The sequence below is a fragment of the Chlorogloeopsis sp. ULAP02 genome, assembly GCF_038404745.2.
Classification (GTDB): Bacteria; Cyanobacteriota; Cyanobacteriia; order Cyanobacteriales; family Nostocaceae; genus Chlorogloeopsis.
Genome location: NZ_JAYKTT020000080.1, coordinates 1 through 57,671, shown reverse-complemented (window position 1 = coordinate 57,671; position 57,671 = coordinate 1). Strand labels below are relative to the sequence as shown.

The 57,671-nt window shown below is 42.2% G+C and carries 39 protein-coding genes and 2 pseudogenes (1 of these 41 running past the window's edge); 22 read left to right on the top strand and 19 right to left on the bottom strand.

Going from position 1 to position 57,671, the window contains the following annotated elements:
• Positions 1–1,309, bottom strand: partial view of an aldehyde dehydrogenase family protein gene (locus tag U2718_RS28705; RefSeq protein ID WP_341993655.1) — the 5' portion only. 161 nt of this gene lie to the left of the window's left edge; 1,309 of the gene's 1,470 nt are visible here — the first part of the coding sequence; it begins with the start codon at positions 1,307–1,309; its stop codon lies beyond the left edge, outside the window.
• A 205-nt stretch (positions 1,310–1,514) separates the two neighbouring features.
• Complete coding sequence (locus U2718_RS28700; protein WP_341993657.1) at positions 1,515–3,509, bottom strand: zinc metalloprotease HtpX; 1,995 nt, start codon at positions 3,507–3,509, stop codon at positions 1,515–1,517.
• 463 nt (positions 3,510–3,972) lie between these two features.
• Here U2718_RS28700 and U2718_RS28695 point away from each other — a divergent pair.
• Positions 3,973–4,406, top strand: a pseudogene (locus U2718_RS28695) (ubiquinol-cytochrome c reductase iron-sulfur subunit).
• Here the strand turns inward: U2718_RS28695 and U2718_RS28690 are convergent.
• Positions 4,403–4,561, bottom strand: coding sequence for a hypothetical protein (locus U2718_RS28690; protein ID WP_341993658.1), 159 nt, complete (start codon positions 4,559–4,561; stop codon positions 4,403–4,405). The pseudogene U2718_RS28695 and the gene U2718_RS28690 overlap by 4 nt on opposite strands.
• Positions 4,562–4,624: 63 nt before the next feature.
• On the opposite strand from U2718_RS28690, the gene U2718_RS28685 reads away from it, so the two are divergent.
• Together U2718_RS28685 and U2718_RS28680 are read left to right on the top strand one after the other, a co-directional pair.
• Entirely contained in the window at positions 4,625–5,935 is a 1,311-nt protein-coding gene (locus U2718_RS28685) for a glutamate-5-semialdehyde dehydrogenase (RefSeq protein ID WP_341993660.1), read from the top strand.
• 78 nt (positions 5,936–6,013) lie between these two features.
• Entirely contained in the window at positions 6,014–6,925 is a 912-nt protein-coding gene (locus U2718_RS28680; protein ID WP_341993661.1) for a bestrophin family protein, read from the top strand.
• Between the two features lie 157 nt (positions 6,926–7,082).
• On the opposite strand, the gene U2718_RS28675 is transcribed toward U2718_RS28680, so the two are convergent.
• The 3 genes from U2718_RS28675 to U2718_RS28665 form a co-directional block, all read right to left on the bottom strand.
• Positions 7,083–9,017, bottom strand: coding sequence for a response regulator (locus U2718_RS28675; RefSeq protein ID WP_341993662.1), 1,935 nt, complete (start codon positions 9,015–9,017; stop codon positions 7,083–7,085).
• 259 nt (positions 9,018–9,276) lie between these two features.
• Positions 9,277–11,658, bottom strand: coding sequence for a PAS domain S-box protein (locus U2718_RS28670; protein ID WP_341993663.1), 2,382 nt, complete (start codon positions 11,656–11,658; stop codon positions 9,277–9,279).
• A gap of 91 nt (positions 11,659–11,749) precedes the next feature.
• Entirely contained in the window at positions 11,750–12,193 is a 444-nt protein-coding gene (locus U2718_RS28665) for a response regulator (RefSeq protein ID WP_341993664.1), read from the bottom strand.
• A 215-nt stretch (positions 12,194–12,408) separates the two neighbouring features.
• On the opposite strand from U2718_RS28665, the gene U2718_RS28660 reads away from it, so the two are divergent.
• From U2718_RS28660 to U2718_RS28630, 7 genes are all read left to right on the top strand, one after another.
• Positions 12,409–13,500, top strand: a complete 1,092-nt coding sequence (locus U2718_RS28660; protein WP_341993665.1) for an ATP-binding protein — start codon at positions 12,409–12,411, stop codon at positions 13,498–13,500.
• A 266-nt stretch (positions 13,501–13,766) separates the two neighbouring features.
• Positions 13,767–15,494, top strand: a complete 1,728-nt coding sequence (locus tag U2718_RS28655; RefSeq protein WP_341993666.1) for a glycoside hydrolase family 15 protein — start codon at positions 13,767–13,769, stop codon at positions 15,492–15,494.
• 199 nt (positions 15,495–15,693) lie between these two features.
• A complete protein-coding gene (locus U2718_RS28650; protein ID WP_341993667.1) occupies positions 15,694–16,707 on the top strand; it encodes an NAD(P)-dependent alcohol dehydrogenase in 1,014 nt (337 codons plus the stop codon).
• 466 nt (positions 16,708–17,173) lie between these two features.
• The gene (locus U2718_RS28645) at positions 17,174–18,190 is read left to right on the top strand and encodes a mechanosensitive ion channel family protein (protein ID WP_341993695.1); all 1,017 of its coding nucleotides are present in this window, start codon (positions 17,174–17,176) and stop codon (positions 18,188–18,190) included.
• Positions 18,187–19,530 (top strand): DUF2254 domain-containing protein, encoded by a 1,344-nt coding sequence (locus tag U2718_RS28640; protein ID WP_341993668.1) that lies wholly within the window; start codon positions 18,187–18,189, stop codon positions 19,528–19,530. Before U2718_RS28645 ends, U2718_RS28640 begins: the two co-directional genes overlap by 4 nt.
• 84 nt (positions 19,531–19,614) lie before the next feature.
• Complete coding sequence (locus tag U2718_RS28635; protein WP_016874537.1) at positions 19,615–19,989, top strand: response regulator transcription factor; 375 nt, start codon at positions 19,615–19,617, stop codon at positions 19,987–19,989.
• 7 nt (positions 19,990–19,996) lie between these two features.
• Positions 19,997–21,415, top strand: a complete 1,419-nt coding sequence (locus tag U2718_RS28630) for a HAMP domain-containing sensor histidine kinase (protein WP_341993669.1) — start codon at positions 19,997–19,999, stop codon at positions 21,413–21,415.
• Positions 21,416–21,606: 191 nt separating this feature from the next.
• Here U2718_RS28630 and U2718_RS28625 read toward each other — a convergent pair whose 3' ends face one another.
• The 3 genes from U2718_RS28625 to U2718_RS28615 form a co-directional block, all read right to left on the bottom strand.
• Complete coding sequence (locus tag U2718_RS28625; protein WP_341993670.1) at positions 21,607–23,379, bottom strand: ABC transporter ATP-binding protein; 1,773 nt, start codon at positions 23,377–23,379, stop codon at positions 21,607–21,609.
• 309 nt (positions 23,380–23,688) lie between these two features.
• Positions 23,689–24,687, bottom strand: a complete 999-nt coding sequence (locus tag U2718_RS28620) for an iron-siderophore ABC transporter substrate-binding protein (protein ID WP_341993671.1) — start codon at positions 24,685–24,687, stop codon at positions 23,689–23,691.
• Positions 24,688–24,742: 55 nt separating this feature from the next.
• Positions 24,743–27,379, bottom strand: a complete 2,637-nt coding sequence (locus tag U2718_RS28615) for a TonB-dependent siderophore receptor (protein ID WP_341993672.1) — start codon at positions 27,377–27,379, stop codon at positions 24,743–24,745.
• A gap of 385 nt (positions 27,380–27,764) precedes the next feature.
• Between U2718_RS28615 and U2718_RS28610 the strand changes: the two are divergent.
• Together U2718_RS28610 and U2718_RS28605 are read left to right on the top strand one after the other, a co-directional pair.
• Positions 27,765–28,124: pseudogene (locus U2718_RS28610) on the top strand (papain fold toxin domain-containing protein).
• Positions 28,125–28,142: 18 nt separating this feature from the next.
• Positions 28,143–28,499, top strand: a complete 357-nt coding sequence (locus U2718_RS28605) for a hypothetical protein (protein WP_341993673.1) — start codon at positions 28,143–28,145, stop codon at positions 28,497–28,499.
• 131 nt (positions 28,500–28,630) lie between these two features.
• Here U2718_RS28605 and U2718_RS28600 read toward each other — a convergent pair whose 3' ends face one another.
• The gene (locus tag U2718_RS28600) at positions 28,631–29,641 is read right to left on the bottom strand and encodes an AraC family transcriptional regulator (RefSeq protein ID WP_341993674.1); all 1,011 of its coding nucleotides are present in this window, start codon (positions 29,639–29,641) and stop codon (positions 28,631–28,633) included.
• A gap of 539 nt (positions 29,642–30,180) precedes the next feature.
• Here U2718_RS28600 and U2718_RS28595 point away from each other — a divergent pair.
• Positions 30,181–30,489 (top strand): threonine dehydratase, encoded by a 309-nt coding sequence (locus U2718_RS28595; RefSeq protein ID WP_289789468.1) that lies wholly within the window; start codon positions 30,181–30,183, stop codon positions 30,487–30,489.
• Positions 30,490–30,610: 121 nt separating this feature from the next.
• Here the strand turns inward: U2718_RS28595 and U2718_RS28590 are convergent, their stop codons facing one another.
• The gene (locus U2718_RS28590) at positions 30,611–31,429 is read right to left on the bottom strand and encodes a phytoene/squalene synthase family protein (RefSeq protein WP_341993676.1); all 819 of its coding nucleotides are present in this window, start codon (positions 31,427–31,429) and stop codon (positions 30,611–30,613) included.
• Between the two features lie 928 nt (positions 31,430–32,357).
• Entirely contained in the window at positions 32,358–34,271 is a 1,914-nt protein-coding gene (gene shc, locus U2718_RS28585; RefSeq protein ID WP_341993677.1) for a squalene--hopene cyclase, read from the bottom strand.
• Positions 34,272–34,907: 636 nt separating this feature from the next.
• Here shc and U2718_RS28580 point away from each other — a divergent pair.
• A complete protein-coding gene (locus U2718_RS28580) occupies positions 34,908–36,092 on the top strand; it encodes a glycosyltransferase (RefSeq protein ID WP_341993678.1) in 1,185 nt (394 codons plus the stop codon).
• A 97-nt stretch (positions 36,093–36,189) separates the two neighbouring features.
• Here the strand turns inward: U2718_RS28580 and hpnH are convergent, their stop codons facing one another.
• On the bottom strand, positions 36,190–37,212 hold the full coding sequence (gene hpnH, locus U2718_RS28575) for an adenosyl-hopene transferase HpnH (protein ID WP_341993679.1): 1,023 nt from the start codon (positions 37,210–37,212) through the stop codon (positions 36,190–36,192).
• Positions 37,213–37,424: 212 nt separating this feature from the next.
• Positions 37,425–38,801 carry an ATP-binding protein gene (locus tag U2718_RS28570; RefSeq protein ID WP_341993680.1) on the bottom strand — a complete coding sequence of 459 codons (1,377 nt, stop codon included), beginning with the start codon at positions 38,799–38,801 and terminating at the stop codon, positions 37,425–37,427.
• A gap of 336 nt (positions 38,802–39,137) precedes the next feature.
• Here U2718_RS28570 and U2718_RS28565 point away from each other — a divergent pair, with 336 nt between their 5' ends.
• From U2718_RS28565 to U2718_RS28555, 3 genes are all read left to right on the top strand, one after another.
• On the top strand, positions 39,138–39,830 hold the full coding sequence (locus tag U2718_RS28565) for a response regulator transcription factor (protein WP_341993681.1): 693 nt from the start codon (positions 39,138–39,140) through the stop codon (positions 39,828–39,830).
• Between the two features lie 260 nt (positions 39,831–40,090).
• The gene (locus tag U2718_RS28560; protein ID WP_341993682.1) at positions 40,091–40,642 is read left to right on the top strand and encodes a CAP domain-containing protein; all 552 of its coding nucleotides are present in this window, start codon (positions 40,091–40,093) and stop codon (positions 40,640–40,642) included.
• Positions 40,643–41,182, top strand: a complete 540-nt coding sequence (locus U2718_RS28555; protein WP_341993683.1) for a DUF1830 domain-containing protein — start codon at positions 40,643–40,645, stop codon at positions 41,180–41,182.
• A 340-nt stretch (positions 41,183–41,522) separates the two neighbouring features.
• Here U2718_RS28555 and hpnA read toward each other — a convergent pair whose 3' ends face one another.
• Both hpnA and U2718_RS28545 read right to left on the bottom strand, forming a co-directional pair.
• The gene (hpnA, locus tag U2718_RS28550) at positions 41,523–42,506 is read right to left on the bottom strand and encodes a hopanoid-associated sugar epimerase (RefSeq protein ID WP_341993684.1); all 984 of its coding nucleotides are present in this window, start codon (positions 42,504–42,506) and stop codon (positions 41,523–41,525) included.
• Positions 42,506–45,250, bottom strand: coding sequence for an efflux RND transporter permease subunit (locus tag U2718_RS28545; RefSeq protein WP_341993685.1), 2,745 nt, complete (start codon positions 45,248–45,250; stop codon positions 42,506–42,508). Before U2718_RS28545 ends, hpnA begins: the two co-directional genes overlap by 1 nt.
• 162 nt (positions 45,251–45,412) lie before the next feature.
• Here U2718_RS28545 and U2718_RS28540 point away from each other — a divergent pair, with 162 nt between their 5' ends.
• The gene (locus tag U2718_RS28540; RefSeq protein WP_341993696.1) at positions 45,413–46,141 is read left to right on the top strand and encodes a nucleoside phosphorylase; all 729 of its coding nucleotides are present in this window, start codon (positions 45,413–45,415) and stop codon (positions 46,139–46,141) included.
• Positions 46,142–46,715: 574 nt separating this feature from the next.
• Here the strand turns inward: U2718_RS28540 and U2718_RS28535 are convergent.
• Entirely contained in the window at positions 46,716–50,867 is a 4,152-nt protein-coding gene (locus U2718_RS28535; protein ID WP_341993686.1) for a PAS domain S-box protein, read from the bottom strand.
• 214 nt (positions 50,868–51,081) lie between these two features.
• Between U2718_RS28535 and U2718_RS28530 the strand changes: the two genes are divergently transcribed.
• On the top strand, positions 51,082–52,326 hold the full coding sequence (locus tag U2718_RS28530) for a DNA cytosine methyltransferase (RefSeq protein ID WP_341993687.1): 1,245 nt from the start codon (positions 51,082–51,084) through the stop codon (positions 52,324–52,326).
• Positions 52,299–53,276, top strand: a complete 978-nt coding sequence (locus U2718_RS28525; protein ID WP_341993688.1) for a Bpu10I family restriction endonuclease — start codon at positions 52,299–52,301, stop codon at positions 53,274–53,276. The genes U2718_RS28530 and U2718_RS28525 overlap by 28 nt, the downstream gene beginning before the upstream one ends.
• Before the next feature lie 41 nt (positions 53,277–53,317).
• On the opposite strand, the gene U2718_RS28520 is transcribed toward U2718_RS28525, so the two are convergent.
• A complete protein-coding gene (locus U2718_RS28520; protein WP_341993689.1) occupies positions 53,318–53,569 on the bottom strand; it encodes a hypothetical protein in 252 nt (83 codons plus the stop codon).
• 203 nt (positions 53,570–53,772) lie between these two features.
• Here U2718_RS28520 and U2718_RS28515 point away from each other — a divergent pair, with 203 nt between their 5' ends.
• Positions 53,773–54,195 carry a hypothetical protein gene (locus U2718_RS28515; protein ID WP_276747978.1) on the top strand — a complete coding sequence of 141 codons (423 nt, stop codon included), beginning with the start codon at positions 53,773–53,775 and terminating at the stop codon, positions 54,193–54,195.
• On the opposite strand, the gene U2718_RS28510 is transcribed toward U2718_RS28515, so the two are convergent.
• Positions 54,196–56,343 carry a glycoside hydrolase family 10 protein gene (locus U2718_RS28510; RefSeq protein WP_341993690.1) on the bottom strand — a complete coding sequence of 716 codons (2,148 nt, stop codon included), beginning with the start codon at positions 56,341–56,343 and terminating at the stop codon, positions 54,196–54,198.
• A 393-nt stretch (positions 56,344–56,736) separates the two neighbouring features.
• Between U2718_RS28510 and U2718_RS28505 the strand changes: the two genes are divergently transcribed.
• Positions 56,737–57,354 carry a CDP-alcohol phosphatidyltransferase family protein gene (locus U2718_RS28505; protein ID WP_341993692.1) on the top strand — a complete coding sequence of 206 codons (618 nt, stop codon included), beginning with the start codon at positions 56,737–56,739 and terminating at the stop codon, positions 57,352–57,354.
• Positions 57,355–57,671 lie beyond the last annotated feature (317 nt).

Genomic DNA, 57,671 nt, shown 5'->3' with positions numbered 1-57,671 from the left:
CGATCGCGTGTGCCTTGGTAATATCCTTCGTCCATACACCTGCGGCAAGACCATACATGGTAGTATTTGCCCGTTGAATCACCTCATCAACGTCTTTAAACTTAATGATACTCATCACAGGGCCGAAGATTTCTTCTTGGGCAATCTTCATCTCGTCGCGAACATCAGTAAATACAGTTGGTTCAATAAAGAAACCTTTATCGCCAACTCGGTTGCCACCACATAACATTTGCGCACCTTCGCGCATTCCTACCTCGATGTAGCCCATCACCTTGTCGAACTGATCTTTATCCACCTGCGGCCCTTGTTCGGTTTTAGGATCGAAAGGATCGCCGACAACGCGATTTTTGGCACGTTCTACACTCTTGGCAACGAACTCGTCATAGCATTTTTCTTCGACGAACAGCCGTGAACCAGCAACACAGCACTGTCCTTGGTTGAAGAATAGAGCATCATGAGCACCTTCAATGGCTTTGTCCAGATCGGCATCAGCAAAGACAATGTTGGGACTCTTGCCACCGAGTTCGAGAGTCACGCGCTTGAGGTTACTCTTAGCGGCAGCTTCCATAATCAAATGCCCAACCTCGGTAGAGCCGGTAAACGCTACTTTGTCAATATCCATGTGGTGAGCGATCGCAGCTCCAGCAGTCGGCCCGTAACCGGAAAGAATGTTGACTACACCAGGAGGAAATCCAGCCTCAATCATCAACTCGCCAATCCGCAGTGCTGATAGTGGCGTCTGTTCGGCTGTTTTCATCACTACTGTATTACCTGTTGCCAGTGCTGGTGCCAATTTCCAGGCTTGCATCAGTAGCGGGAAGTTCCAAGGGATAATTTGACCGACAACACCGACTGGCTCATGGCGCGTATAGCAGAAGTATGGGCCATTAATAGGAATCGTCTTACCTTGTACCTTGTCAGCCCAACCTGCATAGTAGCGATAGCAAGCAATAACTAGCCCAATGTCTCCACGGGAATCATGCAGTGGTTTACCGTTGTCTAGAGTTTCCAGCCGCGCTAATTCATCTAGATTCTGCTCAATTAGATCCGCCAGTTTGTAAAGTAACTCACCTCGACGACTAGCCGACATCTGACGCCATTCACCACGATTGAAAGCTTGACGAGCCGCTGCGACTGCTTTATCCACATCTGGAGCATCTGCTTCGGATACGTCGCAAATTACTTCGCCTGTTGCAGGGTTAATAGTCTCAAACCTTTTACTGCTGACACTTTCCACCCATTCATTATTAATCAGCAGCTTTGTGGGACCGATTTTTACCTGTTGTTCTGGTCTACTTGCTGTAACCATCAGGCCCTCCTTAAGCTATAAAAGATTCGCTTAAATCTATATAATTATGTTTCTTCCAATACAGCTATTTGTTGATTTTTTCATATAATTTTAAAATCGATTTACATAAGTTTTTAATAGAATCTCATCAACACTTTTGTCCTAATAAAAATGGAGGCAGTTATCAACCACCTCCTTAGACATTAAATCTGAAATACTCTAGTAGCTATCTGCTTAAAAACATAGTCATGAAAAGTCCCAGGGTAATTAATCCACCACCCAGGATCAATGACCAGAAGCGATGATAGCTGTTGACAATAGTGCCATTTTGACTTTGGAGTTGGATCAAATCCATCCAAGGGGCAACGCCTCGCCGGAACCAACCTACAGCCCCAACCTGTTCACCAATAAGACTTTGCACTCGTTTCATACCAAACAGAAAATTGCCTAAAGGGCCAAAGCGTGAGGCGTAATGCAGATAAAGCATTCCACTGCGATCTTGGATTTTGAGATCGGAACCAAATTTGTAACCTGCATCACCACGACCAATAAGTTGACCTTCCAATTTAGCAGGTTGTCCGCGCAACGGACTAGCATAAGGATCTGACATCAGAGTGAGAATGTCAGTTGCTGGTGCTTGCTTGTAGTTGGGAAACATCACTAAGGCTTTAATGAGAATTCCTAAACCTACGCCAATTAGTGGTGCGCCGAGCATGAAACCAGGGTTTTGAGAACTCGACCACAAAATCGTACCCATTAATAAACCAGCGAAGAAACCAATCGTTTCGGCACCATATAGCACAACATCTAAAAAGAAATTACCATAAAGCTTACTCTTATTCAGATTTTTGCCTTCGCCAATCACTCGTCCCAGATCAAACTCACTCGGTAAACCCAGCTGTTCGGCATAGGTGCTGAGGGCGCGGACGCGTTTACCAGTTAGGGGATGAGTAGAATTTAATTCCATCCACCAGCCCCACGGGTTAAACATATCCCACAAAAAGACGCGACCAATTTTTTGTGTATCAGAGGCGATGCGGTAAGCGGTTCCTGTAGAAGCAGCGGCTTTTGGATCGTAGATACCCAAAGCGCGAGTACCTTCAATCAAACGACTGGGTTCTTGTGCGCGTGAACCTTCTTCTAAAATTCCGTAGGCAATCTTCACTAGAGCGCGGGATAATCCATTGGGATTGCCTGTAGTTTCTGCGGCAAAGTGATCGGCAAAGTATTCTCTAGTGCGGGAGAGATACAACACCAAGTAAGTACCAACGATATAAAAAATGTAAGCTACTAAGGCAGCAGTTTGCATTGCATCTTTGATTTTGTTGTCCCCACCGCCACGCCCTAACCTTCTGGCTGTGCTGTAAACTAAGTAGCAAATTTGTACTAAGGTGGCAGCTACTGTCATAACTGCAAAATCCCAATGGACGATATGCCCTAATTCATGGGCGTAGACGGTAGCAATTTCATCATCATCTAAATAAGTGAAAAGTCCCTGACTGACTACCAACCGAGCACTATTTGGTAATGAGCCATAAGTGAAAGCTGTGGGGTTTTGGTCGTTAATAATTCCCAAACGGAGTGATTTTAAATTTTTTTGCTGACAAACTTGACGAATAACTTTAGCTGTCTCTGGACTTAGATTTTCAACTTCTGTCAAATCTACCCAGCGAGTTTGGTAAAGCCAGCTTTGGGTTAAGTCCATCAGAAATGGAGACACAAAAAAAGCTGCGACATTGAAAATGAGGGTGATACTAATGGCGATCGCTAACCCACTGAGTGGATCTTGACTACCAAAAATAAATACTAAGCTTAAACCTAAAACTAACACCATGCCAAACAGCAAGGACATGGTGACACCAGAAGCTAATGCCAAACTTCCACCTACACCCCCCATTGCTAATTTCACACCAGTAGTGGCTGCACGACTAGCTTTTTGGATCGCACTAGATTGGGTTGCGGGAGGATTGCGAAAGGATTGGTTGGCTTGCTCTGCCCAACTGCGAACCTCTGGGTTTTCGCTCATCATTAACTTTTGACACAGAATTTTGGCTTTTTCGGTTTCGCCGGTGCCTTGATAGGCTTTGATTAGCCACATCTGTGCTGAAAGATAGTCTGGGGAATTGCGATCGCCACTATTGCGGCAGAACTGCTCCAACAATTCAACGGCTTGTTGATAATTTCCTTTTTTGAAGGCTTCTAATCCAGATTGCAATGACATAAAATCTCCTTAGCAAAGGAGTAGTATTTGATCCATCAATACTCAATACATACAAGTTTCGTCATCGTAATTTCGGGTAAACACCGAAGTATAAAAAAATACTTACTATTTTAGAAATCATAAGTAAGCTCTAAAATCTCTTTGGACTTTAAGGCTTTCACACACCATTATTTACTCTCATCAGAAAATGTTTATATTTATGTATTTTTAAGTAGAAAGAATAAATAAATTTAGCACACCCTAAACTAGCGATCGCTGCAAGTAGATCCCCGACTTCTTATAGAAACCTGGAGGGTGGCTTCCCAAAGGGTAGAAGTCGAGAATCTGACCAATTTTGAACTATTACAAATTAAACTGAGGGAATTTACTGGGATAATCATGTTAAAGTGATACAGAATAAGGGGACAACTCCCCACAAAAACTTGAAACTGCGCCAAAAGTAAAATCCACTTAAAAGCAGCTTATGGATCGTCGTGAATTTATCAGTTGGGTAGGTGTGGGGAGTTTAGTCAGTTTTCTACCTGTAGTTATTGCTGCATGCTCACAAACTAATTCCCAGCAATCTACAACTCCTGTCCGTGCTGATGGTTTTCAAGAAGTTGGCACAGTAGCAGAGTTAGACAAAAACGGTCAAATCCTCAATGAACAAGTAGCTGCTGGTAAGGTATTGGTAATCCGCGATCCAAAAGACACCAGTAAATTGGCTGCTCTAAACCCTACCTGCACTCACAGGGGTTGCACTGGTCATGGAACAAAGACCAAAGCTCTTTTGTTTGTCCTTGTCATGGTTCTAAGTTTAACAGTGATGGCAAAGTTGTGAATGGCCCGGCAGACAAACCTTTACCGACTTACACAGCAAAGTTGGAAGGTAATACGGTTTTGGTGAAAGCAGGCTAGTAATCGGCGTATTCAAGGCTTCCTGTTGCGGCAAAACTCCTTGTACCTTTGCTTTCTGTATTAATTTGTTTATGGACAGTGGGGACATTTAGTTTTGTGCGAAGCTCTTTAGAAGCATATCTGCGACAAGTCTTGACAAATTTAGGATGTTGCATAGCTGTCTTCTACCTTCATCTTGATAGGATTAGAGAAGGGCAAAGATTCAGGTTTTTTCGGGCATGACTATTTCTGGAGATAATTCATCGAATTTAATTGCAATAGCGAAAAAAACTCGCCAGGCGGCACTGAAGCTAGCAGTTCTCTCAACTGAGGCAAAAAATCAAGCTATTGAAGCGATCGCCCAAGCTTTAGAATCTGCACAAGAGGAAATTTTGCAAGCGAATGTTGCTGATTGCCAGATGGCGGCAAAAGAAGGAATTGCCAAACCACTTTATAAGCGTTTGCAGTTGGATGAACATAAGTTAAGAGATGCGATCGCTGGAGTGAGAGATGTTGGTAAACTTCCCGATCCAGTTGGTGCAGTGCAAATTCACCGCGAGTTGGATACAGGCTTAATTCTCAAGCGCATCACTTGTCCGTTGGGAGTGTTGGGGATTATTTTTGAAGCACGCCCGGAAGCAGCGATTCAAATTGTTTCTTTGGCTATCAAGTCAGGCAACGGTGTTATCCTCAAAGGTGGCAAAGAAGCGATTCGCTCTTGCGAAGCGATAGTTAAGGCAATTAAGCAAGGATTATCTCAAACAGCGGTTAATCCTGATGCAGTACAATTACTAACCACAAGGGAAGAAATTCTAGAACTTTTGAAATTAGATAAATATGTCGATTTAATTATTCCTAGAGGTTCTAATTCTTTTGTCAGATTTGTGCAAGAAAATACTCGCATTCCGGTTCTCGGACACGCAGATGGTATTTGTCATCTCTACATAGACAAAGCTGCCGATATTGATAAAGCAATTGCCATTACTGTCGATGCAAAAATTCAATATCCTGCTGCTTGTAATGCTATTGAAACTTTATTAATTCATGCCGATATTGCTCCAAAAATTCTGCCAAAAATTGCTGAGTCTTTACAAGTACAGAATGTAGAATTAAAAGGAGACGAACGTACACGCAAGATTTTAAATAATATTCCAGTAGCAACAGACGAAGATTGGGAAACTGAATACAGTGATTTAATTTTGTCAATTAAAATTGTCGATTCTTTAGAGGAAGCGATCGCCCATATTAATGATTACGGTTCTAAGCATACCGATGCGATCGTTACTGAAGATGGGGAAGCAGCCGAAACTTTTTTAGCGTTGGTGAATGCAGCAGGAGTTTATCACAACTGCTCTACTCGCTTTGCTGACGGTTTCCGCTATGGCTTTGGTGCCGAAGTTGGAATTAGTACTCAACAAATGCCTCCTCGCGGGCCTGTTGGTTTAGAAGGTTTAGTAACATATAAGTATCAGGTGACTGGCGCTGGACATATTGTGGCTAATTACACGGGTGCAGATGCCAAATCTTTTACTCATAAGAATTTCATCTAACCAATCCTCATTCAGTTAATTGTGGTAAATGTTAGAAAAACACCAGTTAACTGGTGTTTTTTATCATCTTGATTTTCTATGAAATTTGATAAACATAATTGGTTACAACTTGCTTTACAACTGCAAGGATCAGTACTACCTGCTGTTTTAACCCGTATCTTTTTGTGTAGCGGATTTGCTTTTTGTATATCTCTAACTCACTATTACGGTTTTAATTTATCAGAGCAAATTTTTAGTTCTATTACTACTAACGTAGCATACAATTTAGTCTTGGGTTTGCTGTTAGTATTTCGGACAAATACTGCATATGATAGGTATTGGGAAGGACGAAAAATGTGGGGAAGTATTGTTATTAATAGCCTAAATTTAGGACGTAAAATAAAACTAGCTATTGCCGAAACAGAAAAGGTAGAGCAAGAAAATAAAATTGTGGCATTACGGCTTTTAGGTGCTTTTGCAGTTGCTACTAAATTACATCTAAGAGAACAGTTTGATATACAAGAACTAGAGGCTTTTTTAAATCAATCGCAATATTTACAACTTCAAGAGGTGAAAAACATTCCCTTAAAAATTTCTTTTTGGATTGGTGCTTATCTCAAGCAACAGCAAGTTCGCAATTGCCTAAGTATTTATGAATTGGTTTCTATGAATCAAGCTTTAGACGCGATGGTGGAAGCATTTATCGGTTGCGATCGCATTCAGAAAACTCCCATACCATTAGCTTATGGAATTTATCTGAAGCGATTATTACTGATATACTGCTTTGTCTTACCATTTCAACTTGTCCACGATGTCAGCTGGTGGACTATTCCTATTGTGACTTTGATTAGTTTTATTTTATTGGGTATTGAAGAAATTGGTAATCAAATAGAAAATCCCTTTAGTAACAGTGCAAATGATTTACCAATCGATGAAATTTGCAATACAGTAGCTAATAATATTGAAGATATTATCAAATCAGAATCCGTAACGATATCTACATCGACGTAAAGGTGGAAAAACTTAGCACGATTATTTCAACGGGATAGCGATCGCAAACTCTGTTCCTTTGCCTGACTAGATAATTTATTTGTTCATCTGTGGTCGATTTGTTTGACAATAGAGTGAATCGGTCACGCCACTAAACTCTTTTTAACCCTTGCGAAGGTTATTCAACTTTAACACCTTGCCAAAGTTTGATCGCGATTGCGACTAATTGCTCTGGATCGATTGGCTTAGTAAGATGGCGCTGAAATCCAGCGGCAAACGCATCAGTGCGATCTTCTAATCTAGCGTAGGCAGTAAGGGCGATCGCCGGAATCTCTCCTCCCTTTTGAGGCGGCAGGGTACGAATTTTACGCATGAGGGAGTAACCGTCTTCTGTTGGCATTCCAATATCGGCGATCAGTAAATCGGGTTGAAACTGCTTAAATACATCTAAGGCTTCACGGGCGGATGCAACCGTCATCACCACTGCCTCATACTGCTCAAAGATGATAGCTACCAGTTCACGGGAATCGATATCGTCATCTACTACCAAGATTTTCATTCCGGTTAATGAACTCAGCGCCAAGGAGGCAGAAAAGAGGGGTAAGCCTTCTGTTTGGGTACTACCATTCTCTTTGAACGATGGCAAGAGCACTGTAAAAGTCGTGCCTTGTCCTTCGCCGGGGCTATCGGCTTGAATCTGTCCGCCGTGCAGTTCCACCAATTGCCGCACAATTGCCAATCCCAGTCCTAATCCTGTATAAGACCGAGTTTTACTGGCATCTGCCTGACGAAATCTTTCAAAAATGTGGGGCAAGAAGTCAGCTGAAATGCCTTTGCCCGTGTCGCTGACTTGAATCCGTACCTGTTCATCTGCCCGATCTAGGCGAACAGTGATTTTTCCTCCTTGAGGCGTGAACTTAATCGCGTTGGAAAGCAGATTCCAGATAATTTGGTGTAGCCGATTTTCATCGCCCAAAATAAATTCAATCGTGCGATCGAGATCTAGCTTTAGGCAAATCGATTTAGCCTCGGCAGAGAGCCACACGGTATTAATCGCATTTTCAATCACCGATATAAGATTAACGGGCGCGATTTTTAATTGCATCTGTCCCCGCATCAAGCGAGACATATCGAGCAAGTCTTCTATCAGCTGCTGTTGGCGTTTGGCATTGCGTTCGATTGTGTCTAAATATCGTTTCTGGGTGGCAACATTAAAGTCATGATTCTTCAAAATATGAGACCAGCCTAAAATGGCGTTTAAGGGCGTGCGCAATTCGTGGGAGATTACTGCTAAAAACTCATCCTTGAGTCGGTTGGCTTCTGCTAGCTTTTCGGCGTGTTCTTGTAGTGCCAGTTCCGACTGTTTGCGATCAGTGATATCCAGAGCAACCCCAATCATCCGCAGCGGTTGAGCTGCATTATCCAGAATTAATCTTCCCCTAGAAGCGATCCAGCAAACTGTACCATCGGCTAGCAACACCCGATACTCCACCACAAAATCGGCTCCCGTCTTCAGGGCATTACGGCTAGCTTGAACAATCAATTCACGATCGCCTGGATGCACTAGTGCCAGAAAAGCGTCATAGGTTCCTGCCAAGCCACCGGGCGGCAGATCGAATAGCTGTTCACCTCCTTCCGACCAAATGATATCGTTTGTCGATGCATTCCAGTCCCAACTCACCATACGAGCGGCTTTGAGGGCAAGCCGAAAGCGTTCTTCTGCTACTTTCAATTGTTGTCGGATTTGCTGCTTTTCTAAGCTTTCAGCAACGGCTCTAGAGAGACGCTCAATTCTTTTATCTTTGAGCACATAATCGTTCAGCCCTAGCTTCATACCTTCAACGGCTATTTCCTCATTGCCACTGTTGGTGAACATAATCGCCAGACAATCGGGGTAACGGGACTTAACCGCTCGCAGCACCGCCAGCCCATCGCTCCACAACAATTGGTAATCGGTAATGAGCAAATCAAAATTGCCTACCTCTAGTACTAGTCCAAATTGTTGAACATCAACGATTTCCTTGATTTGCACATCTGGAAATGCCCTTCGTAATTCGCGATTAGCAAGGAGGCGATCGTTTGGACTATCATCAATCAGCAAGATGCGAATCATTTTTTTTTAATCTTACAGAGTTGCCTCAGGTAAGTAGGTTATAGTTACCGATGATGCAAGTATGTAGTAGTTTTCAGGTGATTTGCCCTGCCATCTTCCCAACCGAAGAGGAATCGCACCTGCCAAAGTTTCTTAAAATCGGATACTTGGGAAGTTTGCATAAGCTTAACAGTGCAGTGAATTACCTTAAAAATGATGCTTCATAACTGACATTAGACTAAGAGAATTTTCGGTTGCATCTTACTTACGACAGGCTTTTTTAATCTTGCTGCTTTGTGCGGTCATGTTCGAGTAGCTCTAGCCAAAATCGGCTGCCTTGTCCCGCTGCCGATTCCACACCTACTCGTCCTCCCATTCGCTCAACTCCTTTACGGACGATCGCCAAGCCAATGCCCGTGCCGGGGTAGGATTCTTCCCCATGCAGCCTTTCAAATACATTGAATATGCGTTCATGATACTGCGGATCAATGCCAATGCCGTTGTCTTCTACCCACAGTCGTACCCACTCACCGCGAGGTTCTGCATAAATTCGTACCTGGGGTGAGCGATCGGCAGGCATATACTTAACTGCATTTGTAATCAAATTTGTCAAGACTTGCACCAGTGTCGGATAGTGTCCCATCACATCGGGAAGTGGGCGTTCAACCGTCACCTGTGCCTGGCGCTCTTGTAGCTCCGACGCTAAACGCTCATCGCAGACTTCTGCAATCACTGAGTCTAACCGCAAAGGGCGCAGATTCATCTCGGTTCGACTCAGGCGAGAGTAGCTCAACAGGTTCGTAATTAATCTTGCCATCTGCTGTGCTGAATTCACAATGTGCTCGGCATATTCTCGTCCCAGGGGATCTAGTTGCTCGCCATAGTCTTCTAACAGGGCTTGGGCTAGTCCTTCCATGGCACGGAGGGGAGCCTGCAAATCGTGAGAGACAGAATATCCGAATGCTTCTAAACTTTGGTTAGCAGACTGTAGCGCGGCTGTGCGTTCAGCAACTCGCTGTTCCAATTCTATGGTGTAGGCTTGCAGTTGCTCTCGTAAGCGTGCCTGCTGAATGGCGATCGCCAACTGGTTTGCTACTTCCTGAGCTATGGTTTGGTGCTCAACTGTAAATGCCGCAGGCTGATTGGCAAATAAATTTAGGTCGCCAATCAATTCGCCCTCAACCAACAATGCCACCCGCAGCATACTCCGCGCTCCTTGGGCAAACTGTTGCTCTAGCATGGGTGAGCGACGCAGCATCGAACCCAAGTCCTCAATATACTGAATTGGCTCGCGCTGCTGCAATACCTCAAGCGGCATCATTTCTGCGATTGGAACCACCGTGCCTGCTTGTTGCCCATCGACTTGTCCTGCCAAAAATTGAGCTTCATTGGTTGCAAAGTTAAACAAAATAACTGCCGCCTGCTGATAGGGAATTAAGCGAGCCAGCCGTACTAAAGCTGCATCGGCGATCGCTATTGTGGAATCTGCTCGCAAAATGGCCCGATCAATTGCTCGTAGAGCTTCCAGCCGTTGGTTGGCGCGGGCAATATTCACTTCGGCTTGCTTGCGATCGGTAATATCGCGTGCCACTCCAATGAGTCCAATTACTCGTCCCTCAACATCGCGATAGGGATCTTTGGTGGAGAGGTAGGTGTGCACCCGATCAGCTTGAGTGACTTGTTCTTCTATCACTTCTGTCCGCCCGCTAGTCATAATGCGGCGATCGTTTTCTTGCAGCACCGCCGCTTCTTCTGCTGGAAGTAGCTCGGTATCGTCTTTGCCCAGGATCTCGGCTGGCGATCGACCGATAATGTGGGCAGTAGTTGTGTTGATCAGCAGGTAACGTCCCTGTTTATCTTTGACAAAAACAGCATCATTCGTACCTTCAATCACCGATTGCAGCAGGTTGTAATTTTCCTGCAATGCTTGCTCGGTGCGACGCAGGGCAGTCAAATCGAGCACAAACCCAATCACTTCATCGGCAGTTTCTTCCAGCAAGGCAAGTCCCATCAATACGGGTACGTGAGTGCCATCGCGGTGAATTAAGTTCTGCTTTGCAGGTAAACTGATATGATTTTGCTGCAATTGCTCAATCCGGCGATCAATTAGCGCTTGCTGGCTGGGGGGTGTCATTCTGTGCCAGTTGAGTTGTCGCGATCGCAAATCTTCCCGCGTGTAGCCTACCATCTGCAAAAAGCCATCGTTCGCATCCCGAATCGCGCCGTTAATCCAGCCGTAGATAATACCAATGATATTGGAGTCTGCTAAACGACGAAAGCGCGCTTCACTAGTTCGGAGATTTCGCTGTGCTTGTTGCCGTGCCGCGTTCATTTCATTGATCAGCAGGGAGACACCCACAAATAAACCCAGACGCAAACTACCTTCTAGCGTGGCGATGGAAAACGACAACACGGGGGCAAGAAAAAAAAAGGCACTAGCTAATCCACCAATTACAGTAGCTAATAACCCTGCTTCACGTCCCCCATATAAGGAACTGAAAACAACAGATGCCAGAAACAGCGTAAAGGTGCCACTGGCAATAAAGGGCGAAAACAGCAATGAAAGCAGTAGCGCTAGCCCACTGGCAATAATAGCAATCCCATAGTCCTTTAGCCTTACGGGACGACGAACAAATTGTCTCCATCTTCGCGGGTGCACCATAAATTCATACAGGCAAGCAGCTAATTATCCTGTTATTTTTTTCTACTCTAAATTGTATGCACCGCTACACGTTGAATTTGTTACTTAAAAATTATGCTCTGGAATCCAAAGAAGGCAAAAGCGCCACAATCGATCGCACAGTCTCCACCAAATCTTCTAACCGTAGCGGCTTGACAAAGTACGAATTTACGTGCAATTCCGTTGCTCGCTCAAATTCATCTGGATCGTTGGAACTGCTCATTACCACTACTGGCAAAGGTTGTAGTTCTGGCTGTTGCCGAATCCAGGCTAATAATTCCATCCCGGTGATGCGCGGCATCTTCATATTAGTCATGACTAAATCAGGAAAGGGATAGCGTTGGCGATTGGCATACTCTCCTTCTCCTTGAAGATAAGCGATCGCTTCTTCCCCATTTCTAACAACATAAAGCGCGACGGGTGAATCGAGGCGGCTAAGTGTCCGCTGCACCAACATCAAATCGCTGGTGCTGTCTTCTGCAAGCAGCATCGTTCGTTGTCCAGGTTGCGATGCCATTTGAGCTTTCTATGCAGGTTTATTTATAGAATAAGGTGAGTTTGACGAGTTGAAAAAGGTATAAAAAAAGCTGAGGCTGTATTCAGAGTTAGTGCTATGTGTTTTCAATAACTAAAAAACTTATAATTATCATCATCCCTCGTAATAGTTACCATCAACAATGAAAGTGAGTATGCTCTCCCTGACGGAAGCTTGAATTCGGAAGGCAAAAACGCGTGAACTTGGAATTGTCTACCCCTTTAGAATTAATTGGGCGATCAGCAGAATTTCAGCGGATAGTGGAAGTTCTGGCACAGGATGGCGACTTATTGATTGTGGGAGTACCCGGAAGTGGGCGACGAACTTTAGTCCGAGGAGCAACTTCGGCTGTGGGAGCGATCGTGCTAGAGATAGACTGCATTCGCGCCACGGATGGAGAAAGATTTGTACAATTGCTAGCGGAGGCAATTAATCAAAGTTTTGATGCAGCACAAATCCAAGACTGGGTTGCCAAAAGTGCAGCAGAGTTTTTCCGGTTTCAGTTGGAAGCAAGCAGTAGTAAACTTTTGCTGATGCGTTCCCTGAACCAAAAGCAGTTGTGGCAAGCTTTTGAAATTTTGCTTCAGCTTCCTCAAATGCTAGCTGATGCTCAAGATCGGCGAGTGGTGATGATTTTGCAGAGTTTTCCCCACATCCGTTCCTGGGATCGCAATAGTTTGTGGGAAACCACCCTAAGGCGAGAAATTCACAAACAAACTCGTGTCAGTTACGTACTCGTAGCAACTATTGCCGAAACAACTCACCATACAGAAGAGACTAACTATCCAATCGAAACAGTACAGTTAGCTCCCTTAGCCAGAGATGTTTTAGCTGTGTGGGCAAGGGAAATTTTGCAGGCAGTAGGACTAACATTTGATTCTCGCTCTAAAGCACTACAACTCTTTTTAAATGCTGTTCAAGGACATATTGGCGATGCGATGTCATTAATTCGCCGCTTGCAAACTTTATGCCGTCCCCATGAATTAATTACTGAGCAAGATGTAGAGCAGGCAATCGAAGCACAGCTCAAAGATTTATCTATTACTTATGAGTCTTTACTGATGTTACTCCCAGGCAATCAAGTACATCTTTTAGAATGCTTGGCTTGCGATCCCACTGATAAACCGCAAAGCCGAGAGTATATTCAAAAACATGGCCTCTCCCGTGGCGGCAGTTTGCAAGGTGCATTATTTGGACTTCAGCACAAAGGATTGATTTACGGTGCTGAACAACGGTATCAATTAGCATTGCCACTACTAGGTTTGTGGTTACGTCGGCGTTTGAGTTAACAGGGATAGGGGATAGGGGATAGGGGACAGGGAACAGGGGACAGATGAGGTTAAATTTTTGGCAGACAAGCCAAGAATCTATCTTGGGCTAGGTTTATAAAGAAATGTTAAGAAACAATACTGTTTATATGCTTTGACAAGAGAGAAAAGTTAAGTCACAAAATAGCCATCTTGATAATTTCAGACTTTAGCATAACTCAAACAACTGCGATCGCCTGTTTATTAGCAGGGGCAAGCTGGTTCGATACTCTATTTTTGATAGCAATATGACCAATGACAAATACCCAGATATTCGCGATTTAGCAATTATTGGCGATCGCCGTACAGCTGCACTGATTGATACTAAAGGGACTGTCGTTTGGTATTGTCCAGAACGTTTCGATCGCCCTTCTTTGCTGGCTGCGCTGCTTGATCCAGAGCGGGGAGGAGCTTGGAGTGTGCGATCGCCTGATACTACTTTTGCCAGTCGCCGTTATTTGGAAGACAGTGCTGTATTAGAAACAACCTTCGCAACCACCAATGGTAATTCTTGGCAGATTACTGATTGGATGTGCTTAGGAGAAAAACTGCCACGAGGAATTTGTCGTTTATTTTCACCTGTACCAAACGAAGTCACAGTTACTCTCCAGCCTGCCCCAGACTATGCTCAACATCCGCCAGATCTACAATACCTTGGTCAAGCGGTACAAATAGATCGGCGCTATTATCTTTATGCTTCCCATCCCCTCATACTAGAAAAAGATTGTATCTACTTCAAAATTTCGGAGGGTGAATCAGGTTGGGCTGTATTAGCTGATGAACAACTCGCCTCTATCACAATCGAAAAGATAGAGACTTGGCTCGAAATCACTCAAGCTCGATGGCAGAAAATCGCCTCATACGCAATTTACCACGGCCCTTATGAGCGTGAAATTGCTAATTCCCTGCGAGCATTGCGTATGCTCACCTTTGAAGACAATGGCGGAATAATTGCGGCGGCTACTACCTCCCTGCCGGAAGTTGTTGGAGGAGAACGAAACTACGATTATCGCTACGTTTGGCTGCGTGATGCAGGTATGATTGTCAGCGCCCTGATTCGTGCAGGCAGCAATGGTGATGAGGAGCGGCGCTTTCTCGACTATATCTGTGGTTTTGCTTGTAACTCAGATAGTATGCCACTAAAACCATTCACAACCCTAGATGGAGAACCAGTTCATCTCGAAAAAACCCTAGATTGGGTTGGTTATCGCGGCAGCCAACCCGTTGTAATTGGGAATGCTGCCAATAGCCAATTACAGCTTGATGCTTTCGGTAATGTACTTTTAGCAGCTAAACTCATTTACAATCGCTTCGACACACGTGAACACTGGTCTTTAATTGAAAAGATAGCCGATTATTTAGTAGAACATTGGAGCGATCCCGATCACGGTTTGTGGGAGGAACAAGTAAAACATCAATACACTTCAAGTAAGGTAATTGTTGCTTGCGGTTTAAATTATATTGCCGAGCTTGCTGAAAACGAAGCCCAAGCCAAGCGTTGGCGATCGGCAGCACAGGAAATTAAACAGTTTGTTGCCTGTGAGTGTCTAAATTCGGAAGGTGCCTATGCAGCTTTTGCTGGAGGTGAAGTGGTGGACGTTTCAGCAGCACTTTTTCCTGTATGGGGTTATACTGCTCCTGACACACCAGAAATGCTAGCCACAATCAAAGTCTTAGAACGCAAGCTTGCTAATGGTTATTTGTATCATCGCCACCTAGAGCAATTTGACTCTAAAAAAGAAGGAGCTTTTTTGGCGGGAACATTCTGGGTAGCGCAGTACTGGGTGATGCGTCGAGATTTTCAACAAGCGCGGGCAATTATAGATGCAGCCTTAGAGTACGCGAACGATCTCGGTTTATTTGCAGAAGAAGCCGATGTCAAAACCAAACAAATGTTGGGAAACTTTCCTCAAACCTTTGTTCATGCTGCTTTTATCGGTGCAGTCATTGACTTGAAAATAGCACAAGAGCATTAAGAGGGGATAGGGGACAAGGGATAGGGGACAGGGGATAGGGGACAGGGGACAGGGGTTAACAAGTAAAAATTAACTCCTACCTACTAACTACTGTACGGGCGGGTTTAAAAGATAAATTGTCAGTTTTAACCCAAAGTTAATCCATAAAACCCGCCCCTACTAACTACTAACCACTAACAAATGACTATGGAGTAATTTTATGAAGGTTTACGAACTTCAAAGTAATGCAGGTATTGATGCACTGAAATTAGTAGAACGAGCAGAACCCAAGCCCCAGGTAGGGCAAGTTCTAATTCGGGTGCAGGCAACATCCCTTAATTATCGCGATTTAATGGTTGCAGAAGGAAGCTATGGTTCTGGACTAAAATATCCTCTTATTCCCATGTCTGATGGTGCGGGTGAAGTGGTGGCGGTGGGTGAAGGTGTGACACGAGTCAAAGTTGGCGATCGCGTGGCTGGCATCTTCTTTCAAGAGTGGATCTACGGGCAACTCAACCGACAGAAAATGAAATCGGATTTGGGAGCCGGCATTGATGGGATGTTGGTGGAGTATGTCGTTTTACACCAAGATGGATTAGTAATATTACCTGAACACCTATCCTATGAAGAAGGTGCAACTCTACCCTGTGCAGCCGTTACGGCATGGCACGCGCTGGTAACCAAGGGCAATATCAAAGCAGGTGAAAATGTATTGTTACTAGGTACAGGTGGAGTATCCATATTTGCCCTTCAATTTGCCAAAATCCATGGTGCGAGGGTGATTATTACTTCTAGCAGTGATGAGAAATTGGCACGAGCGAAAGAATTAGGTGCAGATGAGACGATTAACTATAAAGTCAACCCAGATTGGGAAAAGAAAGTTTATGAACTGAGCGATCGCACTGGTGTAGATCATGTAGTAGAAGTAGGTGGTGCAGGAACTTTGCCGAAATCTCTGCAAGCAGTGCGGATTGCAGGACGCATTAGCTTAATTGGTGTGCTATCAGGTATAGGAGCAGAGGTAGATCCTTTGCCAATCCTGTTTAAGAGTTTAACTGTGCAGGGGATATACGTAGGTAGTCGAGAGATGTTTGAGGCAATGAATCAAATCATTGCCCAGCATCAAATCAAACCTGTAATTGATAGGGTGTTTTCGTTTGCTGATGCCCAGGAAGCGTACCGCTATCTCCAAAGTGGATCTCATTTTGGGAAAGTAGTAATTAAGTGTAATTAACCAGAAGGTGGGAGGCTCACGAACCTTTCTTGACTGTTGTTTAGACTATCCCAATAATTACCAAGGATTAAAATCCTTAGCTCATAGCTCAAGTCGTCTCAAGACGATTGAATAAAGTGTTTAAGTTGACTTCAGTGGACTTTTGCTAAGTAGCTACAGAAGGGGACAAGGGGAATATTTTTGATCATTTCTCCGCGTCGCCGCGTCTTGTTGTCTTCCCTTCTCCCTATCCTTGTACCCTACCCTGCGGGAACGCCTCCGGCGTACGGGCAGTCCCCCAAACTCCTTCGGAGACGCTACGCGAACGCCGGAAGTTGCCTTTCTAGGGGGCTGCCTCACCTCCTGCCCTCTGCCCTTTTAACAAACACAATCTTCCCTGCGTCACATTATTTCAAAGTCCTCAGGTAGATTCTGGCTCTGCAATTATTGATTATTATCATCCTCGACTGACGAGCGAGTGTAGATGATGAACGCAGATATATCCAATGCCTGGGAAAAGGTTCAGGCAATGGTCAATGGTTTTATTTTCCTGTTGCCAAATATAGTCTTGGCGTTAATTGTTTTTGCTATCTTTTTCTTTGTTGCGAGGACAATTAAACTGGTGGTGAAGCGATTAACTAGTAATCGCCGTCATGCACGGAATTTGGGAATGGTGCTGGGAAGGTTGGCGCAGGGTGCAACTATTTTGTTAGGTTTATTTATTTCCCTAACAATTGTAATTCCCACCCTCAGGGCTGGAGATTTAGTGCAATTGTTGGGAATTAGCGGGGTAGCAATTGGTTTTGCTTTTCGGGACATTCTGCAAAATTTTTTAGCAGGGATTTTAATTTTGCTAACAGAACCGTTTCAAATTGGTGACCAAATTGTATTTAAGAATTTTGAAGGAACGGTTGAAAATATTGAGACACGGGCAACAACCATTAAAACTTATGATGGTCGTCGAATTGTGATTCCTAATTCCGAATTATTCACAAATTCTGTGCAGGTAAATACTGCCTTTGAGAGCCGCCGCTTAGAGTACGATGTTGGTATTGGCTATGGAGACGATATTGATCGAGCCAAGCAGTTGATTTTGGAAGCCATGCACGAAACCCAAGGGGTGCTAAAGGAACCTGCCCCAGATGCGTTGGTAATGGAGTTGGCAGAAAGTACAGTGAATATCCGCGCTCGTTGGTGGATTAAACCGCCCCGTCGTGCTGATGCACTTGAAGCGCGAGATAGAGTGCTGACTGCAATTAAAAAGAAACTCACAGTTAATGGTATTGATTTACCATTCCCCACGCAACAAATTCTTTTCCACGACCAAACTGAAGAAACTGATGGCATTCGCTCTCGTCAACGCGAAGGTTGGCCTGCTGGTAAGGGGAAAGTGCCAAAGCCCCGCAGTATCAGTGATTCGCTCAGAAAGCTTGCCGAAATGCGCTCCCAAAGAAATGGTAGTAGAGGAGACAGTGAGGCTGTGTCTACTCACGATGAAGTATGAAAAACATCAAACTCAGCAAAATTTGGGACTCGCTCCACTCCAGTTATTGGTTTGTACCAACAATTATGGCAGTGGCAGCAATTGCCTTGGCATTTGTAATGTTAACACTTGATAGGCAAGGCTATTATGGGCCTTTTGAACAGTGGGGATGGATATATACTGGCGGGCCTGATGGCGCACGTGGTTTACTTTCATCTGTGGCTGGTTCCATTGTCAGCGTTACCGCTACAGCTTTTTCGATTACAATTGTTGCTTTGCAGCTAGCTTCATCGAATTTCGGCCCGCGTTTGCTGCGTAATTTCATGCAGGATACCGGAAATCAGGTTGTATTAGGCACATTTATTGCTACTTTTATCTATTCCTTGCTCGTACTGCGGACAATTCGAGGGGAAGATGGACAAGACAAGTTTATACCGCAGATATCAGTGACAGTCGGTATTTTGTTAGCGCTTATCAGCACTGGTGTGCTGATTTACTTTATTCATCACGCTTCTACTATTATTCAGGCATCACACATTATTTCCGAAGTTAGTACGGATTTAGATCAGGCGATTGAGCGACTATTTCCTGAACAAGTTGGATATAGCTTGCCAGAACACCAGGTAACAGAAATTCCTATAAATCTTGACTCAGAAGCTTGTCCAATTAAAGCTATTGGTACAGGTTACATCCAAGCTATTGATGACGAAGAATTAATGAACTTAGCCTGCAAGCAGAATCTGCTGTTACGGATTAAGTCTCGACCAGGAAAGTTTGTTTTTCCAGGTATAATTCTGGCTATGGTTTGGGCTAAAGAAAGTACAGATGTCAAAATAAGAAATTCTGCATCTCTACAAAAACAAATTAATGATGCCTTTATTCTGGATAAGGAACGTACTGAGCAGCAGGATATAGAGTTTCCGATTGAGCAATTAGTTGAAATTGCTCTGCGTGCTATTTCTCCGGGAATTAACGATCCATTTACCGCAATTAGATGTATTGACCGACTTGCGGCTGGGCTTTCTCACCTTGCCCAAAGGAATTTTCCTTCGCCATATCGCTTTGATGATAAAAATAACCTCCGCGTAATTGCTGAACCAGTAACTTTTGCAGGGTTGGTTGATACCGCTTTTAACCAAATACGTCAGTACAGTACCACAGATGTGGCAGTGACAATCCGCTTGATGGAGGCGATCGCTCTGATTGCTACTTATACCCAAAACCCCAAATACCAAGCTGCCTTACGTCGTCATGCAGAGATGATTTTACGCAGTAGCCAAGCAGCTTTATCGGAAGAACAAGACCGCAAAGATGTCCAAGAGCGGTATAATCGAGTCATGAAAGTCATAGGACAAGATTAAGCAGTTAACTTGTATCTGTAGACAGATGTCTTAAATATTACATTATTATAAATTGACATACAGTGCTTGAATTTTCCAATAACTATGCCCCACGTATTACTGGTAGACGATGAAGAAGCGTTACGAGAAAGCCTTTCTTATACTTTACAAAAAGAAGGCTACACCGTAACCACAGCAGCAGACGGTCACAATGCGATCAAGCAGTTTCACAAGCAGGTGCCAGACGTAATATTATTAGACTTGATGCTGCCAGAAGTTGATGGCATGGAGGTTTGTTGGCGGATTCGCGCTTTCTCTGATGTGCCAATTGTGATGCTCACTGCTAAAGACCAAGATATAGACAAAATCTGGGGTTTAGAAGCAGGAGCCGATGATTATGTTACAAAACCTTTCAATACTCGTGAACTTTTGGCACGTATTAAAGCCGTGCTGCGTCGTCGTGCCGAGAAGCAATCGTAATCGATAAATGGGCTGGTTACCTCAAATTAGGTGGAATTCCATCCATACAAAGCTGTTAGCAACTTATTTGCTACTCACAACCTTGGGAACCTCACTCATGGCAGGATATATTCTCTGGTCATTCCATGCCTATTTTATGAAAATGAGGCAGACGGAGATGCGAAACTGGAGTACTGCACTTGGTGAGAGTATTGCTGACGCACTCGAAAACAACGATCGCAATAGAGTGGAGCTAACAGTGCAGCGTTATGGTGCTGCTGAGACAATTACCTTACGCGTATTTGATAGTCAGGGTAAACTGATTGCCACATCTGCTAACCCTCAAAAAGACAGACAGATCGCAGACTGGCGGATTGTGCCTGGTATAAGTGCAGCCTTGGAAAATCGGGAAGAGCAAGGTGTAGCAAAAGGAGTCTTAAGCAACGATGATAGATTGTTCATCGCCCAGCCGATAGTGCGTAACGGTAAGTTATTGGGTGCAATGCGAATGTCTATCACCCTGCAACAATTTCAACGCCAATTTGCCATCGTGATTTGGACAGTGTTAGGAACATTAGTATTCACACTTGTACTTTGTACCATTATTAGTGAATGGTTGGCGCGTAGCCTTTCTCGTCCAATTCAGACGATGAAAAACTTTGCAATCCGAATGGGTGGCGGGCATTTTGGCGATAAACTCCAAATCCGCCAAAGTAATGAGTTAGATCAGTTAGCACTAGAATTAAATCGGATGAGCGAACGCTTGGCATCGCTCGATCAGGAACGGCGAGCGTTTTTGGCAAACGTATCTCACGAACTCCGCACTCCGATTAGTAATGTTCTAGTCACAATTGAAGCTCTCCGCAGTGGGGCTGCTTCTGATGCGGCGGTGCGCGATCGCTTCTTCCAAATTGTCGAAGACGAAACCAAAAGATTGTCACGCTTAATTCATGATTTGCTAGATTTAGGACGCTTAGAAGCTGGAGTGACAACTCTCGAACAGCAAAATATCGAGCTTTCTAGCTTAATTCGTCGCGCAGTTAGAGCTGTAGAAACGCGAATGCAAAATTCGCACATTTCTGCTCACATCAACGTTACTGATTTGCAAATCCAGGGCGATCCAGAAAGGCTATTGCAAGCCTTTCTCAATTTGTTAGATAACGCTATTAAGCATTCAGTCTCTAATTCTCAGATATTTATTACTGGCTATAGGGAAGGTAAACAAGCAATTGTGATAATCCGCGACCAAGGCAAAGGTATAAAAGACAGCGACCTTCCCCGGATTTTTGAGCAATTTTACACTGGCGATCGCTCTCGCAAAGGTCGAGGAGTGGGCTTAGGTTTAGCGATCGCCAAACGTATTATTGAAGCTCATGGAGGTAGCATTAATGCTAGTAGCAAGTTTGGTGAGGGGGCTACGTTCACTATTTGTTTGCCGCTGACGTGAAAGTAGGGACTAGTGGCGTGACATGACTAAAAAGATGCAATAAATTGTTTTGTGGTGCGGGCATCCTGCCCGCGACGAGGACAGGCTAGAAGCCCATCCCACAAGATGAAAATTTTTCAGTGCTGGTAAAACTGCTAATAAAACTTGTGTCAGATCAGCCTGTAATTATCAAAAATAGTTAAAGGCAAATCTTAATGAATCCCAGACTGTACGCGCCACAAACTGGCATAAATACCATTAAGTCCTAAAAGTTCCTCATGTTTACCCTGCTCGACAATTTGACCATCATCCATGACATAAATACAATGACTGTGGCGAATTGTGGACAAACGATGGGCGATCGCAATTGTCGTTCGATTTTGCGTAATCACCTGGAGTGATTTTTGAATTGCTGCTTCGGTTTCATTATCTACCGCAGAGGTAGCTTCATCAAGTATCAAAATTGGTGGGTTTTTCAGAATGGCACGCGCTATAGCAATACGTTGGCGTTGTCCACCAGACAGCTTTTGACCACGTTCGCCCACAATAGTATCGTATCCTTGGGGTAGTTGCAGGATGAATTCATGAGCCTCAGCTAACTTGGCAGCATGAATAATCTGTTCGCGTGTGGCATCGAAACTACCATAACAAATGTTATCAGCAACCGTACCGTGAAATAAAAACACATCCTGACTTACCCAACCGATACAGCGTCGCAAATCGAATAAATTGAGTTCGCGGATATCGATGTCGTCAATTAAAATGCGTCCACTCTGTACTTCATAAAAGCGTAATAAAAGTTTAACTAATGTACTTTTACCTGAACCCGTTGCTCCCACAATACCGATTGTGGCTCCAGCGGGAATCTGTAGGGATAAATTTTTGAGTATATGGTTGCGCTGATTGTAGGCAAAGGTAATATTATCAAATTGCACTTGACCAGCTATAGTTGCAATTGGTAAAGGATTATGTCCACCAGGAATTGCGATCGTAGTATCCAGTAAGCCCATGACACGCCGCACCGATGCCATCGCTCGCTGATATTCATCCATGATTTCACTTAGTTCTGTGAACGGCCATAGTAAATCTTGAACAATAAACACCATAAATCCATAAGTACCTACACTGAGACGTCCTTGTAACACTTCTTGACCACCCAGATACAGCGTCAGTACAAACCCTAGTAAAATCAAAAATCGCAGCACGGGTTGAAAGGCTACACTCAGGGCGATCGCTCGCTTGTTACTGCGACGATAGGCTTCACTTTCTTGGTAAACGCGATCGCTTTCATAGGCTTCGGCAGTAAAGCTTTTGATGGTGGCAATACCAGAGATATTGTTAGCGAGGCGATCGCTAATCATTCCAGCGCGATCGCGTACTGTATCATAGCGGGGAGCTAAACTCGATTGAAAGGTGAACGTTCCCCACAGGATAAACGGGATGGGTAACATCGCCAACCACCCAATACCGGGAGCCAGCAGCAAAAAGCTCATCCCCACCGCAAACACTCGCGTGAAAAAGCCGATCAGGTTCTGAGCGCCAGAGTTGAAGAAGCCCTCTAGCTGGTTGATGTCATCATTAAGAATAGATAGCAGGATGCCCGTGCTGCGGTCTTCAAAGTAGGCGAGTTCTAGTTCTTGTAAGTGGTTGTAAGTATCGACTCGCAGTTCGTGCTGTAGGGTTTGTGCCAAGTTACGCCAAAGTTTGTCCGCTCCATATTGGCTGAGGGATTCTAAACCCCAAGAGGCGATCGTCAGCACAGACAGCACTAATAACTGAGTCAGGGGATTTTGAATGCCAAACCGCGCAATTAACGAAGTTTCTCGTTCGACTACCACATCCACTGCAACGCCGATCAGATAAGGTGGTGCCAGATCCAATAGGGTACGCAGAATCGAGCAAATAACTGCACCGCAGATTTGGGCTTGATAGGGTTTGGCATAGCGGAGTAAACGCAGGAGGGGGTGAGCAGAGCGTGTTGCCATTGTAATAGAAATGATAGTTTACAAGGAAAGCGAATTTGGAATGAGAGAAGATTGGAGTAATGTAGGGGCTAAATATATTGGAAGAATCTGAGTTGTTAGTTCGCGTCTATGCAAGTATGACGTTCCTGTTATTCGTTTTTTCTGTTAGTTTTGTTGTGTTACGCTCCGCTTTACCCAGGCTGACTGCCACTGTTTGATTTTTTCCCTGCGATCGCTTGACCTTTAAGACAGTCGCTACGTAAGATTACGATCATACTGAAGTACTCATAATTTCGCTTAATTCTTAAATAGTTTTTATCTGAACTTCCCCTAAGGAGTGTTAACTATATACTTCTCAATGTCATCCAGCACGGCATGAGCGGCAAGAATATTTTGTGCATCCCAAACATTGGGGTCAACAATATACACCTGTTTAGTTTGAACAGCTTTGAGTTGCTGCCACAGTGGTTTTTGCTGAAGCTGTTCTAAAAAGTCCTCTCGTTCAGGATGGGATACGACTAAGAGAATATCACCGTCAATACTGTGTAAGTATTCCTCAGAAATAGGAAGAGTATATTTAGCATTTGTCGTTAAGGATGGAGGATACTTTAGCCCAATATCATCTAAAATTTTTGTTGAAAAACCTAATTTTCCATTAGTAACAATGCCGCCATCACGCAAATAAATAACAGAAACGCGAATCTGTTGGCGGTGATCGCCCAATTTCTGTTTCAGTCCTTTAACTCTGCGATAATAATCATCAATGAGCTGATTAGCCTTTTCTGTTTTATCAAACACTGCTGCAACATCTTGAAGAAATAGCTTCCAATCTCCTGAAGTTTCTTCCCAGGGTAGTAAAACTGTAGGGGCAATTTGCGACAAAAGTTCATAGGTTGCCCTGGCTTTTGGAAGAGACAGAGCAATTATCAAGTCAGGGTGAAGTGATAGCAGCTTTTCTAAGCTAAACTCACCAGAAGAGTGTAGAAACTCAATTCCATTTGTTTTACCTACCAAATAAGGAATGTCTTCTGCTCTCCAGTAATCACCTATTTCAGAAGCAACTGGCTTGATTCCCAAGGCAAGAGCGGTAGCAGCAGTTGATAGAAATAGGGTAACAATCCGCTGTGGATTGTTTGGAACACAGGTTTCTCCCATTGTGAGCTTGACAGTTCGGCATGACGGCTCTATTGCCTTTGTGTTGATAGATGTTGGGTTAAGGGAATGAGAGGTTGCGTGATGGGCAGTCATATCATTGCAAGCGGCAATGGATACGACTGCTAATACCATTACTAAGAATAAAGAAAACAAATTGGTTTTGCCTGATTTCATTACTAGAAACCTCCGCATTGCTATACCCTAGATCAATCTCTAATTTTTTCTCTTCTCAAAACTGCCACGAAATCGTTCCCTGTACTGTGAATGGTTCACCTGGGTAAACGCGCAAACTACCAAAGGCACTTTCAAAATAGTCCACATCAAAGAGATTCCTGAAATTTAAGGCTGCACGGAATTGATTGCGCCTGTAAAAAATTGCTGCATCAGTACGGAAATAGCTTGGTAATTGAAATGAGTTAGCCAAATCTGCCTGTCTTTCTCCTACAAAAAAGAAACCTAAGCCTAGCCCCAAACCCCGTAGATAACCTTGCTGAATTTCGTAGGTTGTCCATAGGTTGAATGCATTCTCAGGCGCATTACTCAGAAAATTACCCTCCTCAAACGTATTGTCTTTAGTAAGGCGGGCATTCGTGTAGGCATAACCTGCGATGATGTTCCATCCGGGCAAAATTTCGCCTTGAACAGTGAGTTCCACACCCTGACTGCGCTGCTTCCCAGTTTGAATTGAAAAACCAGGTGGTATACCCGCTCTAGTATCATCCGTTGTGACATTAGTGCGAGTCAGATCGTACAAAGCGAGGGTAGCCGAAAGTTTGTCGTTAAAATCCGCTTTTACCCCAATTTCATACTGGGTGCCGCGCTCTGGTTGGAATGTGCTGCCATCAAAAGCAGTACCGATAGTTGGGGTAAATGAGCGAGTGTAGCTGGCATAAAGAGAAATAGGTTCAATCGGCTGATAAACAATGCCCACGCGCGGGCTGAAGGCATCTCCTGATTGCTCGGCTCTAGTATCTGCCAGAAAATTTTGATCGGTTTGCCTAAACAGATCAAACCGTCCGCCCAAAAGTAATTTTAGGTTCTCTATTAATGTGATCTGATCTTGAACGTAAATACTGAGTACATCTGTTCGAGTTGCAATATCTTCAAGACGGGTAATTGAACCAAAAAACTGACCATATTTAGGATTAAACAGGTCAAAGGGTAAAGGATCACTCTGTCCAAACCGAAGTGTTTCATCAATTCTACTTAGATCAAATCCAAGTAGGAGCTGATGTTCAATTGAACCTGTTGAGAATCTTCCAACCAAGTCAGTTGTAAAGATATAGTTATTGTTTGTTCTTAGATCCTCAGCGAGTTGACGTTCCAAGGTTCGATTGTCAGGCAAAAGTTGACTGGGAAAAGTATATTCATCGTCAACTTGCCAAAATCCTGCCCGAAAAGCATTTCTTACCGACCAGTTCTCGCTAAACTCATGCTCCAGCACATATCCAACTCTTATATTCTGCGACTCACTAGGACCTTCATTAATACCAAGGCTACGTGATATCCTCCCATTTGGGTTGGGAAGCACAGTACCGACAGCAGGCAAACCAAAGCTAAAGGTTCTAGAGGTATCTATATATTCACCTTCAAACGTTAATCTTGTATTCTCACCGAGTGCCAAACTCACTACAGGAGCGATCAAAAAATTTCTGGCTTCAACTAAATCAACAAAACTTTCTGAATATCGATAGGATGTATTCAGTCGGTACAATAACGTCTTAGAATCATTTAATGGACCCGACAAATCAATTGCGCCACGATAAAAGTCAAAACTGCCAATGGTGGCATCAATAGCATAAAAGGGTTCACGGAGAGGTTGCTTAGTTATGATGTTAATAGTTCCACCTGGGTTTCCCTGCCCAAACAGCACTGAAGCCGGACCTCTTAGTACTTCAACTTGCTCAACATTTGTAGTTTCAAAACCAATAGTAGCTCGCGGATCTCTTAACCCATTTCTGAGTATGTTACCTGAAAAATCGGTACTACTAAAGCCTCGAATGTTGAAGAAATTGGTTGAAAAGTCAGGAGCTGTTGATGGAACAACACCTGTAGCATTTCTAAGAGCATCTTGTAGATAGATAACGTTTTGATCTTCAATCACCTGCTGCGGTACAATCTGAATTGATTGGGGAATATCGCGCAGAGGCGTGTCGGTGCGTGTGCCCACACTTGTATTTGGTACACGATAACTGTCTTGCTCACCCGTCACGACTAACTCAATCGGCTCATCATCTTGTGCTAATGGTTCCTCTTGCGGTGTTTCACTCGCTGGCTTTTCTTCAGTTTGTGGTGTTTGTGGCTGTTGCGGTGGAGAAGTCGCAATTGCAGCAGAAGCTATACCAAAAACCAAACCTGTATTATCATCAAATAACTCAACCGTTGGTAAAGTCTTCTCCCCAACTACTGTCACCCGTACGGTATTCACGTCAATATTTGCAACTGTTATCTCTGTAATTCCCTCAATAGGCTTCTCCGACTTAAACGTGAAAGCATTGCCATCAGGTAAACGCAACTGTCCACCAGTGATATCTGCAATAAAATTATTCCCCGTACTGCGATTTGTGACTTGCAGTTTCTCACCTTGGGCTGTCTCCAAAACTACTTCTATACCCTTATCGGTAGGATTAGCTTTCACTCCTGTAATTGCGACAACTTCCCCTGTGGTTGCGTTGCTTGGTGCAGGTTGTTGCACTAACATTTGGGCACTGGTTGCAGGAAATTTGATATTGCCCAGTTGAGAAATATTTGTATTCTTTAACTTTTCTGATGCCAATCCCGGTTCAGTGGCGACAGTGCCTAAAAAACCCGATAAACTAATTATCAGCCACAAACGCATACCAAAAGAAAACTGCCAAAGCTTCATAATAGCTCCTCAATCACACCATTTGAAGTTGCGATGGTTATAGACCGGGCTTTGCCGATCGCACGAAATCGATAAGAGACTATTGCAAATAATTCTTATTCAATTAGTAAAATTGAGTATATAAAAATGCCAACAACTCTCTCTACTCCAAAAAGGCACTCATCCAATACAGTTCTGATGAGCAAAAAATTCAAGAAACTTATTGGCTGTAAGCCTTATTTTTACGCCTTTTGCGTTTACTCTTTACCCTTTAACCTAACCGTATTGGCTACTTGTCTACTCCAAAAGGGGTAGTCAGTAATGCGATCGTGTAGCGTCTCGAAGAGAAGCATAATCGAGTTAGTTAAAATAGAGGTGGTATAGGAGTGAAGCACAGAGTAATGTTGTGAATTCATTGCCAGATGAGGAAATTTATCAAGAAATTGGCAAAATTGTTGAACCATGCCAGCGTCTTGAGTGTTTTGAGTGTGCTCAAGCTGTATTAGGTTGGCTGAAACAAAATCGAGTGCAAGGAACATTACTGAAGCTCAGAACTAAATACCGAGACGAGTTTATTATGAGTAGCCGATAGGAGCGATCAGGAAGCACAGAGAGTATATCAACCAATGGGGTTCATTATGGTGTTGAGGTGCGCGATAAGATCTTTGATAATCTTTCATCTGAAGGATTGACAAGAGAAGCATGGATAAATGATTTTGCCTGTCGTCGAGGTGCGTTTGTTGTTGAAGAGTTAGAGCGGGTTTGAATATTAGGAGCGATTAAAATGAGTCCTTTGTTTGAAATGCTTAAGAAAATTCAGGCAAGACCAGGATTATACATTGGCAGAGCTTCAGTCAGCGATTTATTTATGTTTATCATTGGCTATAGAACAGCGAGAGAGGAACTAGGTATTGAGCCAACGGAAACAGAACTTGATTTTTATGGAGAGTTTCAGCCTTGGCTTCAGAAACGGTTAAAGATGACAACGTCTAATTCTTGGGCAAGAATGATTGAGTTCGGTTGTGGCAATGAGAAGGCTGCATTTGAGCGGTTTTTTGAGTTGCTGGATGAGTTTTTACAACGTGACGATCATGCGATCGCCCCTCCTGATGACTCAGTAGATCTATTAGAAGTGTCATGAAAATCAAGGAGGAATTGGAAAATCTTGGTGTAGACGCGAAGCGGCTTCTTGTAGAGTAGCGTTGCTCGATTTTACCAGCATGGCTGATTTAGAAACTTGGTTGGAAGCACTTGAAAGTTAACTGATAACTGCTAACTGTTCACTGATAACTGTTTCAAATACTGCTTGGGTGTAACACAGAAGCGACGTTTAAAAGCCGCAGCAAAATGTCCGGGGTTAGAATAACCAACTATATTGGCAACTTCGATGACAGTCAGATTTCCTTGTCGCAGTAATTTTTGTGCATATTCCATCCGTCTATCATAGAGATACCCAAACACCGTTGTGCCAAAAAGCTCTGGAAATCCCCGTTTCAAGGTACGAGGGCTGACTCCCACCATTGCAGCCAATTCCAATACTGAGGGAGGATTTTCTAAACGAGACAGAAGAATTTCTCTGGCGTGATGCAGTTGATCGATGGTTTTTGGCTTGAAACCTGGTGTAGTTGATTTATAGTTGCGATCGCCTGCAATAATTGGAGCTAATTGTAATGCCATCCATTCCAACACCTTTCCTTGCAGATATACTTGCTTGGTGATACCACAAAAAGGACAATTTATAATTTGTTGGGCGACTCCTTGAAGTGCTGGAGTTATTTTGAGATAAATTCTCTCCTGCCAATCATTATCCCGTGTTAGCATTTTCAACTGTGGCAGTAATTCTCCATCTTCCCCTGGGAAAAAATTTGCCAACATCGACGGTTGTCCCATATAGATATGAACACTGAGAATCTGGTCAAATTTGTCAATTCTATCTATCTTGCGAGCTTGAATCCCACCACCGGAAATTAGTGTGCAACCATTTCCCAGTGTTCCATAATCGCTTTTAATTTTTCCTGAAAGCAGGATATCAAAATGTAAGGGATGCTCGCCTCCAGGTTTTTGAATATGCAAATCATTGTGAGATAAATAATTGCCAATTGTCAGGCAGAGATTTGGAAATACTTCTATGTCTTTTTGATAACCTTGACCCAGATAAGTTGGCATTGGAAGAATAGTTTCATATTTTTCTAGGCTCCTGGAAGTATATTCGGCTTTCTCCCATAGTTCTTTGGCTTCGTCCCACATTCCAAAGTATTCTTCAAGCGTTAGGGTGATAGTCATAGCTGGTGATAGAGATAAATATACTTATTGATAATTTTTATCAATTTATTCAGATTTGGAGGATTAAATCAACACCAGCAGTCAACTGAAGGCTGAAGTATGAAATTACCCCACTTCTAAAGGGATAGAGCATGAATAAGGAAAAATTAATTTTTTTCGCCCACGAGGGGCGAGGCTTGTACCAACTCTTACTTCATCCTTTTTTTGGTCAAGATTGATATGTGTTATTCGACATAGCTTTTCAATGAAACTAATTGGCAATTAACTTCCCTAAGAGAAGCTGGCGCGTATTGATGAATTGCAACGGGGTGTAAGTTTACTCAGTGATTAGATGTCACAGACATTTGCACACAGTTGAGTATAAAAATTTCTGTTTTCTCTTCCCCATAAGCTGTAATACCAAATTGGCGTAGGGAGCCTTGTTTCAAAATTCTAAACTAACTTATTAATCCAATGATTTTAATCCAAAATCCAAAATTGGTATAACCTGTTCCCTGTTTAAGTCAAAATGATAGTAGACCCCTATTGGAGGCACTGTAATGTTTGGTGTCATTCAATTTATCAGAAACTCATTTATTCGCCTTGAAGGACTTCTCTACCAAGTATTTGGTTTTATTGGAAAAATCTTCTCTCAGATATTCAGTTTTCTTGCTAACTTATTCGGGTTCACTAAGCCTGGATACTTCTTGGAGTCAGATGAAGCAACAACTGTTAAGCGATCGCAAATTAAGCAACCAACCGAAACTGAGGTAAAGGTAACTCCAGAAACCTCTTTTAATCCTCGTCGTCGCCCTGATCCCAAGATGGACTACTTTCGCAAGATGGCTCAAGACATGAAAAAGAGCTAAGTATAAGGCAGATGAGAAGTTAGGTAATAGGGGACAGGAGACAGGAGACAGATGAGTTTAATTGTCTGTACCCTGTTCCCTGCCCTGGTGTGCGCACCTCAGCAAGGGCTACTGTTTGAGATTATTTCCCTGCTGTTACCTGTTCAATCAAGGCAAGAACGTCGCTGCGACTGAGCTTTTCTTTCCCATGAGCGATCGCGTTGAGAGTACCATAAGCTAAACCCAGGGGTATTTGGCAAAAATCTAAAGCAGGGCCATCAACAAGAGCGCTAGTATAAGCATCTGCTAGGGCAAGATTACGGCGGGCATACTCTTGCATATCTTCCGCGCTCCAATCTTCTGGGAAAAAATCCACTCCGCGCACTAAATCTTCTTTGTGGTTACGAATAATATTAACTGCCTGTAAGCCACGACCAAACCCGATCGCATGAGTACGGTTAGTTTGTGTTCCATCGTACCAAATCCATAAATCGGAGAGCAACAAGCCAACTGCACCTGCTACCCCAAAGGTGTAGCGATCCAAATCGGACTCTGTACTAATTTGCCAATTGTTTTCTGCCCAGTATGCCATTCTGTCTGCCATTGCGGCTGTTGCATCCCAAATTCGAGGAGCGATCGTCTCAGGTGCAAGTAGCGCCCATTCTCTAATTCTAAAGCTTACTTCTGGTAATATTTTTTCGTATGTAGCAAATCCCACAGAGAAAGCATCAACGGCGAAACCATCAACTGCTGCTTGTAATGTGAGGCTAATTGTTCGCAGCAATTTTGCTTTGGTAAGATTATCAAGTTCTGGATGGTCTTCTATTTCATCAATGGCTCGCATACAAAGATATGCTGATGCTACTGCTTCTTGCAAACCACGTGGTAAGCGAACAATTGGAATGTAAAAAGTCCGGCTTGTTTCCTTTAAAATCTCTAATGCATCTATAATTAAATTCATTTTTACGCTCCTCGTTCGGGTTTGATCATACTGAAGTTTGTTACTTTTTTACAATTTTGTATAGAGGCTTAACTAAAACTTTATAATTATGACAGCAATGTTTGTGCTTTAACATATTTTTAATTTATAATTTTGGTTCATACATTTAAGTTAATAAACACAAGATTATAGTAGAGATTTTTATCTTTGATCCTAGTAAGTTTGTAAATAATATAAAGTTCAACTTAACACATATTACAAGTATGTATATAAGGCGAATATAAGTAGACATATATAGTGAAACTTTTCATAAAATAATCCAACGCTAGTAGGGCTTTGATTGAATTATCTTAAATTTTCGCTGATTTACTATCTATAAATAATTAACTAGACATATTATAATTTTCCAGTCAGAATAAATACATTTAATATGTATAATCTAAATCTGTCTTAAACACGTAACATATCTTACAGCAAATTTCATTTATTTTAACCACAATTTTTGGTCGGGGCGGATTTAGCAGATTTCCTTTCAGTTTGAGCTAGAGATTGAAACAAAACCCGCCCTTACAGTATCGCGTGGTATATTCATCTGAAAATGGCTGTAAAATATTGAGAATTTTAAATTTGAGCAACCAGTTAACACGAAAATTTATCCGCCTGCTAGCAACTACCATTGCCACATCAGACTAATTCATAATTCTTTAAACAAATGCTATTTAATAGCAACTCATAAAGCTTAATAGTAGCGTTTAAACATCAAGTTATTACGCTCTTAATAGCCAATTACATACTATAAAAACAGAAATTTTACCTAAGAATATCTCCTCTCTTAAATCTTAGATTTATATCATAATTTATTAAGCAAAAAAAAATAGAGAGAATAGTCCAAAGTATTTTGGATTTATTGCACAATTACAACTAAACACTTATAACCCTACATCCAAACTCAATGTCTAAATAGTGTTTGATATTGACTGAGAGCAATTAAAGGAAAGTATTGTTGATAGAGATGATATTTCAGATAAAAATGACAGGGAAAGCCGGTACCTGTAAAATCAACCTCATCCCAGGTGCCATCTGGCTTTTGAGTTACTAATAAATAATTAATGCCCTTTTCCAGTACTGGTTTTGCAAATTTGTTAGTTGCCTTACCTGCTGCTATTAATCCAATTAAAGCCCAAGCAGTTTGAGATGCAGTACTGCGCCCTTTGCCTTTCAAGCTTGGATCGTCGTAGCTGCGGCAAGTTTCTCCCCAACCACCATCAGGATTTTGACACTCAATTAACCAAGCTGCACCTTTTTCTATATTGTTTTGATAAGTTTGGGGAGCAATGACTGATAAGGCAGACAAAACACCGCTTGTGCCATAAATGTAATTTACTCCCCAACGACCAAACCAACACCCTTGTTGCTCTTGCTCTTTGATCAGATAGTTAATTGCCTGCTTGAGGTTGTATGCATCCATTGATAAATTACAACTACCCACCATTTCTAAGACTCTGGCAGTGACATCAGCAGTGTTGGGATCGATCATGGCTTTGAGATCGCCGTAGGGGATCAGGTTCAGCCTATCTTGATTGTTGTTGAAATCAAAAGCAGCCCAACCGCCTGCCTGACATTGCATAGAAGCAATCCAATTTACGGCGCGAGCGATCGCTCTGTGCTTGAGTTTTTCATTAGGAAGATGAACAGCATTTAGCGCCATTACCACGACAGCAGTATCATCGACATCAGGATAAAAGCGATTGTCAAATTCAAATGCCCATGCCCCTGGTTTTCCCTGCCGATTTTTAATTGCCCAATCACCGTAGTCTAGAATTTGCTTGCTCAACAGCCATTCTCCAGCTTTCACCAAAGCTGGATGATCTGGTGATAAGCCAGAATCAACTAGCGCTCTGATTGCCCAAGCTGTATCCCAAACTGGAGAAATACAAGGCTGAACTCGATAACTATCTTCTGTTTCAATGGCAAAATTATCAACCGCTTCGAGTCCTCTGACAACAATTGGATCGTTGACATCATAATCCAAGCTTCGTAACGCTAACAGTGAATTCAGCATTGCCGGAATGATGCCGCCCCAGTCGCCTGTTGCTTCTTGCCGTTCTAAAATCCATCGCTCGGCGGTGTTAATGCCTTCTTCACGAAAAGGCACTAAATTTAGTTTTTCCGCAAATTTAAACGCATTGTCAAGACTAATAAACAAATCTGTCCAATCGCCTTTGCTAGGTAATGCAAATTTAACTTGCTCGGCACCTTCTGCGTATAGTTCGTTTAAAGTAATTGCAGGTTCTACTTTATAGATGGGTTTTTGATCGCACACAATCAGTAACGGCACAGTGCTTGAACGCGCCCAACTAGACATCTCGTAGATGTTAAATAGAAAATTTTCTGGCAGCAACATTACCCAAGGTGGCAGCGAGGGAATCCCTTCCCAGCTATAGCATCCAATCAGCGCCAAATGTAATTTAGTAAAAATGCGAGTCTTACTTATACCGCCTCGCTCTAAGATGAACTCCCGCGCCTTAATCATTGCTGGATCACTTTTGGGTACGCCCAATAACTTGAGAGCCATGTAGGCTTCTACTGAAGTAGAGAGTTCACCTCCATCCCCATAAAAAAGTTCCCAACCACCGTGTTGTCGTTGCTGAGTACGCAGATATGCTTCAACTTTGTTTAATGAGCGAGAGCGATCTGTTCCCCAAATTTTATGAAGTAACACTACCTCAGCAGTAATGGTGACATTAGATTCTAACTCAGCCCACCAGTACCCATTAGGATATTGAATTGACAGCAAATAATTCTGGCTTGCAGCGATCGCCCCTGAGACTTTTGATAAGGTAACCCTATTTTCAGTTTGCATGGAATAATTTTTAATTAGGTTTTGCTGAATAGATGAATGGATATTTTTACCAAAAAATTAGTCAAGTTAACAACTGTTTATATAGATTTTTTGTCTTTAGTATTACAAAGCATTGAGCAACTCTCAAGTCAACCAATTTTAGATTTTAGATGTGCGATTTTAGATTGACCCTGACTACAAGGGTGCAGGGCTTAGAAATTTTAGATTGACGATTTTAGATTTGTTCTGCCCAGAAGAGGCGGGGCTGGAACAATAAAAATCCACACCTCCAAAATGTCAGTGTCAATAATCATTTGAAAATATTCACATACTGAAAATTAAAATTTTCATTAATATACTACATTCTAATGTCATAAATGCAAAAATATTATTTGATTTTCTCTTAAGATTTGATTAATGAATAAAATTTTTATTGAATTATAAACACCTTGATATACCCAAGTAAATAATATGTCAACTTATGCAGATAAAATCATTAAGTTTGTCTGTTTTAAATATTACGAGTATGATTTCGACTACTATACATTAATGGCATACTTCAATTAAAGTATGAATTATACTCTTTCTACTATGTATGCTTTTAATAACAACATAGTTTAAATGTAGCAGGATGTAAAGTTTTTTGTCAGTAATATTATGGCAGCAGTGGAATTAAGTCTGGCAGTTCTGTCCTTATTGATTTGGATAGGATTACTAATTTGGCGAGGGCAGTTTTGGCAAATAGATCGGCAATTAGAAGTTGCACAAACAACGGATAAAAGATTGCCATCGGTTTGTGCAGTCATTCCTGCGCGAAACGAAGCAGATTTACTGCCAATTACTTTGCGATCGCTTTTGAGCCAAGACTACCCTGGCTTTTTTACCATTGTTCTAGTTGATGATCGCAGTACAGATGAAACTGCCAAAGTTGCCAAACAAACTGCCCAAGCGTTAAACAAAGACAATCAATTACAAATTATTACTGCCAAACCATTACCTTCTGGGTGGACAGGTAAACTATGGGCAATGGAGCAAGGTGTGCAAACAGCAACAGAAGCGCTCCAATCCAAATCTCTACCAGAACCAGACTACTTTTTGTTCACTGATGCAGATATTGAACACGAGCCCGCAAATCTCTCTCATCTGGTTGCGAAGGCACAACAGGAAGATTTAGAACTGGTTTCCGTGATGGTACGACTGCGATGTGACAACCTGTGGGAAAAACTTTTGATCCCAGCTTTTGTTTTTTTCTTTCAAAAACTTTACCCTTTTCGCTGGGTTAATAATCCAGACAAATCAACTGCTGCCGCCGCCGGAGGTTGTATCCTCATTCGCAAAGAAGCACTAAAGCGAATTGGGGGTATACAAGTAATTCGGCAAGCATTAATTGATGATTGCGCCCTTGCTCATGCAGTCAAATCAAGTGGTAATGGGCGTATTTGGTTAGGACTTAGCGAGCTAGCTCGCAGCTTGCGTCCTTATCCTTCCCTCAGTACAATTTGGGATATGGTTGCCCGCACTGCCTTTACTCAACTCAACTATTCGCCTTTGTTGTTAGTTGGAACTGTTTTTGGGATGACCTTAGTTTACATTTTTCCGCCTTTAAGTTTAGTTATGGGCGGCTTGAGTGGTAATTACTTGCTGGCAGCAATAGGTTTATCAGCATGGCTTTTGATGTCTGGCTCATACTTACCAATAATTCGCTTTTATAAATGTTCTTCTTGGCTGGCTTTATGTTTGCCAGGAATTGCTTTTCTTTATACACTCATGACAGTAGATTCCGCAGTACGTCATTGGCAAGGGCGAGGTGGTGCTTGGAAAGGACGAGTTTATCAAGGGTGAACAAAGGCACAGAGCAGTAGATGTGGTAAGTGCGAACATATTATCTTCGCCAATACCCTTACTGCTCGTACAAATTTCGCGGATGCGATCGCGACAATTAATTGCCCATACCCAACAGCGTCATTACCGATCGCCCAATATTAGTTGGTTGCATGGCATCTATTGCTGCGGTTGGCTCATAACCGCAATGCACCATACAATCTGCACACTTAGGATTGCCGCTAGTGCGTCCGTATTTGCTCCAATCAGTTTTTTCGAGCAATTCTTCAAAGGTGGCGTCATGCCCTTCATTCAGCAGATAACAAGGTTTTTGCCAACCAAAAACACTGTAACTCGGACTTCCCCAAGGCGTGCATTCGTAGTCTTTTTCACCAGTAAGAAAGTCTAAAAACAGCGGGTTGTGGTTGAAATTCCAATTTTTTGTACCAGCTTTGTAAGGAGCTAAAATCTCGCGGAAGAGTGCGCGTGTTTGCTCTCGCTTGAGAAAATGCTCTTGATCGGGTGCCAATTCGTAACTGTAGCCAGGGGAAATCATCATGCCGTCAATATCAAGCGCATTCAGAAAGTCAAAAAACTCCTGCATTTTTTGAGGATCGGCACCTTCAAAAATAGTAGTGTTGGTAGTGACGCGAAATCCTTTAGCTTTTGCAGCGCGTATAGCTTGAACTGCAATATCAAAAACACCTTTGCGATCAACACAGCGATCATGCCACTCTCGCATTCCGTCGAGATGAACACTAAAAGTTAGGTAGGGAGACGGTTGAAATTTTTCTAGGCTCTTTTCTAACAATAAGCCATTAGTGCATAAGTAAACAAACTTTTTGCGTTCAATCAATCCCCTCACAATTTCATCAATCTGGGGATGCAGTAGAGGTTCTCCGCCTGGGATAGACACTATCGGAGCACCACATTCTTCGGCAGCCGCAAAGCATTGTTCTGGAGTGAGGTGCTTTTTAAGCACTTCAGGGGGATGTTGGATTTTACCACAGCCAGAACAAGCAAGGTTACAACGGAATAGAGGTTCCAACATCAAAACTAAGGGGTAGCGTTTACGTCCTTTCAAACGTTGAGCTACCAGATATTTACCAACTTCCAGAGCTTGCTGTAAATGAATTGCCATTTTTTTCTTACACTCCTCTGTATAAATATCAAACCATTAATGACAAAGGAAAAATAGTGCTGAATATTTCTTATTGTTAATGAGAAGGGTTGGGGGAACGGGTTGGGGGAAAGAAATATTTTATTAAGACTGTCTTTTTCAAGTTAGACGTTGATGTAATAAATTACGCAATGAGAGAAAAATATTATTCTCTAGCCCCTAGCCAAAGATACTTAAACCACTGCATCGGTAGTGTGAGGAATTCTAACAGTAAATGTGGTTCCAATGCCGACTTCACTTTCTACTTCAATCTCTCCTTGGTGAAGTTCCACACACTTTTTGACAACCGCTAATCCCAAACCAGTACCTGTTATATTTTCAACATTTTGACCCCGATATAATGGTTCATAAATTTTCTGTCTATCTTCTGATGTAATGCCTATTCCTTCATCTTTTACTTGGAAGATAGTATATTCTTGTTCGCAGTTTAAAATTAAGTATATATTACCTCCATTTGGTGAATATTTAATTGCATTCAAAAGCAAATTACTAAGGATAGAATATAAAAGTTTTTCATCCACTTTTGCACGAGAACAATGACCGTACTTAATAAATTTCAAGGCAGGTGGCTGTATGGCAAAGAACTGTAAATCTTCTAGTAAATTTAAGCAAAAACTTTCTACATTTATTAGTTGAGGATTAAACTCTAATTTACCTGCCTCTGCTCTATTTAGTGTCAATAGATCTGTAATTAACTGATTCATCAACTTGGCTGAAGATTGAATTCTATATAAATTTTTTAATTGGTTTTTATCAACTAAATCTTGTAGAATTTCTTTCAGCAATTGAGATGAAAGTAAAATTACACTTAAAGGCGTACGAAATTCATGAGAAATCATTGAAAAAAGTTGCAGCTTAAGTTCACTTAACTCTTTTTCTTGAGCAAGAGAACGTTCTAGCTTTTCAATTCTTTCGCGCTTTATCCATTGGCGATACAGGCTAAAACATAGACTAGAGACAACTGCAAAACTTAGAAATGTACCAAGATTTTCTAGTATAGTTCTATAGTGAATAGATAATTGAGATTCATGAAGAGAAATTTTTAGATAACGTTGTTCTTCTGTTTTTATATTTGCTAACACTGTGAGAATTTCTTCTCGAATTTTCACACTATTTTCTGTAATTAAATCTTGGGCTTGAAATGCTGATTTATTTCTTTGATACAATTCAATTGATTGATTGAATAAAGCGAATCTTTGATTCATCAAAGAGTTTAGTAACACCAGTCGCTGTAGTTGACTAGAACTTGGATGTATTTGATTGCGAAGAGCCTGAATTTCAGACTGCATATTTTTAACTGCAATTTGATGGCGCTCTAGCTCTTGTTTGCTCCCTAAAAAGATATATCCCCGTCGTCCCGATTCGGCAACTGCCATATTTGCATAGAAGTCTGTCAGAGTATTGAGGGTTTCATAAGTATGCTGTACTCTATCAGCACTTTCTCTAAGTTCTATTGTGTTTTTATATGAAGCGAAGCTAACTAGCCCCATTAATAAAAGAGTTAAGCAAAATCCTCCTGCTATCCATTTTCCTTGGAGAGACCACTTCATAAAATATTACTAAGTCTTGATTTGATGACATAAGTACTTGTTTGATCGTGGCCTATTTAGGGTACTTCAAGCAAGGGGATAGGGAGAGGGGAGAGTGGGAAAAATTCTTCTCCTTGTCCCCGCGTCCCCTATCCTTGATTGCTTCTGAACGAATCAGTAGGTTAATAGCAGGATGTCGTGCTAGAGTCAAAATATGTCTACCTGGACATTGAACAATAACTAGAGAAAAAAGAAGGGAAATTGATAACTAACATCCGGTACCCAATCACAAGCATCCAGTACTCTTCTATATCAGGATAGCGTGAGCTTTGTGTTTAGGATCTTGGTAATTACTTTATGCGTATTTTGGTAGTTGAAGATGATACTCAGCTGGCAGAGGTATTATCAGAAGCTTTAACTAGACGACAGTATGTAGTAGATATAGCCAAAGACGGAGAAACCGCTTGGTACTCAGTAGAGTCTGTAAAATATGACTTGCTGATTTTGGACGTGACGCTACCAAAATTAGATGGTATCCGCTTTTGCCAACGTTTACGCACTACACAAGTCAGTCATCCTGCATATTGTAACTATGCTGTACCCGTATTGATGCTTACAGCCCGTGATACTGTAGTAGACAAGATTACTGGGCTAGATGCAGGAGCTGATGATTATGTGGCCAAGCCATTTGATCTTGAAGAGTTAATGGCTCGCATTCGTGCTTTGCTCAGACGTGGAGGTTCTGCAACAGTATTGAGTTTTTCTTGGGGAAGTTTGCTTCTCAACCCAAGTACCTACGAGGCTACTTACGACGGTAAACCTTTGTCGTTTACCCCTAAAGAGTATGCCATTTTGGAGTTATTGGTGGCTAATGGCAGACGGGTGTTGAGCTGTTCTAGCATTATTGAGCAAGTTTGGTCTATGGATGACACACCCGTTGAGGAAACCGTTAGATCTCACATCAAATGTCTCAGGCAAAAGCTTAAAACCTTAGGCGCTCCTGAAGATTTTATAGAAACGGTTCATGGACTAGGTTACCGCCTGAAATAGAGAAATTTAGTATTTTTGTTCTGATCTCATCTCCACAACTTCTGCACATTTCCTACGCAGAAATTGCATAAGAAAGTTGTATATTCTGCATATGTAGGTTGTATATTCTGCATATATAGGGTGTATGTTCTTTAAAATATGTAAAGAAAACATCAATACTAACTCTTTTACAAAAGTTAACTATTGGAGTAAAAATTCGTAAGGAGGAACACAGGAGTTATAACAGCAAATCATAATTGCTAGTCACTAGGTAATTGTCTATGATGCGACAATCTGCTTTTGGCATAGCTTTAGGGGTGCTTTTTATTGCCAGTGGATTGACAACCGCTTATGCGCTAAGTCTGACTTCTGCTCTTAAGAACTCGGCTTTATCGTGTCAAATCTCATTGCCTGCTAATCTTCAAACAACTGATGTAGAAAAATCAGTATTTAACCAGATAAATAACTATCGGGTTTCTGTTGGTTTGCCCAAGCTCACTCTTGATGAAAAAATGACTGAGCAGGCAAGGATTCACAGTCAAAATATGGCTAACGGTAAAGTGCCTTTTAGCCATAAGGGATTTGAACAACGAGTCAATGCGATCGCTACTCACTACAAAAGTGCAGCAGAAAATCTGGCTTTTAACCAAGGATATAGTGATCCTGCAACTGAAGCTATTAATAGCTGGCTTAACAGCTCCAAGCATCTACCTAATATCAAAGGCGACTATAATTTCACTGGAGTTGGTGTAGCTGTAAACAGTAAAGGCGAAGTCTACCTGACGCAAATTTTCTTGAACGATAGAGGTTTTGAAACAAATCGGCGCAAATAGATGAAATTGAAGCATTTTCACTATGGCTGGTTAATTGAATTAATACCAATGCCAACAGGATATTTGTTTAACTGTTGGATGCCAGGGGAAAAGACAGGGTTAAGCGATCGCCAAATTTATCCCACCTTCGTTCAAGCTTTGACGGTAGCCAAAAGACGGGCAGATTTACAAACAGTGAGTTTATCGTTAACCCATTTTCTCAACCAGTCATATAAGTCGTGCAATCTCAGCCTGCCGGAATATCAAGCTTTGGAAAAGTCTGTCTTCGACTTTGTAAAACAAGCCACTAGAACTGATATGCCATACACTTCGACTTTAAAACAGGCAAACCAAATTCTGTGTTTTTACAAAAACACAACAAGTCAGATTCAAATCGCTCGGATTTCAAATATTGCTAATAACTTTGAGCAAGTAATTTTTCCTGGAGAGCAAGTGCTATTTGAAGCTTCTCCTGAAGCTGAACTAGAAATCTATACGAGTGACACAACAGGTGCAGAAGTTGCAAATAAAATTCTTTGTTCCCAATTACAAGTACTATGACTAGTTTTACATATCCATACCAGAAATTCCGTCACTGGAAAATAAACACAGATAGTTTCCAGAGAATACACAATGACTTTGATCGCGGCTCAGGCAGGGCTAATTTTATAGCAGGTGACAGGTGACAGGTGACAGGTGACAGGTGACAGGGAACAGAGTTAAAAGTCTTTTGGTGTCTAAGTTTTATCATCTGTTGATGTCCTAATGACTTTAGCCGTTGCTATATTTCACTTTAAGGTTGCTTAATTCTGGAATAGCCTATTAATCAATGGTTTTAATCCAAAATCCAAAATTGATATCAGCTATTCATGGCAAAATCTCACACTTTCCCTATACCCTGTCACCTAGCCCCGATCCCCGTTCCAAACCAATCGACAGCATCTTTGAGTGCCACACTCAGGGAAGATTGAGGTAAACCCAATTCTCGTACAGCCTTTGAGGCATCGTAGTACATGGTTTGTGTTGCCATCCGCACACCATCCAAAGGAACAGAAGATGATTTACCAACTAAGGTGAGAATTTTTTCATCAACCCAAGCAACACTCAGGGGCAACCAGGCAGGCACAGCTCGTTGGGGAGCATTTAAACCAGTAATCTGGGCAAGTTGATCGAGGAGTTGTTTGAGGGTGAGATTTTGATTGCCGAGAATGTATCTTTCTCCTGACTTACCTTTTTGCAAAGCTAGTAAATGTCCCTTGGCAACATCCCGCACATCAATAAAATTCAGTCCTGTATCCATATAAAATGGCATTTGCCGCCGTAAAAACCGCAAGATGATATCTCCTGTGGGGGTTGGCTTAATATCCCAAGGGCCAATGGGGCTGGTAGGATTAACCACAACTATATCTTGCCCTGCCCGTGCCGCTTGCATGGCTTCTTGTTCAGCTAGAAACTTAGACTTTTTGTAGTTACCAACCAGTTTTTCTAAAGGACTTTGATAAGTTTCATCTACGACTGTACCTGCTGCTCCCACTCCGATTGCAGCAACTGAACTAGTGTAGACGGTTCGTTCAATACCTGCTTTTCGAGCAGCTGCCAAGATATTGTGTGTACCCAAAACATTATGGCGGATTAAAAGATCCCTGTCTTTTTGCCACAGCGAATAATGGGCTGCGACATGAAACAGATATTGGCAACCAAGCATCTGCTGCCATAAGTTCGGATCGTTTAAATCACCTTTGACAAACTCTACATCTAGTCCTTGCAAGTTGTCGAGTCTACTAGAAGAACGTACTAAAGCTCTAACTGTATATCCTTCTTGTAAGAGTAACCGCACCAAGTTAGCGCCAATAAAACCTGTACCACCTGTGACAAACACACGCATCAACTTTTCCCCTTGTTTTCAAAACGGGGAAACCAATCATCAAGAATGGTGTAAACCACTGGTACCACAATTAAACTTAACAAAGTTGAACTCATCAAGCCACCAGCAATAGCCACTGCCATCGGCGATCGCAATTCAGAACCTGCTCCCAACCCCAAAGCGATCGGCAACATTCCTAAAATTGTGGAGGCTGTTGTCATCATAATTGGTCGCAGGCGCACAGGCCCAGCTTTGAGAATAGCTTCGGTACGATTTAATCCAGCAGAACGTAATTGGTTAATGCAGTCTACCAGCAAAATGGCACTTTTGTTAGTTAATCCCAGCAAAAAGACAAAGCCAAGCAGCGAGATCATCCCAAAGTCACTTCTTGTCGCCACTAGTGCCAGCATTGCTCCTACTAATGCTAAAGGTAAGGAAATGCAAATTACTAGGGGATCTACCCAGCTTTTGAATAGGCAAACCAGTACGGCAACAATACACAATGCTGATAAAGCTAAAGTAATGCCAAAACTGCTGAAAACTTCACCACTACGGGCAGAGTCTCCTCCTAAATCCAAGGAAACACCAGCAGGTAAAGCATCTGTTGCCGCTGCTACTAACTTATCAGTAGCATCACCTAAGGATAAATTCTTGCCCAGGTTGGCACTGATATAAGCTACTCGCTCATTATTCAAACGTTCGATTTGAAATACTTCATCTTGTCCATCTGTGACACCTGTAACAGTGACATCAGCAAAGCCTGGTTGGTTTTGAATACGTTCTTTAATTGTTTGAGCAGCTTGACTCAAGGTATTGAGATCGTTGCCTTGTAATGCTACTTCTAGAGGTTTTTGATTGCCGGTATCAACAAATTGAATATCTTCAACGCTAACGCTGACGCCGGGAAGTTTGGGCAAAGAGGTGCGGAATTGTTCTTGTAACTCTGAGGTGGCGATCGCGCGATGATCTTTTAGTTTAACGTAAAGCTTGCCTTTATTTGGTTCTCCTTCACGAGTGCCTGCGAGCGTAAAAACTGTTTCTACTTCTGGTGATTGTCTAACTACTTCTTCTAATTTCTTGCCAACTTCAAGAGAATTATTCAAAAGAAAAGAAATTGGAGATTGAGAAGGAAAAAGAGCTGAAAAAGACGGAGAGACAAGACTACTCCCTGGGGCAGAAAATTCGGAAACAAAACTTTCTGCATTTTCACCTAAGAGTGTTCCTGTGTCTCCTCCCAATTGCTCTAACTCTTGGGAATTCTTTGGCAAAGGAGTGGTATAAACTATATTGAATTCACCACGATCTAGTTTGGGAATAAATCCCTTAGGAACTAGTGGAATCAAGGCTATGCCTGCAAGCAAACTCAAAGCAGCTAAACCTAAAACTATGCCCCGGTGATTAATAGACCAACTTAGCAAGTCTCGATAAAATTGAGTAAAGCCTACCCACAAATTTCTTCTTCTGGCAGAGGTTACAGATGATGTCGGTTTGAGCCAGTAAATAGATAAAACTGGTGATAAAGTACGAGCAATCAGCAAAGAAGTTAACATCGCTGCTGAGACAGTGATACCGAAAGGCTTAAAAAATTGACCAATTACTCCACCCATTAACCCTATCGGTAGAAACACTGCAACTGCTGTCAAAGTTGCTGCTGCGACTGTCAAGCCAATTTCATTGGTAGCTAAGAGGGCAGCTTGTCGTGGATGTTCTCCATCTTCTATATGCCGCATGATATTTTCTACATCCACGATCGCATCATCAACAATAATGCCAATTACCAAAGCTAGAGCCAATAGTGTAATTGTCTCCAGATTGAAGCCGAAGATTGCCATCACAATGAACGTCCCTAAAAGGGAAGTAGGAATTGCTAGTGCCGAAATCAGTGTAGCTTGCCAATTCCACAAAAAAGGAAAAATTACTAATACTGCCAAAACAATGGCTTCAACTAGAGCTTCGATAGTGGCATGGGTGGCATTGCGAATATACTCTGCTTGGGTGGCAGCTAGACTGAGGTTAATATCAGGTAACTTTGAGCGTAGTTGTTGAACCTTGTTCTCTACCTCGCTCACAACTTCCAAGGTGTTGGCATCACCGCGTTTAATTACCTGAAAAGCCAGCGCATCTTTGCCGTTAAATCGCACTCTTGTTGCTCCCTGCCCAGGAAGAGGATTGCCATTTCCATTTACAGAGTCAACAGAAGTACCTAAAAGTGAGACTCTCAGCACCCCAGGCAATTTTGCTATCTCAGGTAAAATTTGCTGTTGAGTTAATTGAGTTAAGTCTGTTAAGTTCTTTGAAGAACTCTCAATTGCATAACTAACAACAGCCGACTCGTTCAAGTTAACGGGAAAGATTTTAAAACTAGCTTCTTGAGGAAGAGATACCTGCTTGAGTAAAGTTTCTACTTGCTGAGTCGATTGTTCAAGGTTTGTACCGACAGCAAACAGGAGGCTAACAACTGTTTGTCCGGGATAAGTAGAGGAGCGGATGTGATCGGCTCCTGCTAAAGATTGGAGACGTTGCTCTAAGGGTTGAGTAAGCTTTGCCTCTGTATCTAAAGCTGTTGTGATTGGAGCGCTAGCATTGACTACTACTACCGGAAAGGTAATATCTGGAAATAGAGCATACTTGAGAGAACTAAAAGCTAAAATTCCCGCCACCATCACAGCAAGCCAAAAACTTACTGTTAACCAGGGATATTTAATTGCTAATTTAGAAGGATTAAAGCGCTCTCGCAGATTTTGGGAGGAATTGGTTTTTACCATCGTTGATCGAGATTGTCGCTTACTTTTTGATTGTAAGTTTAATTACACGTTAATTACACGCTTATACAACATCAATATTTTTGAAAAAATTTTTAGGATACTTTCTATACAGATAAAAAAACTAGGTATTGTGTTTGCATAATCAAAGTAACAGTGAAGCTAGTGTCACATCAAACATCTATCCAAGCAATTTTAGTTTGTCAGGGTGTGGAGTACCAGGCTGTGTGTCGGGGTTTGCGCCGCGTTCCTAGTTCTATAAATTCAGTGGTACCAATACCTGTTGGCGGAAATGCTAACTCTAGATTTTTGCCCACAAGTCAATATTTGCAAGAGCTCCTGAAGCTTCCGAAACCAAGAGTATTGGTTATGGGTTTGTGTGGCAGCTTAACTCCCAACTACAAAGCAGGCGAGGTTGTGCTTTACCAGAAAAACATTTATCAGGACAATATCGATAGTTCATTGCAGCATAAAAGTTGCGATCGCACTTTTACTTGCGAGCTTGACTTGCTTTTCCAAACAAAGGTTCCTCTGGTAACAGCCCTAACAAGCGATCGCATAATTTGCTCTGCTGATGAAAAACGCCATCTCCACCAAATTTTGAATGCTGAGGTGGTAGATATGGAAGGATTCGCTATTTTGGAATTTTTTGAGCAAACTGGAGTTTCTGTGGCAATGTTGCGGGTAGTTAGTGACGGATGCGATCGCGACATACTCAATCTTAACTCCGCACTAAGTCCGGATGGTTCCCTGCAACCTTTAGCTTTGACAGTTGCCATGCTCAAACAACCTATTGCTGCAACTAGGTTAATTCGAGGTTCTTTGCAGGCACTAAAAGTGTTGGAGGAAGTTACGACTTTTTTGTTCAAACATAAATTGCTTCAAATTTACTGAAATTTTTGCACAACTGGTGCTAGGTGCTATAATTCGCCTAAATCTTAAGCAAAGGCTTATTTTGCTGTCTTCTCTACCAAACAGGCTCAAAAATGCTGCTTTCAGATTAATCTACTCTAAGGTAGATATAATTTCTCAATTGAGTCTGATACACTAGAGCAAGCATGAGTAGCTAATATTTTTAAATCTAAAAGTTTCTGAGCAACGCTCATATTTTGATTAATTGTATTGCATACAAACGATAATTAATTTAACCTTCTAAAATTGAATCTTAAAATCACGATCTTCACTGGCAAGAAGAACTAAAAATTTTTAGAGTTTTAATATCCATTCACTTAGTGACCCACTTGCTTAAGGTGGGTTTTTACTTTATTTAGTAATAGAAGAGTGCAGCGCGATCGCATCAATGCAATATCAAGTCACACATCAGTGATCGCGCAATTATTCAACTATAATTCATTGCTAAGTACCCATGCATAAATAATTTAGTCATTTACTGTTCCCTGTTAAGAGTTCCCATCGCTATATTCCTTCCCTGTTCCTCGTTAAGAGTTCCCTTGCCTAACTAGACAATTTATTTTGCACGACTACTTATTCCAGCCAGTTTAGCTACAACTGTCAGTAATTGAATTGGCTCAATCGGTTTAGGAACGTGCATTTGAAAGCCAGCGGCAAGAACTTGGAGGCGATCGCCTTCTCTGGCATAAGCCGTAAGAGCTGCGGCTGGGATTTGTCCACCTTGTTCTAGTGGCAGTTGGCGAATTTGCCGCATCAGAGCGTAACCATCTTCACCAGGCATACCAATATCACTCAAGAGTATGTCTGGTTTTACCAATTGTAAGATTTGTAGAGCTTCACGAGTAGAAGCGGCGGTAATAACATTTGCACCATATTCTGAGAGTGCTGTTGTTAAAAATTCCCGTGCATCTGCTTGATCATCAACTGCCAGGATTTTTAGCCCCTGGAGATTAAAGTGAGTCTGCCAGTCTGTTTGTCGTTGAATTGAAAGTTCTGGTTGACTTGGTGTAGAGTCAGTGCCAAGAAGCGGGAGTTGCACGGTAAAAGTTGCTCCTTGCCCTTCACCCTTGCTAGTAACTGAAACTGTGCCGTTATGTAGTTCTACCAAATTACGCACGATCGCAAGTCCTAGCCCCAATCCTCCCTGAGTGCGAGTTGTCGTGGCATCTGCTTGGCGAAAACGAACAAAAACATAAGGTAAAAAATCAGAACTAATTCCTCTACCAGTATCAATTACCTGAATTTGAGCATAGGCACCCACCTGCTCTAGTCGAATTTCAACTCGCCCGCCTTCTGGAGTAAACTTAACAGCATTGGAGAGCAGATTCCAAACTATTTGTTGCAAACGTTCTAGATCACCATAAACTAAGCCAACATTGGAATTAAGTCTAGATTCAATTTGAATTGACTTGGTGTTGGCAGTGGGGCTAACTGTATCTAATGCTGCTTGGATTGCTGTCATCAGACTTGTTGGCTGCAAATCTAAACGAATTTGCCCGCGAATAATCCGCGAAATATCGAGCAAATCTTCAATTAATTGAGTCTGTGCTTGAGCATTGCGCTCAATGGATGCGAGTGCTCGTTCGGTTTTGTCGGGAGCTAATCTTCTGGCACGGAGCAGGCGTGACCATCCCAAGATACCATTGAGAGGCGAGCGCAATTCATGAGAAACAATTGCTAAAAATTCATCTTTCATGCGACTAGCTCTTTCAAGTTCTATTCGAGCTGCACGTTCTCGCTCCAATGCCTGCGCCCGTTCTTCGATCGCCAACTTTTGATCGTGAATATCTGTACAAGAGCCAAACCATTTTACAATTTGACCGTCTTGATTTCGTAATGGTAATGCTCGTCCTAAATGCCAGCGATATTCTCCATCACAGCCACAACGCAAACGGTACTCAATATTATAGTTTTCTCCTGTACGAAGGCTATTGTGCCAAACTTCGATTGTGCGTTGCACATCCTCAGGATGTAAAATATTTTGCCATCCATTGCCTTGAGTTTCTTCTAAGCTTGTTTGCGTGTAATTATACCAGCGTTGATTGAAATATTCGTGATAGCCATCCGGTTGTGTAATCCAAAACATTTGCGGCATAGTATCTGCAAGTGTCCGGAACATTAATTCGCTCTGACGCAATGCCTCTTCTGCTTGCTTGCGATCAGTAATATCTAAATCCACACCAGTCATCCGCACTGGGTTGCCAATGGCATTATAAAACACCTGCCCTCTACCGACTGCCCAACGAATTTTACCGTCTGGCTTAATGAATCGAAACTCGATATTATACTCTTGTTGCTCATAAACAGCGCAATTGATTGCTTGTAAAACCCACTGGCGATCGTCTGGATGAATCATTGCCATTACTGTTTCATATCGACAGTCAAAGCTACCAGGAACAAGACCAAACAGTCGCTCTAAATTTGGTGACCAGTAAACTTCCCCAGTTTGAATATTCCAATCCCAACTGCCCATATTAGCAGCTTCTAGTGCCAAGTTTAACCGCTCTTGGCTCTCTCGTAGTGCCTCTTGAGATTGCTTGCGTGCTGTTATATCGAGGACATAGCATAAGCCTTCGCGATCGCTATCAAATAACGCTCCACCAATTTCCACCCAAACTCGGCTGCCATCTTTGCGGAAAAACTCTTTCTCGAAGGGGGTAAAGGTGCCAACGGCTTGAACTTCTTCTACTGCCTGTTGGCTTCGCTCTGTATGTTCGGGTGGTGTGAGTGTATCCCAGCGAACTTGTCCAGCAAGCAAATCTTCTTGATTAAAACCAACGGTTTCAAGAAAAGCGTCATTTGCATCAGTAATGTTACCATGTACATCACCAAAGAAAATACCAATGATATTAGAGTCTACAATCCGCCGTAGTTGAGCTTCGCGTTGACGCAAGGCAGTTTCTGTTTCTTTGAGCTTGGTAATATCACGGGTAACAGTCAATACTGAATCAATGTAACCCTCTTCGGTAAACTCTGGTACAATTTGAGTTTGGTAAAAGTGAATTGTGCCATCGGGAGCCGGAAAACCAAATTCGTCTACTTGCGTCTGCCCTGTTTGGAATGCGGCTTGCAGGTTTATTTGCCATTGCTGATGTTGCTCTTCGTTTTTCCAAACTTCTGCTACTGTTTTGCCAATCAACTCCTCAGATTTTAAGCCAGTTGCTTTTTCATGCACACTGTTCACATAAATGTAGCGCAGTTCACGGTCAATCCGCATCACTACATCTGGAGAGTTCTCTACTAGTGCCGCCAGTTCCTGCTTTTGATGGCGAAGTTCTGCTTCTGTTTGACGGCGATCAGTAACATCCCGCCAAGTGGCAACAAAGCCATCTCCAAATTTAGCAATGCGGATGTCAAAGGCTCGAACTAAGCGCCGATGCCCAAAGTTATCTTCGTAAATTAATTCATCTTTAACCAGAGGTTTCCCAGTTTCTACCACCTGGCAGTATTCATCAAATAAGCCACAGTCTCTATGCCCTGGCAAAATTTCACAAAGTCCCTGACCAATCTGCTCCTCACGAGTCATAAGATTATTAAGGCAGGCTGCATCATTAACATATTCAACTCGGAAGTCTGTAATGCGCCCAGATTCATCGCGGATGGCACAGTAAACCCCAAAACAGTCCAACATATTTTCGACAGAGGTGCGAAAGAGTTCTTCACTCTCCTGTAATTGTTGGTTAGCTTCGGCAAGTAAGAGATTTAATTGAAAGAGTTTCTTGCTAAGTTGGAAATGGGTTTGAGCTTCGGCAGTGGGAGTAACTAGAGAGTTGTTCCGCTCTGTAATCATAGTCCCGATCACCAATCCCACAACACACTGGATCAACAGGCTAAAATTATGAGTCTGGAGAATTTCGGTTGCTAGCGAAAATATTGGCAGTGAAATAAAGTCGGGATAAACAAGCAAGTAATAAAAGAGTGTTATTAGTACACAAAAGCTAGCAGTCAGCATTCCACCCGTAACGCCAAAGCTGATGGCTGCCCAAATAATAGGAATGAAACTTAACAGGGAAAACTGCTCAAATGTAAAATTTATTTCTTGTGCTGCTGCAACAGCGAGCCAAGCAATATATGTGCTAACTATGAGAATCAAGACAATCTCAGACAAGCGATCACGCCAAAAATGAGCAGTGATTAATTGTGGTTGGTTGGCTTCAGATTGCTCTGCAACTAGTATCAATCGCCACTGCCGCAAAAATGGAGTGAATAGTAACAGCATTGGCGGCACGATCGCCATTGTCGCGATCGCATTCCCTAACCACCACTGAGCGATTATTGCACTTAGGTTTGCTTCTGGTAGCTTTCCCAAAGCAAATAAGGTTGAGGTGCCTACAATTGCTGAAGTGGCACAAGCAGCGAGGGGCGCGCTCAAAATAAACTTTATAGTATTTTTGAGTCCTTGGAGAGTTAGCGAACCCCCAAAGCAATAGCGGTAAATAAACCAAGCAACCAAAGGTTCTATTACATCTGTTAGCCCGACGAGGCGATGCCAACCCTCATTACCCCAAAAAGGTGCCATGACAATAGAAGCGATTCCTGCCAAGATAGCACCAATTGGGCCAAACCAGAGTGTCAAAGCGATCGCAACTCCAGATGGAGGAAACCACAAAGAAACAGCAGGTTGAACCCGGTAAAACAGTGCCAAGCCGTGAGCCAGAAACAGTGTTAGCAAAGCCAACAGGAAGACAATCCATCGATTGCGGAGCATGAACTTAAGGCAGGAATCGAAGATACAACTTTTACTATCTCACAACTACTTTGTAGCGCAACGTCTGAAGTGCGATCACTAATCATGGGGGTGTTGCACTGCACCAAGTTGTTAGGTAGTGTGCTTAGTATCTCCCTTATGTAGCAGTTGACAACATGGTACAAGAGTATCATGCTAATTTGTTTAGAACTTAAATGCTTTATGGTGGGGGCTTATGATTAGGGGAGAAAAACCTATCGCTATAGACCTGTTTGCTGGAGCTGGTGGCTTTGGTTTGGGTTTTGAAATGGCTGGTTTCTCTGTGCCTCTATCTGTTGAAATTGATACTTGGGCTTGCGATACGCTGCGTTGCAACCGCCCCGATATGACAGTTATTCAACATGACATCCGTGATTTTAATACGGAAAGTAGTGTTAAGGAAATTTGTATCTTTAAACCAGACATTGTGATTGGCGGGCCTCCATGTCAAGGTTTTAGTATTGCCGGGCCAGCTCAAAAAGATCCTAAAGACCCCAGAAACAGTTTGTTTATTAACTTTGCTCAATGGATAAATTTTCTTGAACCTAAAGCATTTGTAATGGAAAATGTAAAAGGATTACTGTCACGCAAAAATGCAGAGGGACAAAAGGTTATAGATATTATTAGGAAGACCTTTCAAGACCTTGGATACTTTGTGGAAGTATGGATTTTGAACGCTGCTGAATATGGTGTACCGCAGATTAGAGAGCGCATTTTTATCGTCGGCAATAAGAGGGGCAAAGAGTTAGGCTCTCCTAGAAAGACGCACTCTCTAGAACTACAATATCTCAGTCGATCTCAACTATCTGTTTCTGATGGCACAGAGGTACTACCTGCTCTAACTCTATGGGACGCAATATCAGATTTACCAGAGCTTAATGCACGGGAAGGTAATGAAGAGCAACCTTATATTGTGGAACCTCAAAACAATTATCAAGTTTGGGCTAGACATGGTAGTTACATACTTTATAACCATGTTGCGATGGAACACTCCGAGCGGCTTGTAGAACGCTTCAAACATATTAAATGGGGTGAATCAAGTTCAGATGTACCAAAAGAACATGGAGCCAGACGACGTAGTGGCAATGGCGAGTTATCAAATAAAAGTTATGACCAGAACAATCGCCGCTTAAATCCCCATAAGCCTTCACACACAATTGCAGCCTCGTTTTATGCTAATTTTATTCATCCTTTTCAACATCGAAATTTAACAGCCCGTGAGGGAGCAAGAATTCAGTCTTTTCCTGATAACTATCGTTTTCTAGGAAAGAAAACTGTTGTATCTCACAAGCTATTACATCGAGAAGCAAGATTCGATGAGAAATTTCTTTGCCAGTACAATCAAGTGGGTAACGCTGTCCCACCTATTCTTGCGAAAGCAATTGCACTTCATCTGCTAGAAAAATTAGAGCTATGTCAAAAACTGATAGAAATCCGCTAGTTCATGGCTCTAATCTTCAGCAGAAGGAAAACCATCGTACCAAATATAGAGATGCCGATAGTAGAAAATACCTCAGTGAAATTAGAACTGAGTACGATAAATGGCATTTAGCCAATATGAATTTGATCGGCCCAACATCAAAATCTACTGAGCAGGATGACGCAATAATTGCTAAAAGAGTAGAGCTTCTCTCTACATACAAAGATTTTTTAGATCAGCAGCATTATGCTGAAAAATTTGACTCAAGATCAAACCTTCATTCTAGTGTCTTAGAGGAATTTCTTTATTATTTATTTAAAGATTTGACAGGCGATTTTGGAGAAAACGCTCTTATTGGTAAGTCACATACATTTAAAGATATCTTTTTTGTGCCACCAAAATATTCTGAAATGCTCAAGCGACCCTATGCGCGGATTGAGAAGAAGGATCATGATTTTGTCATTGGTGCAACTATTCAAGTATCATTTGAAGCAGCACCTCCCCCAGAGCAAGATGAAAATACTGGTGAGATACTTCCTCTTCTAAAAGAAGAGCCAAGTACATATTCTGAGGTGACAGTTACAGGTAACACCGAGACACACATTTTTGACATACCAGTTGTTGCAATCGAGTGTAAGACGTACCTTGACAAAACTATGCTTGAAGGTTCTTCACGCGCAGCAGAAGATTTAAAGGCAAGAAATCCTAATAGTTTGTATCTTGTGGTTATGGAGTGGGTTAAGCTAACCAGTGATGTAAATTTACGAAAATATAAAGTTGACCAAATTTATGTGCTACGTCAGCAGAAAAATACTGACCGAGAGTTTAGATACGAATTAACCTATGACAAAAATCCAATTAACCCGATTGTTGTGCAACACCTCTTTAAAAAGGTGCGAAACCATTTAACAATGGATTGGACTGGCGGGATTGAACATGGTATACAGCGCGGATGGTTAATTGACGAATAGATAGGGCTTATATTTAAATCCAACAGTATCGAAAAAATAGATCAAGTCGATTCAATAAGCAAAAAGGCATATTGCTTACTCAAAATGCTTAAATGAGTTCTCAAAATGCCCGATCGCTTTCTCATTTTGGTGTTTTCCGCAAGCAAAAAGGCATATTGCTTACTCAAAAAGCCTAATTGCCTTCTCATTTCAGTAGATCGCGCACTCCTAAAGGTATTTTCCGCAGGCAAAAAGGCATATTGCTTACCCAAAAAGCCTAATTGCCTTCTCATTTCGGTAGATCGCGCACTCATTTTAGTGTTTTCCGCAAGTAATCGACAGATCGCTTGCTCAACTTAACTGTTTGCTAACTCATATCAGTAATTCTTGCACTTGCGATCACGATCGCTTTGTAGCAAAAGCTATTGCAGATTTGCCGAAATACTCTCAAGGCAATCAATACCGAAAATTATTAAAGTAAATATTATTACCCGTAATTGAGGAGAAAGTTTAGATTATGGCTCGTCAAAAAAGAAGCTCTAAAATTTTAGAAAGAGCAGTGCGTCGTGCGGCTAGCATGAACTCAATTGATCCGAATTTAAATGTAGGCAATGGACTTACCTTATCTACCTTTTCAACTCTAATCGAGAAGATGCGAACTCAAGAAAATACCTACAATACTGCCCTTTCCAACTTGGATAAGTTATACCGTGAAATGCTCCAAACAGAGCGCGAGTTGGCAGATATGGCAGAGCATATGCTGTTGGGAGTTGCGACTCGATATGGCAAAAGCAGCACAGAGTACAGCATGGCGGGAGGAGTTCCCAAAAACCAGCGTCGCAAAGGGCTGCGAGGTGAGTCGCCAACTCCCAATTCACAGCAACCTGCGTTTGTTGCCAGTGTGGAAGGTAATGGGAGTGGAAAGAAAGCAGCAACCTAATTAATTGCGATCGCGAAAACCCTGCTGCCCATTGATTGGATCGAAGAGTACATCATATTTGTCAAAAAATGCGATTCCACTATTCACAATCACAGGATGCTGTGCCTGTGCAGATACATTAAGATTCCATATATCAAACCCATCGCGGTTTCCCGGCACAACGCTGTAGTCAAAGATGCCAGGGATTGTTACCTGTACTGTATTTTCTGGGCGTAACTTTCCTGGCTTGAGTTTACCCGCAAGGGAAGCAGACTTAATTTCAGTAAAACCACTACTTGTTCCTGTATCGGTGAGCATTTTCCCGTTACAGGTATTGTTCATTGAGGTTCCAGCGACAGTTACACAAACTCCATTGAGTCTAGAATCCCATCTGCTGCCAGGTATGCCACTAATCGCAGGTTGTTGGCTCAGGGAAGTCATTTTAAAACCTTCTCGATTCTCTGCTGTCAAACCGAGAATCAGGCTACCATTGTTGCTATTAGTTCCATTACCAGTAACAATAAATCCATTACTGAAATTCCCTGGTAATTTTCTCAATGGGTTATAGGGAAGTGACTTCTCAAAATAGTTGACACCGATAATACCGGAGAAGGGCGTTCCACTTTTGGCAGAACAATTAGGTTTTTGGGAGATACATTGACGACTGGTAACAACCTGCACGGGAATAGGTTCTTCTGTTGGAATCGGGCCAATCCGTGCATTAGTATAAACTAACTCTCCCTGTAGGATAGTTCCATCACTTAATACTTCCTTGACAACTTTACCTGTTCTACGAACGGGGAAATTTCCCAAAAACTCTTTCGGGACTCTTAGCCCTGCCGAACCTGTATCCATTAAAATCCGTTTGGGCTGCCCACCTGCCACTGCCACTTCTAGAAAATAGCCACGACTTCTTTGCCCGACAGAGCCTTTTGTATGCAAAGGAAGTGATAGAGAATTATAGCTTGGTTTGCGGGTTGTAATTTGAGAGATATCGCGTGCAGCCAGATTGGGGAAGAGGGCTAGAAATCCGTTTTGTCTTTGATCTACAGGTTCTGGTGCATAATCCCAAAGACTTTCGTAGTAGAAAAAGACTACACCTAAACCGCGTCCTTGAGCAGCCCGTACTTGAGACTGAATTTGTGGCATGGAAACGGGACGATTTCTCAATCCTGACATAATACCTATACCAGTAGGTATTAATTGTTGTGTTTCGATAATTTCTGGGCGAGTAAGTTTACTGTTAAAAGTTTGCAAATCATCACGGTAAACCTGCATCACAAGCTCATCTACAATACCCAGGCGCACCCAGTTGAGCCAGTCTTGCAGTTGAAATTTATAAGCAAAGTCGTAGTAATTAGGAGAAACAGAAAAAATTGCATTAGGTTTTCTCGCTTTCACAGCTTGGTTGAGCTTAATCATAAACGCTGTGATTTTATCTGCCCGCCATTGTATCCATGCTTGAGCTTGAGGATTGGGCGGGGGAGGATTCCCAGTTTCCTTAGTGTATAGATCAATTGTGTACTTGTCGTAACCAAAATCCACAGGTAAACTCATGTGGTCGTCAAATTGAATACCATCGGCGTTATATTTGCTAACTACTTCCACCACAAGATCGGTAATAAACTTTTGCACCTCTGGGTGGAAGGGATTAAGCCACGCCACCTCACCCGCAGCACTAATCGAAGTTTTTGTACCATCCCGCTTTTGTGTTAGCCAATCTGGATGTTCGGATGCTAGTTCTGAAGTCAGAGGAGCCATAAAGCCAAACTCAAACCACGGAATCGCAAGTAAACCTTGGCGACGGGCTTGAGCAATAATATCTGCAATTACATCTTGTCCCTCTGCGCCTTTAAAGAGAAAAGGGATACCCATTCGTTGTGCTACCGCACTTGGATATAGTGTATAACCATCATTCCAAACCAAAGGATAGACTGTGTTAAAGTTCAAGCGACGCAATTGCTCAATTGCGTCTTGTAGTTTGGCACGATGTCTAACGATGTCAAAGTCATTATTTGTCAGCCAAACGCCGCGAATTTCTGAGGAGGGTAACTGGGAGAGTTGAGCAGTTACAGGGGTGAGGTTTTCTAGTAGCAGTACTGTAACAAATGCGATCGCAAACAGAACTGGAAAAAGACGCTTAATTGATCGAATAAAAGGCAATTGCATAGGTGTGGATAATAAATAAAAACTAGTTGTTAAGCTTTATACATTGATATTGGAATATTGCCATTGGTTTGGAAAAGATTTATGCATTTATGCTGAATAATGAAGTTAATTTATAAACTTCCATTCAATCCATCCACGACATTACTTCACCAGGAACACTGATGCAGATTTGGTTGAGTTAGATATTTGACGCAGTTAGTGAGTAAGGAGTGCCAAGTCACCTGAGAAAATCGAACAAAAACTGCTACTCATGCCTATTGAAACAAAATCTGCCTTTACAGTATCGTGTAGTTTATTCATCTGAAAATGGCTGCAAATTCATAAAGTTTGCTCAAGAGTGTGGTAAAAACGAATAATCCGCTTCGTTTTATCTCAAAAAGACGTAATCTATCTATGACAAAAAAGCCTTGGGATGCCCGACTTGCTAGCTGGTTAGTTAGTCCCTTCAAAGACAGTTGGGTAACACCCAATCATCTGACTACAGTTAGACTAGTCACTGGGTTGTTAGCAACAGCAGCGCTAGCAGTTGGTAGCTCTAACTGGGCAAATATTGGAGCCGGGTTGTTTGTCTTATCAAACTTTTTGGATCACACAGACGGTGAATTGGCTCGAATGAGTGGGAAAAGCAGTAAATGGGGACATCAATACGACCTTGTTAGTGACGCCATCATTCATATACTCTTATTTGTGGGTATTGGTTATGGTTTAATCAACAGCAAACTCGGTATTTGGGCATTGCTGATGGGTATAGTCTCCGGTGTTTCTGTTGCTGCTATCTTCCACTTGCGAAACCTGATGGAACAGCAACATGGTAAAGACGCAACACGACAGCCAAATTTTGCTGGTTTTGATATCGAAGATATATTGTATTTGTTTCCAGTTGTCACTTTGCTAGGCAGATTAGAGCAGTTGCTGATCGCAGCTACTATTGGTGCGCCAACCTTTGCTATTTGGGTAATTTGGCAATTTCGCTCCATGCCCCGTCCTGGAAAAGCAGAAGAGTTGCTGTAGAGTTTATTTTTGAAGGGCTTTCATGCTTTCCCCGTGTTGGTAAATGCGGTGAATCAATTCCATAAATTGTGCTCAATCAAAAATGTTATACCAATTCTCTAAAATTTTGCTATGCATCAATCTCCGCGTCTGCCTGTCTTTGCGTCATTATCTGTAACCGCTTTTTGAAGAATTAGTATTATTAAGCGTGTCAAACTAAAAGACAAAGTTTTGATCAAGGTTTTTAACTGATTCGCCGTAAGTCCCGCGCTGTAATCTTTGATTCAGCGCCGGGATATAAGACGGGCGGTAACGATTGTATCTTTGACTATTGCTTT

Coding starts and splice junctions, on each gene's coding strand:
- U2718_RS28510 (WP_341993690.1), bottom strand. CDS start 56,343: ATGCAATTGCCTTTTATTCGATCAATTAAGCGTCTTTTTCCAGTTCTG.
- U2718_RS28640 (WP_341993668.1), top strand. CDS start 18,187: ATGAAAAACATCAAACTCAGCAAAATTTGGGACTCGCTCCACTCCAGT.
- U2718_RS28535 (WP_341993686.1), bottom strand. CDS start 50,867: ATGCTCCGCAATCGATGGATTGTCTTCCTGTTGGCTTTGCTAACACTG.
- U2718_RS28685 (WP_341993660.1), top strand. CDS start 4,625: ATGACTATTTCTGGAGATAATTCATCGAATTTAATTGCAATAGCGAAA.
- U2718_RS28525 (WP_341993688.1), top strand. CDS start 52,299: ATGTCAAAAACTGATAGAAATCCGCTAGTTCATGGCTCTAATCTTCAG.
- U2718_RS28505 (WP_341993692.1), top strand. CDS start 56,737: ATGACAAAAAAGCCTTGGGATGCCCGACTTGCTAGCTGGTTAGTTAGT.
- U2718_RS28675 (WP_341993662.1), bottom strand. CDS start 9,017: ATGATTCGCATCTTGCTGATTGATGATAGTCCAAACGATCGCCTCCTT.
- U2718_RS28545 (WP_341993685.1), bottom strand. CDS start 45,250: ATGGTAAAAACCAATTCCTCCCAAAATCTGCGAGAGCGCTTTAATCCT.
- hpnH (WP_341993679.1), bottom strand. CDS start 37,212: ATGGCAATTCATTTACAGCAAGCTCTGGAAGTTGGTAAATATCTGGTA.
- U2718_RS28665 (WP_341993664.1), bottom strand. CDS start 12,193: ATGGCATCGCAACCTGGACAACGAACGATGCTGCTTGCAGAAGACAGC.
- U2718_RS28515 (WP_276747978.1), top strand. CDS start 53,773: ATGGCTCGTCAAAAAAGAAGCTCTAAAATTTTAGAAAGAGCAGTGCGT.
- U2718_RS28530 (WP_341993687.1), top strand. CDS start 51,082: ATGATTAGGGGAGAAAAACCTATCGCTATAGACCTGTTTGCTGGAGCT.
- U2718_RS28680 (WP_341993661.1), top strand. CDS start 6,014: ATGAAATTTGATAAACATAATTGGTTACAACTTGCTTTACAACTGCAA.
- U2718_RS28630 (WP_341993669.1), top strand. CDS start 19,997: ATGGGCTGGTTACCTCAAATTAGGTGGAATTCCATCCATACAAAGCTG.
- U2718_RS28580 (WP_341993678.1), top strand. CDS start 34,908: ATGGCAGCAGTGGAATTAAGTCTGGCAGTTCTGTCCTTATTGATTTGG.
- U2718_RS28635 (WP_016874537.1), top strand. CDS start 19,615: ATGCCCCACGTATTACTGGTAGACGATGAAGAAGCGTTACGAGAAAGC.
- U2718_RS28605 (WP_341993673.1), top strand. CDS start 28,143: ATGAGTCCTTTGTTTGAAATGCTTAAGAAAATTCAGGCAAGACCAGGA.
- U2718_RS28645 (WP_341993695.1), top strand. CDS start 17,174: ATGAACGCAGATATATCCAATGCCTGGGAAAAGGTTCAGGCAATGGTC.
- U2718_RS28590 (WP_341993676.1), bottom strand. CDS start 31,429: ATGAATTTAATTATAGATGCATTAGAGATTTTAAAGGAAACAAGCCGG.
- U2718_RS28560 (WP_341993682.1), top strand. CDS start 40,091: ATGATGCGACAATCTGCTTTTGGCATAGCTTTAGGGGTGCTTTTTATT.
- U2718_RS28570 (WP_341993680.1), bottom strand. CDS start 38,801: ATGAAGTGGTCTCTCCAAGGAAAATGGATAGCAGGAGGATTTTGCTTA.
- U2718_RS28655 (WP_341993666.1), top strand. CDS start 13,767: ATGACCAATGACAAATACCCAGATATTCGCGATTTAGCAATTATTGGC.
- U2718_RS28520 (WP_341993689.1), bottom strand. CDS start 53,569: ATGAGTGCGCGATCTACCGAAATGAGAAGGCAATTAGGCTTTTTGGGT.
- U2718_RS28670 (WP_341993663.1), bottom strand. CDS start 11,658: ATGGTGCACCCGCGAAGATGGAGACAATTTGTTCGTCGTCCCGTAAGG.
- U2718_RS28620 (WP_341993671.1), bottom strand. CDS start 24,687: ATGAAATCAGGCAAAACCAATTTGTTTTCTTTATTCTTAGTAATGGTA.
- hpnA (WP_341993684.1), bottom strand. CDS start 42,506: ATGCGTGTGTTTGTCACAGGTGGTACAGGTTTTATTGGCGCTAACTTG.
- U2718_RS28625 (WP_341993670.1), bottom strand. CDS start 23,379: ATGGCAACACGCTCTGCTCACCCCCTCCTGCGTTTACTCCGCTATGCC.
- U2718_RS28600 (WP_341993674.1), bottom strand. CDS start 29,641: ATGACTATCACCCTAACGCTTGAAGAATACTTTGGAATGTGGGACGAA.
- U2718_RS28615 (WP_341993672.1), bottom strand. CDS start 27,379: ATGAAGCTTTGGCAGTTTTCTTTTGGTATGCGTTTGTGGCTGATAATT.
- U2718_RS28565 (WP_341993681.1), top strand. CDS start 39,138: ATGCGTATTTTGGTAGTTGAAGATGATACTCAGCTGGCAGAGGTATTA.
- U2718_RS28690 (WP_341993658.1), bottom strand. CDS start 4,561: ATGCAACATCCTAAATTTGTCAAGACTTGTCGCAGATATGCTTCTAAA.
- U2718_RS28650 (WP_341993667.1), top strand. CDS start 15,694: ATGAAGGTTTACGAACTTCAAAGTAATGCAGGTATTGATGCACTGAAA.
- U2718_RS28555 (WP_341993683.1), top strand. CDS start 40,643: ATGAAATTGAAGCATTTTCACTATGGCTGGTTAATTGAATTAATACCA.
- U2718_RS28700 (WP_341993657.1), bottom strand. CDS start 3,509: ATGTCATTGCAATCTGGATTAGAAGCCTTCAAAAAAGGAAATTATCAA.
- U2718_RS28595 (WP_289789468.1), top strand. CDS start 30,181: ATGTTTGGTGTCATTCAATTTATCAGAAACTCATTTATTCGCCTTGAA.
- shc (WP_341993677.1), bottom strand. CDS start 34,271: ATGCAAACTGAAAATAGGGTTACCTTATCAAAAGTCTCAGGGGCGATC.